The following is a 57,671-nucleotide window of genomic DNA, read 5'->3' on the forward strand; positions in this document are numbered from 1 at the left end:
GTAGAGAAGCCACAAGTAGAAGGTGTAGGGGAAGAAAAAGAAACAGAAGATCCATGGGAAACAACAGATGAATTAAAAGAAGAACGCCCAGAGCCGGAAACAGCGAAAGAAAGTGAAGAAGAGAAACTACACGATGCAAAAGTAGAGAAGCCACAAGTAGAAGGTGTAGGGGAAGAAAAAGAAACAGAAGAGCCATGGGAAACAACAGATGAATTAAAAGAAGAACGCCCAGAGCCAGAAACAGTGAAAGAAGTGGAAGAAGAAAAGCTACATGATGCAAAAGTAGAGAAGCCACAAGTGTTAGGCGTGGGTGAAGAGAAAGAAACAGAAGAGCCATGGGAAACAACAGATGAATTAAAAGAAGAACGCCCAGAGCCGGAAACAGCGAAAGAAGTGGAAGAAGAAAAGCTACATGATGCAAAAGTAGAGAAGCCACAAGTGGAAGGTATTGGGAAAGAGGAAGAAACAGAAGAGCCATGGGAAACAACAGATGAATTAAAAGAAGAGCGCCCAGAGCCGGAAACAGCGAAAGAAGTGGAAGAAGAGAAACTACACGATGCAAAAGTAGAAAAGCAGAAAATAGAAGAGACTTGGGAAATAACAGGTGAGTTAAAAGAAGAGCGCCCAGAGCTGGAAACAGAGAAAGAAGCAGGAGAAGAGAAATTACAGGATTCAAAAGCAGAAAAACCGCAAGTAGAAGGTGTGGGGGAAGAAATCTGGGGAATAACAGATGAATTAGAAGGCCAACCACAGCCAGAAGGAACAAAATTGACAGAAGAAACAAGACAGTTTGGAAAACATCAAGTACAAGAGAAATCCAAAGTACATGGATCATCAAAAGGTGGCGGAAAACAATTACCACAGACGGGTGGCAATATGTCATATGGAGGACATGTAGGTGGAGTGCTGTTTGTGCTGGGACTACTAATGTTAGTAGTGAATAAAAGAAAATATAACCAGAATGATTGAATGATTTAAACGGACTATTATAGGCATATAATAGTCCGTTTTTAGTTAGGTTACGTATTTGTAAGTTACACAAAATGGCGATTGAATGAGGAGAGAAAAAGAGGGAAGGCAATACATGATTCACATAGAAAAGTAGTAAAATCTTCTATATTGACCTAAAAACGCCCTTCAAGTAAACTAAAGAGAGTTTACAAATGAAAAGGTGATAAGGGTTGTTAATTTCAATTAAAACGTTACAAGATGATCGTTTTTTACGTCCGCTACAACATATTAGCGGCTTGTTTTTTGAGGAGAGTACGATAGGGTTTGAGAAAGAAGAGGCCAATCTTATTGTTGATATACAAATTGAAGGAAATGTAACGGCTTCTGCTCGTTTAACAGACGTTGTGACAGGAAATGTATATGAGCAAACATTTTCTAAAGATTTATCTTCTTATGAAGTAGAAAAAGAACGTATGAAACAAGTGAAGCATGTTGTTTCCTATGTGTATCTTTCTGTTTTACAGCAGCTAACTGGAATAAAACAAAGCTGGGGAATTTTAACAGGGGTACGTCCAACAAAACTTCTTCATAAAATGCTGCAAAGTGGTATGTCAAAAGAAGAGGCACATAAGGAACTTCGTGATAGTTATTTAATTGATGAAGAAAAGATTAAATTATTGCAGCGCATCGTCGATTGTCAATTATCAGTTATTCCTGATTTATATCGCTTAAAAGAAGAAGTAAGTATTTATATCGGTATTCCGTTTTGTCCAACGAAATGTGCTTATTGTACGTTCCCAGCTTATGCGATTAACGGGCGCCAAGGATCTGTTGATTCATTCTTAGGTGGTTTGCATTATGAAATTCGTGAAATTGGTACGTTCTTAAAGGAAAAGGGAATTAAAGTTACGACGATTTATTACGGCGGAGGTACACCGACAAGTATTACAGCAGAAGAGATGGATATGCTGTATGAACAAATGTATGAATCCTTCCCAGATGTGGAAAAAGTGCGTGAAGTAACGGTTGAGGCAGGGCGTCCGGATACCATTACACCAGAAAAACTAGACGTATTAAATAAATGGAATATTGACCGCATTAGCATTAATCCGCAGTCATACCATCAAGAAACGTTAAAGGCGATTGGACGCCATCATACAGTAGAAGAGACAATTGAGAAGTATCATTTAGCACGTAAAATGGGAATGAACAATATTAACATGGACTTAATTATTGGTCTTCCAGGTGAAGGATTAGAAATCTTTCAGCATACGTTAGCTGAAACAGAAAAGTTAATGCCAGAATCATTAACTGTGCACACATTATCATTTAAACGTGCTTCTGAAATGACGCAAAATAAGCGGAAATATAAAGTAGCAGGTCGCGAAGAAATTACTGCGATGATGCATGAAGCAGAAGAGTGGACGAAGAAGCATAATTACGTACCATACTACTTATATCGTCAAAAAAATATTTTAGGCAATTTAGAGAATGTAGGGTATGCGATGCCAACGCAAGAGAGCATCTATAATATTGTAATTATGGAAGAAGTGCAATCTATTATTGGTCTTGGTTGCGGTGCGTCAAGTAAGTTTGTCCATCCGAAAACAGGAGCTATTACGCATTTTGCCAATCCGAAAGATCCAAAGTCATACAATGATGGCTATGTAAAATATACAGAAGATAAGCTAAAGATTTTAGAAGAACTATTTTGTTAAGAGAAAATGAGTCTGTCCTTTTGGATTGGCTCTTTTTTTAGTCACGATGAGGTGACGAATTTTGTCGACCGGTCGATATTTCGTGTCGAACCGCCGATATTTTTCATTTTGCGCCGATATATCGTGCTCAATCGCCGATAAAAGGGTTAGTTGCGCCGATATAATTTCATATACCGATACCTTTGCACCAATATAATTTCATATACCAAGACCTCTCCTACGATGATGTATTTTTTATCTCGCTATTTTAGGACAGTAACAGCGGGTTCATTTTCATGTCGAGAAATATCAGAAAAAGAAGGTAAAAATGTGGAGGAAATGTCTACTTATACACGAAATGATAAATTTATGAAAGTATAAAGGGGGCATATTTTGGCATGTATATGACGATTGGGAGAATTTTTGATTTAACAGTTGGCAAGTATCCAAATAAAGAAGCGTTAGTGGAACCGACAAGAAATATCCGCTGGACATATAAAGAGTGGGATGAACAAGTAAATAAAACGGCGCATGCTTTATTAGCTGAAGGGGTGAAAAAGGGGGATACTGTATCAGTTTATTTATATAATTGTCATGAGTTCGTAAACGTTTATCTAGCTTGTTCTAAAATCGGCGCAATCTTCAATCCAATTAATTTCCGCTTAAAAGCAAAAGAAGTCGCTTATATTCTTCAAGATGCATCCTCAAAAGTTGTTGTATTTGAAAAAACTGTTGAACAAACAGTTGCCGCTATTGAAAAACACTTTCCAAACAGTTCTTTTTGGTATATAGAAGATGACAAACCCAATTATGCTGAGTCGTATCATGAAAAAGTACAGGCTGCACGATCGACAGAAATTGATATAGTAGTAGAAGAAACAGATTTTTGTTCTATGCTATATACAAGTGGTACAACAGGTCATCCAAAAGGCGTGTTACACCGTCACCGTGAAATTGCAGAGCATAGTATGATTTGTACATATTTCTTAAAGTATAACAGAGACAGTATCGGGCTTGCGGTAGCGCCGCTTTATCACTGCGGAGAATTAAATGCTGGCATTTTGCCGCGTATTCAAGTCGGCGGAAAAAATGTTATTTTACACCACTTCGATACAAAGACAGTATTACATACAATAGAAACGGAAAAAATTACAACATTCTTTGCGGCGCCAACGATGTGGAATATGATGTTGCAAGAGGATTTGTCACAGTATGAATTACAATCGATGAAGATTGGGATATATGGCGGAGCGGCAATGGCACCGGCACTTGTGAAAGAATGCAAGGAGCGTCTTTTTATTGATCTTGTCCAAATTTATGGCATGACAGAAATGGGCCCAGTCGTTGCTTTTTTAGTAGAAGAAGATCAAATTACGAAAGCTGGTTCGGCGGGGACGCTTTGCTTTAGCCATGAAATTCGCATTGTGAAGCCAAATGAGGAGGGGCCATCTGAACCAGATGATGTACTATCTCCTTATGAAGTAGGGGAGATTATTTTGCGTGGGCCATGTATGATGGCGGGCTATCATAATCATGATGAGGCAACAGCAAAAGTGTTGTACAAGGGTTGGTACCATTCAGGTGATTTAGGATATTTAGATAGAGATGGTTATTTATATGTGGCTGATCGTGTAGATGATATGGTGATTAGCGGCGGAGTGAATATTTATCCGCGTGAAATTGAAGATTTCCTTCATAGTCATCCAGGTGTATTGGATGTTGCTGTTCTTGGTGAACCAGATGAATTGTGGGGGGAACGTGTTGTTGCAGTGATTGTGAAAAAAGATGAGTATGTAACAGCAGCTGACTTAGAGAGATTTTGTAAAGAAAGCGATCAATTGGCTGATTATAAGCGTCCACGTCATTATATATTTGTCGATGAACTTCCGCGAAATGCAAGCGGAAAGCTTCAAAAATTTATACTTCGCGAATCGTTAAAAGGTGCGAAGAAATAGAAGAAAAACAGGAGTCAAAGGGCTCCTGTTTCGTTCTTATTTACGTGAAAAGCCTTCTTCATCTAGATATTCCGCTGCTTCTGGATAGGAATTAAATGTACCATCTAAGTTTAAGCCGGCGTATACGTTCCACATATCGTCTTCATGAATAAGTGTAAGCGTATGACCGTCTTCATTCTGCCACTCCTCTTCTTTTACCGGTGCAGCTTGTACCACGATTTCTTCTGGATTATGTGACAGCCGCTCAATTGCTTTTTGAATGAGTGTTCGCAGTTCATCTGCTGAAAAATCGCGGATATTTACCATGCCTTTATCATCTGTTTTATAACCGCTAACTCCACTTGCATATACGAAACCATTTCCATTTGGGTGTAAATGATAGACAACGTTCTTTTTGTCTAAACGACTTTCTTCAAAGTGAAAGTTAACGCGCTTTAACGATACATTTTTTCTTTCTAGTTGCGGGAAGGACTCGATAATTGATAATTTCTCTTCAAAAGTTAGCATAAAGCCTCCAAAGTATATAGTATAAGATTTAATTTGTTCATTATAGCATAGTGCGTTCTTTTTCTAAAGATGAAAGAGATCATTATATGTAGTGGTAAAAGTTATTTTTTTATCTTTCTCCATACAGTGTTTAGGTGAATCTATGTTTGGAAGGTTTTAATATTGATATATTAGTATTTTATATTAAAGTTGACATTTATTTTTTTAGGCAGTATAGTAACATCTTGTATTAGCAATATGCTATCATTAATAATATACGAATTTAATCTTCCTTTTATTTGGAGGAGCTTTAAGCTGGAGGGAAAATTTGATGTACAAACAGTTACCACATGGTGTAAAAATTGGGATTACGCGCTCAATTGTTGCTTCTTTTGAACAGTATATGAAAGACATTGAGTGGAATGCAGAAAAATTTGATATGCAACAGTTTGTTGAGCAGTGGAAACAATACTTATACACAAGATCGACTTGGCTTCATAAAGTAGATCGTGAACTAAAAGAACATCCAGATTTCCATCAAGCATTAGCAATGAGAGTAAACGAGAAAATAAATGAGCTAATTAATGAAGAGCCGACGGAAGAACAGAAAGAACAATTAAAGAGACATAATGTAAAACATGTGGATGAAATGTGTAGATTAGAAGCACAATACCATATTGACCGTTTACTCGTAACAAAATAGATTTTACATAGAAAAAGAGCCTATCTGGAGATTGCTAGATAGGCTCTTTTCATAGATCCGTATTGTCTTACTCTTGTGGTACGATTACTTTCCAAGTAGATAGATCCACACTTTCTTTTGTTACAAGTGAAGCAGGGAAAGTGAATGACCATGGTTTAGTTGTATTCGCCTGTATTTTAAGATTAGGCAATGTAAAGGTACCAGTCGCAATAACTTCTTGTGAAGCATCAATAATATTGAGTGGAAGTTGTTCAAGTTGAATCGTTTGTTTCAGTCCATTCCGAATTAGAATCGTTGTATGAAGATCCCCAGTGTCCATTTGCTGTACCTGAATTCCTAAAAAGTTCAGTTCACCTTCGTTAGGTGGTGTTAAATCTGCTACTAAATTTTGAAGGGCCTCTTTGTTTTCTGCTGGTAATTGTGTTTCCCATGTTGGATCCAAATCTAAGCGATGCTCACCTTTTAATTCAAATGCCAATTCCCAATCTGTTTCGGATAGAGAGGCACTTGTTAGTGTTTCTTGCTCAAATGTAAATACCCACGGCATATTTACATTTGCAGGGATTTCGCCTAATGTTGAAAAATCAAATGTTTTGCGTGCGCATACCTCTCCTTCTTTGTTGGATAGAAGTAACGTGAATGTATCAAATTGAATAGGCTTTGATACATTGCTACGAATAAAGGCAATTACGTTGTACCCATTATCTTGTTTTTCAACCTCAATCCCTGATAGAGAAAGTTGATTTTCCTGTAACTGTGGCAACTCTTTATGTAAGAATCGATAAATATACTGTTGTTCTTGTGCAACTTCTCCCCACGCAGGATGAAAGTATAATGTAGGTTTTACATTTTTACTTGGGGAGCTTGCTTCTTCTTGTCCTAATAACTCATTACTAGAAACTGTTGTATCTTTTCCTTTTTTCTTTGCTCTTTTTAAGAATGATAACATGAAAATTCACCTCACTATGCGTTTTGAGAAACGGTTACATGTCGTGCGATATATAAACACATCTCTTTTTCGAAATTCCCATACGTGTATAAGAAAATATCAAGACCTTCTTTTTGATAGATTCGTGTCGGGTCTTCTTGTTGATATTGTCTTAGACCAATTCCTTCTTTTAAATGAGTCATTGCTTCTAAATGATTCATCCAGTTTTTATCAAGGAAGTGCAGTCCAACTTGACGTAGCGCTTGTTGCAGTTCGGAATGATCCTCTAATTCTTGCACTTTATGAAGATGCTTTGCTAACGGGTCAGCCAATAGGCGATGTAGCTCTTCGATGGAGTTCACTGTATTTGCTGATAAAATTGGCAACTCTATTGTAGGCATAATTAAATGTAATTCTTCTATTAAAGAATCAAAATCCCATTCTTCTGGAACCATACCTTCTAGAAGATATCTCTTTGCAACAGCATCGACCGTATGCTCAATCATCGGTTTTGCCATTTCAATCATATTTGTTTCTTCGTTTAAGAAGTGGTTGCGTAGTTTATAAATCACATTTCGTTGTTCATTGATTACATCGTCTAATTTTAAGTTGTATTCACGAATAGAGAAATGACTACCTTCACAAACGAGTTGTGTACGATTGATAAAATCATGAACTTTCGGTGAAAGAATAAGTCCTGTATCGTCAGTTTTTAATGATTTTTTTAGCTTTTCTGCGTCTTCTTGTGCGAAACGTTGGATTAAATCATCTTCTAATGAAAGGAAGAACTGAGAACTTCCAGGGTCACCTTGTCGACCAGCGCGCCCCTTTAATTGATTATCAACGCGGCGAGATTCATGACGCTCTGTACCGATTACATGTAATCCGCCAAGCTCATGAACACCTTCACCTAGCAAAATATCGGTCCCGCGTCCAGCCATATTTGTCGCAATTGTAATTTGTCCTTTTTGACCGGCTGTTGCAATTAAGTTCGCTTCTTGCTCAGCGCTTTTAGCATTTAATAACTGATATGGTAAATTAGCTTCATCTAAATAGCGCGCAACCGTTTCTGACTGCAAAATGGACATTGTCCCAATTAAAATAGGTTGTCCCGTTTGATGACGTTTGATGACTTCTTCACGTACAGCTTTATATTTAGCATCTGCAGTTATGTATACGACATCTTTTTTATCTTCACGAATGACAGGACGGTTCGTTGGAATCGGGATTACTTCCATATTATACACACGGTTGAATTCTTTTTCTTCTGTTTTCGCTGTACCAGTCATTCCAGATAATGTAGGATACATACGGAAGAAGTTTTGAATTGTAATCGATGCTTGGGTTTGATTTTCCTCCGTAATTTGTAAGCCTTCTTTTGCTTCAATCGCTTGATGTAATCCATCGCTTAAAGAGCGTCCATCCATCACGCGCCCAGTAAAAATATCAACGAGCATAATCTTATCATCATGGACAATGTAGTCAACATCTCGTTGGAAGGTTACATGCGCACGTAGTGCTTGAATCATATAGTGGTATAATGTTTGGTGTTCAAGATCATATAAGTTATCAATATCAAATAAATCTTCTATTTTCGAAATCCCTTCTTCTGTGAAACTAGAAGATTTTGTTTCTGCATCGTATGTATAATGTAAAGTGTCTTTAAATGATTGAATTACCTTCGCACATAAATAGTGTAATTCAGAACTGCTTGATTTTTTTCCAGCGATAATAAGTGGTGTTTTAGCTTCATCAATTAAGACGCTATCGATTTCATCAATAATTGCAAAATGGTACGGGCGTTGTACTTGATGCAATGCTGAAGTTTCCATATTATCACGAAGATAGTCAAATCCAAATTCCGTTCCGATTCCGTATGTAATATCTGCTTCATAGGCTTGCTTTTTCTCATCTGGTTGGATTTGGGGAATATTTAAGCCTACAGTTAAACCAAGAAATTCATGAACTTGCCCGATTAATTCTTTATCACGTTTTGCTAAATAATCGTTGACAGTAATAACATGAACGCCTTTCCCTTCTAAAGCACGAACGTATGTTGGTAAGGAGGATACTAATGTTTTTCCTTCACCTGTTGGCATTTCAGCAATATTTCCTTCTAATAGAACAAGTCCCGCCATTAATTGTACATCATAGTGACGTAGCCCTAGTACACGCTTTGCGGCTTCACGAACAACAGCAAATGCTTCAATTTTTAAATCATCAACTGTTTTTCCACTTTGTAGCATTTCTTTAAATAAAAACGTCTTATGGCGCAATTCTTCATCTGATAATGCTTCGATTTGTGGTTCTAATGTATTAATTTCATTCACAAATTGTTCATATTTTCTTATTTTCCGATGTTGTGAATCGCCCAATAACTTTTTTACTGACTTTAGCATCTTTTGTACACTCCTCTTACTAAACAATAGCTTCATTATAGCACATGTTGAATAAGGAAAAGTAGTAGTAGTAGGTGAGGGGAATATATATGACAATCGTTAATTATGTTAGGAATTATTTTCTTGTCGTTTCTATTTTTTAAATAGAAAAAAAGTATTCAACCTATAAGAAATTTGATATGATAACTTAATGAGATAAAGTGAACCTACTGTAAATAAAGGGGTTTTGGTTTCTCGTTAGAACAGAGTACAAAAATTTTTGCTTAGTAGTGCTCTTTATAAATAGGACACTGTTGTCTTCCTATTCTATAAGAAGAGCATGTGGTGATTTTGTATACTTTATGATGAAGCCATATAGATTTGGAATATATAGAAAGAAAAGAGACGGAAAATGAATAAAAAGTTTGTAAAGGGAGCAGCGATTTTAACCATCACAACCTTTTTATCGAAGATATTAGGAAGCTTCTTTCAAATACCGTTACAAAATATTGCGGGAGATGAGGTTTTAGGAATTTTCCGCCTTATTTTTCCAGTATATATGATTGCTTTAACATTATCGGTAGCGGGAGTTCCTTTAGCAATATCTAAATTGGTTGCAGAGCTGCATGAAAAGAATGATCAAGAAGGGATAGCAAAATTATTTACTTCCGCTTCGATCATAGGCATGATATGTGGAACATTGGGATTTAGTGTGATTATGATATGGTCTCGTGAGATTGCCGATATGCTTGGAGGACAAGAGACTAGACTTCCGTTAATGATTACATCATTTGCGCTTTTGATTGCACCATATATGGCGGTATATCGTGGTTACTTTCAAGGGTTTGGTGATATGGTACCAACGGGTTCATCGCAAGTAATTGAACAATTTGTTCGCGTCTTTTTTATGCTAATCATCGCCTATATATTGGTTATCTTAAACGAAAGTAGTAGTGTTGTAACTGGCGGAGCCATGATTGGGTCGTTTCTTGGTGTTCTTTGTTCACTGTTTTATTTGAGATGGATTTATATAAAAAGTCCATATCGCTATAAAAGTAAAATATACGCATTTCAAGATTTCAAGAGGGATGGAAAAAGGATATTACGTGTATCGATTCCAATTGCAGTCGGTGCATTATCTATGCCTCTTTTAAATTTGATTGATTCGGTAACCATTCCAAACATATTACACGAGTCGTCAGCAACCATTCAAGAACAGTTTGGTATATATAGTCGTGGGTTTGCATTTATGCAGTTAATTGCTGTTTTTTCCAGTGCAATTGTATTTCCACTCATTCCGTTATTAACATCAGCGTTAACAAAAAAGGATATACAGTTAGCAAAGATGACTGTGCAGCGCACCAATCAATTAGCACATATGATAACCATGCCACTTACAATATGGTTGATTGCCTTAACAGTTCCTTTGAATATTGGATTATTTACAGATGCGAAAGGAAGCAGCATGTTAGCTGTAATGATTGGAAGTTCGTATTTCTCATCATTTATGGTATTATCAATAGGGATTTTGCAAGGAATTAATCGATCGATGCAAGCTGCATGGATTGTGATTAGTGTAAGTTGTTTGAAAGTATTTTTTAACATGGTGCTTGTGAATAAATTTGGAATAGATGGAGCGGCATATAGTACGTTTATCACATATATGACAATCTGTGTTATAAATTATTTTTATATTCGAAAATACCTTGCATATTCTATTTCAATAATACGTTTTTTATCTGTTATAATGATATCTTGTATATTTGGAGCAGGGGTGTATGAGCTAACGAATATCGTTAATGTAACAAATTCACGATTCCTTGCATTACTATTTAGTTTTCTAGTACTTGGTATTGTTTCATTTTTATATATAATCTGTGCTTTGAAATTAGGATGGATGAAAAGAGAACAAATTTCATTTTTACGTAAGTGAATATAGTACGGGATTGTCTAATTTTTTGATATCTGATGTGAAATGCTAATAATTTGGAATTAGATGGTTTGTTTTGTTACAGAACATTCATGAGTGTTTAAGTATATAGTCTTACGTTATCAAACCTTTTTAGATGAGGAGTTGATGGCAATTTGTTCAAGTATAAAAAGAGTTGATTGCGGAATGTTGGAGGAGATTAAGAGTGCGGTTAGTTTTATCGGGATATTATGGTTTTTATAATGTGGGGGACGAAGCGATTTTGCAGTCAATTATTAAAGCGTTGTATGAAGAGGAGCCAACTCTTGAACTTGTTGTACTTTCAAATGACCCTGATTATACGAGAAAAATGTACGGTGTAGAAGCAGTAAATAGATGGGATATAAAAGCCATTTATCGAGAGATAAAAAAAAGTGATGGATTAATTAGTGGCGGAGGTAGCTTGCTACAAGATAAGACAAGCGTGAAAAGCATCTTATATTATACTGGCATTATGCGTTTAGCGTGCTTTTTGAAGAAACCGTATTATATTTACGCACAAGGAATTGGCCCAATTACAAAGAGACAGAATCGTTTGTTAGTCAAGTGGCATGTGTCGAAGGCAGAATATGTATCAGTTCGTGATGAAGATTCTTTTTTATATTTAAAAGAAATTGGTGTCAAAAAAGACATTGAGCTTGTCCCAGACCCAGTATTAGCATGTCAGCCTGAAGGGAAATCGAATTGGTTACAAAAACAGTCTGTACAAGGAAAAGTCGTGGCTGTTAGTGTACGATATTGGGATGCAAAAGAAGATTATATGAGAAAGTTAGCAGAAACATTAAAGAAGCTAAAGAGAGAAGGATATCATATTCTTTTTGTACCTATGCATGGCCCTTTTGATCAAAGCGCATCGAGAGATATTATTAATTTAATGGGGGAGGAAGCTCATATGCTTCCATATCAAATGGATATTTATGAGAAAATATCTATTTTATCAGAGTGTTCGCTTTTAATTGGGATGCGTCTTCATGCCCTGATCTTATCTGCTGTTGCAAATACGCCAATGATTGGCATTTCATACGATCCGAAAATCGATTCCTTTTTACAACAAGTAAATCAGCCTATTATTGGAAATGTAGATGGAGATTGGACTGCTGAAACACTATACAACATGGCAACAAAACAGCTACAGCAAAAAGAAAATGTACAGTATGGATTGGTACAGCGAGTAAGCGAATTACGTCTACAAATCTCAAAGGCATCAAAATACATTATTCAAGATTTAAAAAAAAGAGAGGGTCTTAAAAGCGAGAGACAATCGAGCTTTTAGAGGAGACCCTCTTTTTGCTATTTGTAGATAGGAAGAAAGGGCTACGGGATTGTTTATCCTGTTGTTTTAGAGGCGGAATACAAGGGTGTTAATCAGTAGAGATACAGAAAATAATCACTGATTAAAGGTTCATTTACGTGAAAGAATAATTGGAAATAAAAGTAAAAAACAAAAAGTTACCTGCTTTTTTTTTTTTTTTTTTTTTTTTTGAACAAAACACGAAATATGTCGAAAAATATCTGTAATTTTTGTCGAACAATGTCATAATATCTCTATAATTAAATGTTGCAATCCGTAACATATCTTTGTTATAATGCCATATAGATATATTTGGAATATTTGAATGGAATTTTAAATGCAGTTCTTGATATATCTTCTAAATAAGGAGATAAATAAATATGATTAACTAGTAACACCATTTTTTGTCGTATTTTAATGTTGAAAAATGTTTAAAAAAGTCCAGAAATGGTGTATTATGTATGTGGGTCATATTTTGGTAATTCAGTTCTTATTTTCCTTATTAAGATTTTTTTACCACAATGATTTCTACCAATTTCGTAAAATATGAAATTGGTATTATATTCCTAAAGGAGGAAATACATAAAAATGGCAAAGAATAACTCTTACAAAAAAATCGTTGCTGGAACAATGACAGCTGCAATGGTAGCAGGTGTAGTAACTCCAGCTGCAGCAGCAGGAAAAACATTCCCAGACGTACCGGCATGGGCTGCTGACTCTGTTAACTACTTAGTAGAAAAAGGTGCAATTAACGGTAAACCAGACGGAACTTTCGCTCCAACTGAAAATATTGACCGTGCTTCAGCTGCAAAAATCATGGCAATTACTTTAGGTTTAGAAATTGATAAAGAAGCAAAACCATCTTTCAAAGATGCACAAGACAACTGGGCAACTCCATACATCGCTGCAGTTGAAAAAGCAGGCGTAATCGTTGGTGACGGTAGCGGCTTATTCAATCCAAATGACCAAATCACGCGTGCTTCTATGGCATCTATGCTTGTAAAAGCTTACGAATTAGAAGCTCCTAACGCAGAAACAAAATTTGCTGACCTTAAAGATCATTGGGGTGCAAAATATGCTAACGTACTAGTAGCATTAGGAATTTCTAACGGAACTGACAATGGTTGGGCTCCTGATAAAGCTGTAACTCGTGCAGAAGCAGCTCAATTTATTGCTAAAACTGATGCAAAATATGCTCCAGCAAAAGAAGCAAAAATCGCATCTGTAACTGCAACTTCTACAACTACTTTAGAGCTTAAAGGTGAAGGCCTACAAACTTTAAAAGCTGAAGACCTTTCTGTAGAAGGTAACAAAGTAGCTTCAATCACTCCATCTATTAGTGGTAAAACTGTGAAAGTTACTTTAGAAGGTAAATTAGCTCCTAACAAAGAGTACACTTTAAAAGCAAACATTAAAGGTGAAACAAAAGAATTTAAATTCGCATATGCTTATAAAGTAGAAACTGTAGCTGTAAATAACACTACTGTTGATAATGACACAAAAGGTCAAAAAGTAACAATTAATGTGAATGGTGCAGCTGCTGATTTAGATGCTTTAAAAGCTGCTGGATACACAGTTGAGTTCTTAGCATTAGATGCTGATAACAACAAAGCTGACGTATTTGAAGATACAACAACTGGTGAATTAAAAGCTAATTTAGATGCATTTAATGACAAAAACCTTAAAGTACAAGTTACAGTAACAAAAGGTTCAACAGTTATTACTTCTGAACTTGGAACATTAAAAGTAAGAAACTTAGAAGCTGTTACAACAGCAATTAACTCTTACGAATTAACAAACTCAGCTATTGCTGGTAAACAAAACAGCACAACACTTGTAGTTGGAGAAACAGCTTTCTTCAATAAATTAGAAGTAACATCTGCTGGTGAAAAACTTACAATTGGGGATAAAGACGCAACTGCAACTCCTGATAAAGTAAAAGTTGAATCTTCAAACCCAGCTGTAATTTCTGTTAAAGAAGGTCAATTAACAGCTAATACTCCAGGTACAGCAACTGTTACACTTACTTACGGAGATGTTAAGAAAAACGTAACATTTACTGTAAAAAATGATGAGCGTAAAGTAGCAAAAGTAACAACAGCTAAAAACTCAGTAAAAGTAATTAAAGGTAATACAGAAACTGTAGAAGTAACTGCATATGACCAATATGGTGATTTAGCAAACGGCAAAACATTTAATGTAAATCTTCCAAAACAAGTAACTGGTGCTGCAACAGCAACTACAGATCAAGAAGGTAAGGCAACAGTTACTGTAACTGGCGCAGAAGTTGGTAATGGAACTGTTTACATTAAAGATAAGAAGAAAAATGTATTAGGCTCATTTAACGTAAACGTAACAGAAGTGAATAACGTTGGTTCTAAGAAATTAGAAATCGTTAAAGATGAAAATGATGATACACAATCAGCTGATGCAACATTAGATATTAACAACGATAACAAAGTAATTTATGAATTAAAGAAATATACAACTGAAAATGTATCTAATGGCACTGAATCTTTAAGCGGATACACAGTGAAGTATAATGCAGACATTGTAACAATTGGCGCTCGTGCAGAAGGTGAACAATCTCAAGAAATTACTGCAGACAAACTTGAAATTACTGCTAAAAAAGCTGGTTCTACAGATGTAGCAGTATACGATCAATCTGGTAAATTTGTAACAAAAGTAAAAATTACAGTTGTTAAAGAAGAAGTAAAAATTACGGATGTTAAATTTAAATCAGTTCCAACAATTAACTACATCGGTAAAACTATCTCAGCAACAGAAGTATTTGATATGACAGATGTAGCTGACGATAAAGACCGTATTGTAAAAGGTATTACACTTTCTAAGCCAAATGCACATCCAGTTCGTGTTGAAAATAGTGGTGTAGTATATATCGATAAAGATGGAAATGGTCATAAAGATGACAAAGAAGTTGTACTTGGTTCAATCCAAGGCGCTGTAACATCTGATTCAGAGAACCTAACATTTGGTGCTACAATCTTTGATGGTGCTACTACTGCTGAGGAATCAAAAGGAACAGTTATCTTCAAAGTATTAGATAACAATAACAAAATCATTAAGTCTACATCTGTAAAAGTTGATGTAAAGTAATTTTTTCATAACGGACCTGTGGAGCATAGCTTCACAGGTTTTTTTAATTCAGCTTTATATTTGTATATAAGGATATATTGAGGAGAAAGTAAAATGACAAAAAACAAATCATATAAGAAAGTAGTTGCCGGTACAATGGCAACTGCAATGGTAGCAGGTGTAGTAACTCCAGCTGCAGCAGCAGGAAAAACATTCCCAGACGTACCGGCATGGGCTGCTGACTCTGTTAACTACTTAGTAGAAAAAGGTGCAATTAACGGTAAACCAGACGGAACTTTCGCTCCAACTGAAAATATTGACCGTGCTTCAGCTGCAAAAATCATGGCAATTACTTTAGGTTTAGAAATTGATAAAGAAGCAAAACCATCTTTCAAAGATGCACAAGAAGGCTGGGCAACTCCATACATCGCTGCAGTTGAAAAAGCAGGCGTAATCGTTGGTGACGGTAGCGGCTTATTCAAACCAAATGACAAAATCACGCGTGCTGCTATGGCATCTATGCTTGTAAAAGCTTATAAGTTAGCGGGGAAAGTTGCAAATCCAGAAACGAAATTCCATGATTTAGAAGATCATTGGGGTGCACACTACGCTAACATTTTAGTAGCATTAGAAATTTCTAACGGAACTGATAATGGTTGGGCTCCTGATAAAGATGTGACGCGTGCAGAAGCTGCGAAATTTATTGCGGTAACAGATATGAAATATGGTAAAAAACAAGAAAAAGAAGCAAAAGTGGAAGCTGTAAATGTATTAAATGCGAAGCAAGTAGAAGTGAAATTTACACAGTCAGTTGATATTCAAACAGTGGCAAAAGAAAATGAAACATTAAAAGATACAGTTGTATTTAGTGCGGTTGGCGATGCAAAAGCAATTAATTTAGATAAGGCGAAAGCGCAATTAAGCGAAGATGGTAAAGTATTAACAGTTACTGCGGGAGAAAATGAAATTTTTGTTGGTAAATATGCGACAACAATTATCGGTGTGAAAACAATTGATGGAAAAGAAGTAACTTCACATGCTAGTTTCTTTACATCAAATGATACAACACGTCCAGTTGTATCAGGTGTAGACTATACAGATAACAATACAGCAAAAATTAAATTCTCTGAGCCCTTAAAAGAACTTGGAACAGTAACAACTGACAATCAAAATGTAACAAGTGAAGATGTAAAATTTAAAGCAGGTAACGATTTCGCTACAATAGACTTATCAAAAGTAACAGGTGAGGGCACAGTTCCTGTAAAAGTTACACTTGTTGGTACGAAAGATTTTACAGGCAACTTCATTACAACAAATCCAGCTCAAGTAACGGTAGAAAAGAAAGAAGATAAAGTTGCTCCTGAAGTAAAAGGAGTTCAAGTTATTTCAGATACGCAAATAAAAGTAACATACTCTGAAAAAATTAAAGCGGCTACTGTGAAAATTAATGGAAATACAGTAACGGGAACGCCAGATGCAGAAGGACTTGTGTATACATATACAGCAAACTTTAAAGATGGCGTGAACAAACTAGATGTTACTAGCGTAACTGATTTAGTTGGAAATACAGGGAAAAGCTACTCAAAACAATTTGTTGTATCAACGGATAAAGTAGCACCAACTGTAGTAAATAATAAAATTGTTACAGAACATGGAAAAGAAGTTCTAGTTGTAACATACTCTGAACCAGTAACAGTAAGTAATCGTGAGGCACAGCGTTTCCATGGAACTTTTATGAAAGATTACGTAACAGCTGATGGTTCTTTCATGGCGACACCAGTTGTTGATAGTAAAGATAATAAAGTTGTGAAGATTCCTGTAACAGGAGCATCAAAAGGCACTTGGACGATTACATTACCAAAAGGATTTGTAACGGATCAATCACAAGCGAAAAACCAAAGTCCAGCAAAAGAAATTGAATTTGTACGTAATGGTGATGAAGTAGCACCAACAAAACTTACAACAACTGTAAGCGAAAATAAAAACGTCATTACTGTAACATTTAATGGGAAAGTAGACGGGGCAACAGCAATCAAAGCTGAAAACTATAAGTTAGAAGGTGCTGCAGTTGAGAAAGCAGTATTAAAATCAAATGAAGAAAAAGCTGCAGCTGTTGAGTTAACACTAAAAGAAGGATCTGTAAAAGCGACAGGAGACTACCAATTAACGGTGTCAGGAATTAAATCAGCAGCAGGTGTTGATGTAGATAAAGTAACAAAATCTGTACAATTAGATGAAAATATTGCTCCAGTTATGCAAAAAGTAGAATTAGTGAACGGACAAGAAATTATATTAACGTTCAGTGAAAATTTACTTCCAGCATCTGTTGTAGAGAAAAGTCCAGTAGCTGATTATGCAGTATTCCTTGAAGGTGTGCAAATTGATGCGGCAAAAGTAACAGAAGCAATGGGAGAAAAGAATAATCAAATTAAGCTTACTTTAACAGATGAATTAAATAGTGGTCAATTAGCAAAAGCAATTACAATTAAACCAACGGATCACTATGAAGTATTAGATTTAGTTGGCAATAAAGCGGCTACATTTGAGAAATTTGATGTTGCAAAGGTAATTAAATAATAGAATTAGAATTTGAGTTTCTTTCTAGTAAATAGAAAAAAGAGTTTGTCGAGAAGACAAGCTCTTTTTTCTTTGCCAGTATACATTTATCCATGTATATTTTGGGGAAAATGAAGAAAATCTTCGTTCATCATATATGAGAATAACTGTTATTTTTTGTGTTAAGATTTTGTAAACTTTAAATCGATTTTTATCGAATAACGTTACAATAACATAGATAATGTCGATAAAAAGAGCGTTGTGTAATATAAAGTATGAATATCGATTTTTTTGAAATAACTTTCATGAAACAAATCGTTTTTTTTCTTTCTTGCAATTTCAAGAAAATATGCGATTAAAATGAGAATTCGATTTTTAAGCTATATATTAAAATGAAGAAAGGTAAAATTTATAATAAAATAATACCAAGAATTAACGAAATAATCAAAAAAGTGTCGAACTTTCTTTTGAGAAAAAACATTGAAAAAAAATATGTACGTGTAGTACTATAAACATGTTTCAACAAAATGGTAAAAAAAACTTAATTTCCCACTTTATTTCGTTTTAAAAGTTACTATAATGTATCTGGTTAATCATCTTACAAAAGAATACTTATCATTTTGCTTGGAATTTTATTATTTAATTGGCTGTAGATAACTAGTTTTCAAATTACATATGGTAAAACTAGTAAGATAATCTCAAAGGGGGAAATAAACGGGATGGAAAAGAATAATTCTTACAAAAAGTTAATCGCAGGTACAATGACAGCAGCAATGGTAGCTAGTGTTGTATCACCAGTTGCAGCTGCAGGGAAAACGTTCCCAGATGTTCCAGCAGATCATTGGGCTGCTGAATCTATCGAGTATTTAGTAGATAAAGGTGCAGTTAATGGATTACCAGATGGTACATTTGGCCTTACGCAAAATGTGGACCGTGCATCGGTAGCGAAAGTTTTTGCTTTACTATTAAATTTACCAATTGATGAAAATGCAAAACCATCCTTTAAAGATGCGAAAGATAGTTGGGCAGCAAAATATATTGCAGCTGCTGAAAAAGCTGGTGTGATTCAAGGGGATGGAAAGGAAAACTTCTATCCAAACAGTAAAATTGACCGCGCATCTATGGCATCTATGGTTGTAAAAGCTTACGGTTTAAAAGATAAAGTAAATGGACCATTAGTAACGAAGTTTGATGACTTAAGAAGTCATTGGGGTGAAGAATATGCAAATATTTTAATTCACTTAGGTTTGTCAAAAGGAACTGGTGATGGTTGGAAACCAGATAAATCGGTAACACGTGCAGAAGCTGTTCATTTTATTGCACAAGCAGATCAGAAATATGCAAAACTAGATAATAGTGTTGCAAGCGTAACAGAGGTTAAAGTTTCTGAACCTACAAAATTAACATTAACAGGTACAGGCTTAAATAACCTTTCAGCTGATGATGTGACTCTTGAAGGTGACAAAGCGACTGGAATTCAGACAAATGGAACTGGCACATCAGCAACAGTAACACTTGGCGGAAAAGTAGCGCCAAATAAAGAACTTACTGTGAAAGTAAAAGATCAAACATTCAAAGTGAAATTTGTATATGAGGTTACGAAATTATCTGTAGAAGAGCTGACATTTGATGATGATCGTGCCGGTCAATCAATCGCGTTCAAGTTAAATGATGAAAAAGGTAACGCAGATGTTGAGTATTTAAATTTAGCTGGTCATGAAGTGAAATTTGTGGCAAATAAAACAGATGGCACGCCAGCAAACATTTTTGAAGGTGGCTCTGCTACGTCAACTACAGGTAAACTTGGCGTTGGTATTCCAAAAGGCGAGTATAAGGTAGAAGTACAAGTTACGAAAAAAGGTGGCTTAACAGTATCTAATACTGGAAAAATCAAAGTGAAAAACCTTGATGCACAAGCTTCAGCGATTAAAAATGTTGTATTTGCAGTAGATAAAGACCAAAATGGTGTTGTTTACGGTGGTACACTTACAGGGGACGACTTTGCATTAAATAGCAAAACGTTAGTCGTTGGTGAAGAAGCTGGCCTTCACAATGTTGTTGCTACAATTGCTGGTGAAGATAAAGTAGCAGATCCACTTTCTGTTAGTGTAACATCTTCCAACCCTGGTGTTTTATCTGTTGTAAACAACCATATTACAGCAGAGGCAAGTGGCAAGGCAACACTTACTGTTAAAGTAGGCGATATAACAAAAACAATTGATTTTACAGTATCTACTGATTCACGTAAGCTTAAGACTGTAAAAGCAAACCCAGATCAATTACAAGTTGTTCAAGGTAAAACATTACCTGTAACTGTTGTAACAACTGACCAATACGGAGATCCATATGGTGCAAAAGAAGGTGAAGTTAAACCATTTATTCCGCAAACTGGTATTGTAGCAGCAAAAGATTTAGAATTTGCAACAACTGATTCTGGATCAATTGGTAAAAAAGTTCTAGAAATTACAGGGAAAAATGTTGGGAAAGGAACAATTCACTTCCAAAACGGTAACCGTGATACATTAGGTTCATTATTTGTAAATGTAACAGAAGGTAACTTTGCTTTCAGAAACTTAGAACTTGTTTCAAAAATTGGTCAATATGGAGAATCACCAAATACAACGCTTGATTTAAATGTTTCAAATACAGTAGAATATCAATTATCTAGATACACTTCAGAACATGTGTATTCTGATGCAGAAAATTTAGATGGATATGAAGTAGAATCTAAAAATACGAATGTACTTGATGCTAAGATTGTTGGTAATAAAATTGTTGTAACAGGTAAAGCACCTGGTAAAGCTGATATTTTATTGACGAAAAATGGTGCAACTGCTGGTAAAGCAACAATTGAAGTAGTTCAAGAAGTAATTAGTATTGATTCTGTTAACTTCAAACCTGTACAAACAGAAAACTTTGTGAATAAGAAAATTAATATTGGTACTGTATTAGATGTTGTTCCAAGTAATTCTGATGATATTTTATCAGGTATTAATTTAACAAAAGCAACACAACATAAAGTACGCGTTGTCAAATCTGGAGACAATCAAGGTAAAGTGTATCTTGATAGAAATGGAAATTCTCGTTTTGACGGCTTTGATGTACCACTTGGTTATGTAACTGTTTCAGCAACAAGTGATTCTCAATTTGCTAACTTTAGTACAGATATTTATAATACTTTAACAACAACAGCTACAGATAAAGGTACACTTGTATTCAAAGTATTAAAAGATAAAAATAACCCAACAACTGAGTATGGTTCTAAAGCTGTAACAGTAAATGTTCTAAACAATCCAAATTTATAATTGAAAAATAAATGGAGCAGCCCATTCTTAAAATAGAAGGGGCTGCTCCATTTTTTACGATTTAAACTTAAACATTTCACCACTTAAATTGGAGTCGCTATATACGAATAAGACCATGTTGATGTTGCTATCTTTTATATATTGGTAGACATCTTTTTCGTGATAGTGACGTAAATCTAGTATCGATGTATGTTTAAAGTTTTGAGCGAGGTGCGGTATGATCGCATTTGCAAATGAGTCTTTTAAAATTAAAATGCGGGTATTGTTTGGTGCATCATGATTTTCAAAGATAATTTCCGGATAATCGTTTGTGTAATACCCTGCATATGATGTTGTGTCCTTCTGTTTTTCTGTGCCATATAGTTCATCTAGTGAATGATAGATTGTGCCATTTGCATCTTTTATCGTAACATTTGTGAAGTGGAAGCCATCTTTTGGTGTGTAATAGCATAGTTTTTCTCCTGTTGCATCGATAAGCTGATACAATTGGTTATTAAAACTACCAACGAGACGTTTGTTGTTTGCACATACTCGCGTGTAATCTTCTCGTTTCACTTCTTTCCCTATATATATAGAAGATTCTTGCTTTATCGTATTCATAATATATTGGTAGCCTAGAAATGCACCATCCATATTCCAGTGATGATCTGTTTTAAAATACATATCTTGTATTTCTTTTTGTGTATACTGCTTCTGGAAATGTTCCATTATTTTAATTGGTTTTACATCCGCTGGAAGGTGATTCAAAAAGTATTGTAAATTTTCCTTCGCATATGTTTGAATGTGAGAAGGTAATTTAAATGATAATGCGTTCGTTTTAGACGGCGGCAGTGCAAAGTAAAACTCAATGTTTTGTTCTTTTAGAAACTGAGACAATTCTTGAATCCTTGGCATTGACTCGTCAATTTCTTTATATTTTGTTGTCCATGCCGGATTTTTTAAGAGCCATTTATCATCGGTAAGAATGATATCGTTAATGAGAGACTTGTCCATTTTGATTTGGGCAAGTGTATAGGTTTTTATGAGATCATCTCGGCCAACTAATTGATCGTTTGTATATGCTTCGAAATCTTTAAAGAAATTGCCCGACACAATCGATTCTTTTGTCAGAGCAGGTTTTTGAGCAAGTTGGCGATTTTCAACAGGTGAAATCGCACGATCTGTTTTCAGAAACGATATAATTCCAAATGAAAGGATAATGGTGAGAAAACCGATGCAAAGAACAAAGTTCCCCAATTTTTTCATAATGACTTTTCCTTCCTTTATAAGTTAGAACCTAAAATAAATAAATGGATTATATGTCGAATTAACGAGATACATAATCGAAATCATAAATAATGTGAGTAATACAATGGGACGTGCAATTTGCATAGAAAATGCATACGTCTTTGGCGCAAGTTCGAGTACATTTTGAATGCGTGTTAAAATTGGTGTTGCTGCAATGAAGGCAATGAGAAAGACAAGGCCATATTCATGTAAGTACAGCATCGTATTATCATCTGTTAGCGGATGATGAAGACCGAGCATCGATTGTAAGTATTGGAATGAGTACGAAAAATTGTCAGCACGGAAAAAGACCCATCCGATCATAACAAGTAATAATACATACATATGTTGCAGCGGTTTCCATAGTTTTTGTAACAGTTTTTCAAGGCCTGCTTTTTCAATCGAAATGATCAATCCGTAATATAATCCCCAAGCAAGGAACGTCCAACTCGCGCCATGCCATAAACCAGTGAGTCCCCAAACGATACATACATTTCGATAGTTGGCTAGTTTAGAGACGCGATTTCCTCCGAGCGGGATATATACATAATCGCGAAACCAAGAACCGAGTGTAATATGCCATCTTCTCCAAAATTCCGAAATGGATTTTGAAATGTATGGATACTGGAAGTTGCGAGGGAAATCAAATCCGAACATTTTCCCAAGTCCAATTGCCATATCAGAGTATCCACTAAAATCGAAATAAATTTGCAGTGTATAGGCAATAATGCCAATCCATGCTGTGCCGACACTTATTTCTGAAGGAGGAAGGGCAAAAATTTTATCAGCAACAAATCCAACTTGATTGGCGATTAAAATTTTCTTTGCCAGTCCAAGGATGAAGATTTGAATGCCTTCTGTAAATTTTTCAAAAGAATGAATGCGCGTTTTAATTTGTTCCGCAACGATATTGTACCGAACGATTGGCCCAGCAATGAGCTGCGGGAAAATCGAGATATACAATGCTAAATCGAACGGATTTTTTTGAACCTTTCCATCTTTACGGTATATATCAATGACATAAGACATTGCTTGGAACGTATAGAATGAGATTCCAATTGGTAATGGAACAGGGTCGATATGAATTGATAGGTTCAATGCTTGATTAAAAATGTCAGTAAAGAAGGAAATATACTTAAAATAAGCAAGAAGTAAAATATTTCCGATGATCGCCATAATTAAAAAGGTGATTTTCATATTTTTATGCTGTTCATAGCGATGTACGAGTAAACCGAAGCAGTAGTTTAATAGAATGGAGAAGAGCATTAAGAAAACAAAGCGCGGTTCTCCCCATGCATAAAAGATTAAACTAAATGCTAGTAATACGAAGTTCCGTAATTCAGCCCGTACAATAAAATAGAAAAATAATACTAAGGGTAAAAAGATAAATAAGAAAACAGTACTACTAAATACCAAGCTATTCTCCTCACTTTTTATGTAATACATTTATAGATGAAACCGTATTGTTTTTTATATGGATTCTTATTTGAAAGAGTATGTACCTTATTATATCGCTTTTTGCATCCGTTAGATAAAGGGAAATTTTCAATCAGTAGCTACTGATTATGAACTTTCATCAATTGGGCAGGGATTGTATCATGAATAAAGGGAATGGACATCAAGTATAGAAACAGATGTTCATTCCCTTTATATGTTATTCCGCTCGTAAATCAACAATTAAGTATGCAAGAATGACTACAAAGAAAATGCTAACAGATGGTGCAGTTAATACGTGACCGGACATAAAGCCGATGCCAAGCGATAAGAGAATGGTGCTAGCAAGCAGCATATATTTTACAGTCAGCATTTGTTTGAAGTTTGCAAGGAAACGGATTAGTAATCGGATTCCAAAGTATAGAAGCGGTATGAAGTAAATGAGAAAGCCAACGATTCCGAAAGCAAAGAATATATCGTGGAAATCCATCTCGATTAACTTGATTTTTTTTGTATAATTTCCAGCGTACCCCATACCAAATAGTTTCTGTGACAAGGGTGCCTCTTTATAATATCCTTGGTATACCTTTAAGAATTTATCTCGGTCGCTATAGATTAAGCTCTTTACTTCAGAATCTGTCAGTTCACCTTGCGCATGTTTTTTCGCTTCGGCCGGGTCTTCTTTTACTACTTTTCCTTCTTTTCTTTCCTGCTCTTCTCGTACTGCTTTTTTGTATTCATATATTTGCAAATGTATGCCCATATTTTTGGCGATTGGAGTTAGCGGCGTAAGCACACCTAATCCCGCTAGTACAACGAGCGCAACAATTGTATTTACGAGCTGAGGGAATCCTTTCCCTTCTTTTTTCCGATTCATCATATATTCAATGAATGAAAAGAAAAGGGCTACGCCTAATGTAACAACAATTGCGCCATAACCAACTTTTGTTCCAACCATAATGCTTGCATACATGGCTAACAGTGTTGGAATCCAGTAGTATATTTTTGAGAATGAAGTCGTTTTATGTATCGAGTAAAGAACAACGATTGGGAACATAATTGCGAAAATAGCACTTAAGTCATTTCCGGCAAAGAACCATCCTCTTGAGCCAATCTTTGAATGCGGATAGCTCGGGAAATCCGTTCCCGTTGCCATCGATACAATCATGACAACACTTAAAATAATTGTTGTATATAAGAAATAGGTAATCAGTTTGTTGTATGTATCTGCTCGATCCTTTAATTCTTTAAAGACGATAATATATCCAAACAATAATACAAATGGATATACACTCTTTAAAATGAACTTCACTTCTTCGCTAAATGAAACAGGTGATTTTACGATCATATTGTTGATTAGGCTAATTGCCAAAACAATTCCAAGTAAGATCAAATAAACAATATACTTTATATTGCCAGGCTTCTTTATGTGGAAAAGAAGATACCCTAGTGCAAGAAGCATAAAGGCAAAACGGACTACAACTCCGACTGTCGCACTCATGTGTAATATGTAGATTGAAAAAGATGTTAGTAAATCTAAAATGGGTTGAAACACAATGAATAGTAACAGGAAATGTGGGAAGTAGTTATCCGTTTGTTTCAACTTGTTAACCATGTTTTCCTCCATTTCTTCATTCCTTTATTGCAGCGTGATTTTCCGCTGCTCATAAAAGCCTTTCATCTCTTGTAAGGCGAATGAATTTCGATATGATTTTGGTACATCAAACTTAAGAATACACTATTTCATTCTAATGGTAAATAGAAGAGAAGAGGTGAGGAATCTCTTTGAACTCCATTATTTTTCTTCGCGATCATTCGTTTTATACAAGAAAATATACAAAATTTGTCTATATTAGACAGAAAATTAGGAAAAAAGAAGGGTTTTGTAGCTCTTTTCTATAAGTATAGAAGTATAATCATTGGACAAGAGAGAGGGATATATAATGGGAGTAAAAAGCAAAGCAGAGTCTGTTGTTGTGAAATATGAAGGACGTGTTGCAACAGTGATGGTCAATCGTCCGGAAGTATTAAATGCGTTAGATGAGCCTACCTTAAGAGAATTACGAAAAAAACTGAAAGAAGTGGCAGAAAGTTCCGCTCACATTGTCGTATTATGCGGAAATGGCCGCGGTTTTTCCGCAGGTGGGGATATTAAATCCATGCTTTCTAGTAACGATGAAAGTAAATTTGATGACGTTATGAATACGATTTCGGAAATTGTTGTTACGTTATATACAATGCCAAAGCTTGTGATTAGCGCAATTCATGGTCCAACGGCAGGCCTTGGACTAAGCATTGCGTTAACAGCGGATTATGTGCTAGCAGATATTTCATCTATTATTGCGATGAATTTCATTGGAATTGCGCTGATTCCAGATGGCGGAGGGCATTTCTTCTTACAAAAACGACTTGGTGAAAATGTGGCCAAGCAAATCATTTGGGAAGGGAAAAAACTATCGGCAACGGAAGCGTTAGATCTCGGTTTAATTGATGAAGTAATCGGGGAAAACTTCCAAGGAGCTGTAAAACAAAAAATTAATGAGTGGTTGCAAAAACCAATTCAAGCAATGATTCAAACGAAACAAATTTTATGTGAATTCAATCGCTCAAGTCTGGAACAAACGCTAGCGCTTGAAAAGCGTGGACAATATGCAATGAGAAAAACAGCCGATCATAAAGAGGGAATTGCTGCGTTTTTAGAAAAGCGTTCCCCAATCTTTAAAGGAGAATAAAAAGGAAGAAAGTGCTAGCACATTTTAGTATAATTGTGTTAGCACTTTTTTTAGGAGAAATAGATGAAAAACAAAAGAAAAAGTATGATGGTGATTACACTTTTCATCATTATATATGTTATATTGCATAGCACACCAAACGTAACAATCCGAACGACAATGTTCTTATCTGGACATCCAAAGATTGCTGTGCAAGGAGACGTTCAAAAGAGAGCGAATCTTTATGAAGAGGCGATTCCTAAGTCATTGCGTGTTCTATACGGGGAAGAGAAAGATGAATATGATTCTTATCATGTATTTCCTTCAAAGAAAAAGGAAGAAGAGGAAGCTTTCGGATGCGTTTATGTAAAGAAAGTTTGGATGTTGTATAGTGCAGAGTTCAAAAGATTGTAAGGAATGAGAGGAAGGCAAAGAGACGATGGCAACATATAATAAGTTAGTAAGAGACCGTGTTCCAGAAAGGATTTTAATGTCTGGAAAAACGTATACAGCACAAACATTAACAGGGCAAGCCTACATACAAGCATTAGCGAAAATCGGAACGGAAGAACTTCGTGAATTTGCTTCGATGAAAGAGCGGGAACATGCGCTTGATTCACTTGCTGATGCATTAGAAGTTATCATTGCATTAGCGCGTGCAGAAGGGGCAACGTTCCAAGACATCGAACGTATTCGGAAACAAAAAGAAACAGAGCGCGGAGGATTCGAAAAAGGAATCTATCTTCTTGATGTTTCTGAGGAATAGTGTAATAGAAAAAGCACAGCTTTTAGAAATGGCTGTGCTTTTTTTTCGATATGTTTGTTTCCTATGTAGAGACTCATCATGAAAAGGATTATAGTGAATATCCACCCTATAGAAATGGCGATAGAAGTACCGGTAGCGTAAGAGACTTGTAGGCAGAATAAAGATGATAATAACCAAATTAAAAGAATTTCTCCATGTTTTTTGTGAATTTCATACAGTTTCCTCCCTTCTGTTATACTTTACAATAATTATAAAAATTGAAAAGATATGTATAGAAGATAAGTAGAGGTTTTATCAATATTTATGTATACTGAATATTAGGAAAAAAGAGGAGGAATGACAGTGGCATATCAAACAAAAGAAACGATGGAGCTGATCAAGCAGCTCGTTTCAATTCCAAGTCCATCTGGAAATACAGGGAAAATTATAAGCTTTATTGAAAACTATGTGAAGGAATGGAATGTAGAGACGAAACGAAATCATAAGGGAGCTCTTATTCTGACGCTAAAAGGAAAAAATGAGGCGCAGCACCGTTTAGTAACAGCACATGTCGACACGTTAGGGGCGATGGTAAAAGAAATTAAATCGGATGGTCGCCTTCGTTTATCGATGATTGGTGGATTTCGCTGGAATTCCGTGGAAGGAGAATATTGTGAGATTGAAACATCGAGCGGAAAAACGTATACCGGGACAATTTTAATGCATCAAACATCGGTTCATGTATATAAGGATGCAGGAGAAGCGAAACGTGATGAGAAAAATATTGAAGTCCGCATTGATGAGCGAGTATCTTCAGCTGATGAGGTGCGTGCATTAGGCATTGAAGTAGGAGATTTTGTTTCATTTGATCCGCGCGTGCAAATTACAGAAAGCGGATACATAAAGTCACGTCATTTAGATGATAAAGTAAGTGTCGGTATTCTATTACAACTTATAAAACGATTACAAGATGAAAAGATGATATTACCATATACAACGCATTTCTTAATTTCTAATAACGAAGAAATTGGTTATGGGGGAAATTCCAACATTCCAGAAGAAACGGTAGAATATGTAGCAGTCGATATGGGAGCGTTAGGAGATGGACAAGCTTCAGATGAATATACGGTATCCATTTGTGCAAAAGATTCTAGCGGTCCGTATCATTATGGCTTACGCAAGCACCTAGTAGAACTTGCGAAAGAAAACAAGATTGCATATAAAGTAGACATTTATCCATATTACGGATCAGATGCTTCAGCAGCGATTCGAGCTGGATTCGATATAAAACATGCATTAATTGGAGCAGGGATTGATTCATCCCATGCGTTTGAACGTACACATGAAAGTTCAATTGCACATACAGAAGCACTTGTTTATGCATATGTGTTATCACCGATGATAGAAGAGTAATTAATCGTTGAAAAAGGTGAGTGGTGTTTCGGTACTACTCACTTTTTTTATGCTTCAAAGGAGTATATTTTAAAAATATGTTTACTATAATATTTTAATAATGTAAACTATTATAGTTGACATATTTTAGGTGATTAGTAGAATGAATATTTTACGATGAAAATGAGAGATTTTGAGAGGAGAAGGATTGATTTATGAATTACAGAAAAGTTGTTGCGGGCATTTTGACAGCTGTGGTATTATCTTGTCCAACGAGCAGTTTGGCCGCGGGAAAAAGCTTCCCAGACGTGCCAAATTGGGCACAAGATTCAGTGAACTATTTAGTTGAAAAGAATGTACTGGATGGAAAGCCAGATGGGACATTTGCACCGATTGAAGAGATTGACCGTGGATCGGCAGCTAAATTATTAGCAAGTGTTCTTGGATTAGATGTGAACAAAGAGGCAAAACCATCGTTTACAGATGCGCAAAATCATTGGGCAGCTCCCTATATTGCAGCAGTAGAAAAAGCTGGAGTTATTGTTGGGGACGGGAATGGGAAATTCAATCCAACAGGTAAAATCAATCGGGCTTCTATGGCGACGATGCTTGTTAAAGCTTATGCTTTAGAAGGGAGAATTATTGGGGAAATCCCAAATCAATTTGATGATATAAAAGATCACTGGGGCAGAAAAAATGTGAACATTCTAGCGGCTTTAGAGATGTCTAAAGGAAAAGGAAATGTTTGGGACCCAGAAGGTCAAGTAACACGAGCGGAAGCAGTTCAATTGATTGCACAAACAGATATGAGAAAAGAAAATACATCTAAGAGAATGTATATGGATAGACCATTCATCACATATCATCAGCCATCCCTTTCATCTGGTATTACGTCTAATCAGCATAAACCACAAATTATTGAAGTAAAAGAACAGCGAAAAGACGGCTGGATGAAGATTGCAACAAGTACAGGTGATAAATGGACTCCATTGCATGAGAAAACAGAGTATATCGGTGAGTCATTTACTACATATCAAGAAGCATCTCACAACTCTAAAGTATTAGGGAAATATGAACCGCAAACTGTAACGATTATGGAGGAAAATGGAAATTGGATTCGTATTCGTACTTATGCTGGTTTCCAATGGGTGGATAAAAATCAATTAAACCCACCAAAACAAGCGAACTTCCTAGAAGGAAAAGCAATTATCATTGACCCAGGTCACGGTGATCCGGACCCAGGGAAAGATAGTTTATATATGGAAGAAAGTAAAATTGTATTGGATACATCGAAACGAGTAAAGGCACTGTTTGAGAAGAAAACACCACTTACTGTTTTGTTAACACGTGAAGGAGATGCAAGACCAGGAAGCAGTGCAGCGGACTCCCTAAAAAAACGAGTAGAATTTGCACAAAGAAATAAAGGGGATATCTTTGTAAGTATTCATGGTAATGCATATAACGGACAAGCTCATGGAACAGAGACATTTTATTATAACTCTAAAACAAAAAGAACAAACCCACATGTAGATGAAAGCTACATGTTAGCTCAAAAAATTCAAAAACGCCTTGTTGCGGCACTTGGAACACGCGATCGAGGTGTACAACATAAAGACTTATACGTGACTCGTGAAAATACAATGCCGGCTGTACTAACAGAACTAGCATTTGTTGATAACAAGATCGAGGGTGAAAAACTAGCTCAGCCAGAGTGGAGACAACGTGCTGCTGAAGCAATTTATGCTGGTATTTTAGATTATTATGAGTGGAAAGGCAACGATGTGTCAGCGTATCGCTAATATATAAGTTTGATAAAATAAGAGAGATTGTCTATGAATAATAGGCAGTCTCTCTTTTTTATAGTGAAAAGGTAATATTATATTTGAATTTTTATACCCTAATATCAAAATGATACGTTTCTGTAATCAATATTTAAATATTAATTAATGTTATTCATATTTACTCAAATTAATAAATGGAATACACTAATTTAGGTACTATTTTAAGTAAATGAGATTTTGAGAATGAGAAGATTTGAGAGGAGAAACTAGCGAATGAAATACGGAGTAATCGCAGCTGGAATTTTGGCAGCTAATTTATTCACTTATCCATTAAGCACTTCAGCAGCAGGGAAAACATTTCCAGATGTACCAAGCTGGGCACAACAATCGGTTAACTATTTAGTGGAGAAACATGCACTTGATGGAAAACCAGATGGAACTTTTTCACCATCAGAAGAAATTGACCGTGGTTCAGCTGCAAAGTTAATAGCTATGGTACTAGGCTTACAGATTAATAAAGAAGCAAAGCCGTCATTCCAGGACGCTAAACATCATTGGGCAGCCCCATATATTGCAGCGGTTGAAAAAGCTGGTGTCATTAAAGGAGATGGGAGCGGTCACTTTAACCCATCAAAAAACATTGATCGTGCTTCCATGGCATCTATGCTTGTTGAAGCTTATAAGCTAAATAATAGAATTATTGGTAATTTACCAACGCAATTTGCTGATTTAAAAGGGCATTGGGGCGAAAAACAAGCAAATACACTGGTTGCATTAGGGATTTCAAAGGGTACTGGTGACGGCTGGAAACCAAATGGTATTGTGACACGCGCAGAAGCAGCGCAATTTATCGCACAAACGGATATGCAAAAAGCAGACACATCAAAAAGAATGTATATGAACAGATATTTCATTACATATCATCAGCCATCCTTATCCTCAGGGATTACATCAAATCAACATGCACCGCAAATGGTTGTGGTAAAAGAAGAGCGAGAAGATGGTTGGCTGAAAATTGTAACAGATAAAGGCGATAAATGGACGCCGTTACAGGAAAAGAAAGAAGCAATTCATAGCGCGTTTACTACATATCAAGAAGCGTCACACTCATCGGAAATACTAGGTACATATGCACCGCAAACAGTAACAGTTATAGAAGAAAGCGGTAGCTGGATTCGCATTCGGACAAGCTCTGGTTTTCAATGGGTCGATAAAAATCAATTAAATCCACCAAAACAAGATAACTTCTTGGAAGGAAAGGCAATTATTATTGATCCAGGTCATGGTGGAATCGATCCAGGTCATACAGGCGTAAATATGGACGAGAGTAAAATTGTACTAGATACAGCGCTGCGTGTACAAAAATTATTTGAACAAAAAACGCCGTTTACTGTATTGTTAACACATGATACAGATGTACGACCAGGAACAGATGCAAAAGATTCTCTGAGAGAGCGAGTGGAATTTGCACAACAAAATAACGGGGATATCTTTGTAAGTATTCATGGTAACGGTTTTGACGGAACGGCTCACGGTACAGAAACTTATTACTACAGATCAGCAACACGTGCAACAAATCCATATGTAGACGATAGTCGTTTACTAGCCGAAAAAATCCAAAGTCGTCTTGTAGATGCACTTGGAACACGCGACAGAGGCGTTAAAGAAGGGGATCTATACGTAGTTCGTGAAAATACAATGCCAGCTGTATTAACAGAACTAGGATTTGTAGACAATCAAATAGAAGGTGAAAAACTATCTTCACCAGAATGGAGACAGCGTGCTGCTGAAGCAATCTACGCTGGTATTCTAGACTATTACCAAGCAAAAGGACATAACGTTTCTGCTTATCGTTAAAAAAGTGGTGCCCCCGGAGGGAGGGCACCACTTTTTTATATGCTTGTTTTTTCGTTCTTAGTTTCGGCGAATTTTGTCGACTGGTCGATATTCCGTGTCGAATCGCCGATATTTTTCATTTTGCGCCGATATATGGTGAAGATGCGCCGATATTTTGGAAAGAATGAACGATATCGTTTTATCGGTTTATTTTAACGGCTCACTTTTCTTTTGTTTTTCCGCCAGTAAATTGCGCAGTACATGTCCTCGGTAGCTTTCTAATTTCCGTCCCTCATGATAACGAATGCCTAATTTTTTCAGCTCCGCTACGTACCATCCTTTTGTGCCGTAGTACATGAAGGTCACTTCCTTTTTAGCTTTTAGATAGTATATGCCCCAAAAGAGTAGGAGTTGATGTATTTAAAAATAAAAAATCCCTCTTAAGAGGGATTTCAAAAGTTTACGATACCGCTTGGTTTTCTTTCTCTACATGATTGTCTTCCCAGCACTCTGTATTTTTTAAGTTGGGGATAGAACTTGCACGGAAAATGGGATCTTTTCCAGCTTTTCTTTGTTTTATATAGTCTGCTAAAGTCGCATATACAAACTTGCTAAGAAGTGTAATCGCAATTAAATTTGTAAATACCATTAGTCCCATAAATAAATCAGCCATATTCCAAACTGTTTGAAGTGTCGCGATGGATCCGAATAGTATCATTCCAACAACTGCAATACGATAAATCAGTAACCATAGTTTACTTTCTTTAATGAACGCAATATTTGTTTCCCCATAATAGTAGTTGCCTAGTAATGAACTAAAAGCAAATAAGAAAATAATAATGGCTAAGAAACTGCTTGCCCATGGACCAATTTGTGAACTTAATGCGTTTTGAGTTAATTCAATACCTTCTAAGTTTGTTGCTTTATATGCTCCAGAGCACAATACGATAAACGCCGTTGAAGTACATACTAAGAATGTATCTACAAAAACACCGAGTGCTTGAATAAATCCTTGTTTTGCAGGGTGCGATACATCTGATGTCGCGGCAGCGTTTGGAGAACTCCCCATACCAGCTTCCGTTGCGAATAAACCGCGCTGAATCCCATACTTCATTGCAGCTCCAATCCCGCCGCCGATCGCTTGCTCTAAACCAAAAGCACCTTTAAATATTTCTAGAAAAACATCTGGCAATATATAGTAATTTTTAATAACAACAAAAACGGCAACACCGATATAAACGATTGCCATTGGAGGTACAATTGTTTCGGAAATACGTGCAATACTTTTAATACCACCAAAAATAATAATCGCCACTAATACAGCTAATACGATCCCTATTACATAACGTTCCACACCGAACGCATTTTTAAATGCTAATGTGACTGTATTAGCTTGTACAGAGTTGAAAATTAATCCGTAAGTAACGGTAATGAGGAGTGAGAACCAAACGCCCATCCAGCGCTTCTTTAAACCTCTCTCCATGTAATAAGCAGGACCACCGCGAAACCTGCTTCCGTCTTTTACTTTATAAATTTGTGCAAGCGTACATTCTACAAAGCTTGTAGCTGCGCCAATAATTGCGATGAACCACATCCAAAATACGGCCCCAGGTCCTCCCATTGAAATCGCGAGTGCCACACCAGCTAAGTTTCCGATTCCGATACGAGCTGCTGCACTTAAACAAAATGCTTGGAATGCAGATATACTACCTTTTTTCTTTGTTTTTCCACTAAATCCATCACTTATTAATCGTATCATTTCGCCAAAATGGCTAATTTGTACAAATTTCAATTTAAAGGAAAAATAAAGCCCAAGGCCGATTAACATTGCAAGAAGAATATATGTCCATAAAATGTTATTCGTCATCCCAAGAAATCTACTAAAGGTTTCTATCATATAATGCACTTCCTTTTCTAGTTATAAGAAAAGTATATTCAAAAAATATAAGAGAATCAAATTCTGAATAAAATTAACTAAAAAAGCGATAATATATTAATTTTTAAAATTACTTTGTTTTTAACAAATAATTTTAACATTCGATTGAATGAAAATTATCTCTCGATTGATATCTTTGAAAAAGTGCGAATCTGTTATATACCACACTAAAAGAAGTATGTGTATAAGAATGTAGAAGTATACAAACTTGAAGCGATTGGATGAAGAAGGTAAAAAAATAAACGAGGAATGAGATAAAGAGTCAAACGAATGGTTTTTGCCTTTTTGGAGATACTCCTTATGAAATGGATTTAGGGAAGAGTATTTTGCACCATTGAATTGAGAATGTTTCGGAGACTCGGCTCAAATACTTACGTTTTAGAGATCCGTTGAAAGTAGGTTATATTGTGAGTTTGCGCGTATGCTACAATAAAAGAAGTATGTGGCATAAGGAAGTGGAAGCATGGATGGATTACAATTTGTTCAATCTTATATTGTGAAAAGTGCAGAAAAGATAGATCATTTATATATACGTAAAGAACATAATATCGCTATTGTCCCCATTATAAAACAGACTGCGCGTAAAGTTGTCAAAACGGCTGAAATTTTTCTCGGTGAAGGGGAGCTAGAAGAAGGAATGACTAGGAGAATTTGACTGGGGATTTTAGAAAGATATGCTGTTCGGAAGTAAGATAAGATGAACAGGCTTGAGAGGGTGAAGTTATGGCACAAGATTTATGTATGGAATTAGAGAAAGAAGAATTGATCGCATTAGTGAAGCATTTGGCAGATCAATATGTGGATATAGACATAGCTGTTATGGAATAGTATGCACAGAAAAAGGGGCCCAAAAAGAACGATTCTTTATCCAATAACTTGCTTATAGAATATTGGGAAAGAGCAGAAGAGATTATTAGTGAATTTAACGATTATGGCGGTGGACCGGAACACCTTGAATATGAGGCTTATGAATATTTGGAGAAAATGAGAGAAGTATGGTCTGAGTGTTCCGTATCTACTGAAGAGAAACATTTACTAATCAAAGAAATATTTGCACAATATGCAATCGGTAATTCTGGATTTGATGATGTACTATGTGAATCGGAATCGGATTGGAGACATGTGATTACATTACTTCAAAAACAACCGAGTGCTTGGAATCAAACTTTGATGATGCGTATTTATAAAAATCAATTACAAGATGGGGAAGCGTACTTAGCGCTGCGACTACAATCTTTAAAATTTGGGATGGACTATTGGGATTTAGCAACATATTACCTGTCACAAAGTCAAATCAATCAAGCTGTTGAGATAGCAGAAGCAGGAATAGAGAACGGAAAAGGTAGACAAACAGAATTATTTGCATTTCTATTTGATTACTATGCAGAACAAGAGAAACTGAACCAATTGCAAGCTTTAATAGAGCGGGCTTTCCTGAAGCAATCAGATATTGAACTAATACGTGATCGCGCATTTATATATTTTAAACAGAAGAATAATTATGAGGAAGGAAAGAATGTTTTAATACGAGCATTTCGCACAGACTATCACGGCAAGAACCATGCTGAAGATTTCTATTTTATGAAAGAATAGCTCTTAGCTAAAGATTGGGAAGAAATACAAGCAGAGATGATCGAAATTGTTCAAAAAGAAAGTAAAAAAGATTACTTGGAAATTTGTTATGACAGTGAAATGTATGAGGAGATATTAGAAGTCATTTTAGCCCCTAGAAACATAGCGCGTGAATCTCCCTATGCAAACTTTGAGAGCTTGGCAGAGCAGCTCATAGATAAGTATCCAAGATATTGGATCAAAGGCTGTCTCCCTATCGAAAACGGCAATCGCAAGCGCTACAAACAAGCTGTAAAATACTTAAAAAAGTAAGAAACATTTACGAAAAGAAATTACAAGAACAAGACACATGGGAAAAACGTCTCATGGCATTGAAAATGCAACATAAAAGTAAGCGAGCATTGTTAGATGAGCTACGAGTAATTGAATAAGTGAAGGGCTATTTCGGTTTGAAATAGCTTTTTTGTTTTGGGATTGCGAACTTTGTCGACTGGTCGATATGTTGTGTCGAATCGCCGATATATTCGGAGTTGTGTTCGATATAATTGGGAAATCGCCGATATATTCGAAGTTGTGTTCGATATAATGGGAGAATCGCTGATATATTTGGAGGAACGGTTAATATCGTTTTATTGATGAATTGCGATAATTTATATATTTTGCTAGAAGTATTAGTTGACTTTATTTACCTATGGTGATACTTTAAAACCTATAAGAAAACTCGGTTTTAATTCCGAGTTTTCTTATGTGTATAAAAAGTCTAGGGGGCCGAAAGATGAAACAGAAGTTGTTTGCATTACCATTTGTCCTAATATTTGTTATTGCATTAGCGGCTTGCTCCGGTGGAAAAGATTCTTCTAAACAAGAGGGAACAAGTACATCAGGAACTCCGAAAGATGGAGGGGCATTAACAGTTGGTGTTAGCGATAATCCAGAGACGATGAATCCGCTTTATGCAAATGATCGTGTATCGTTAACGATTCAGCAAGCTTTATATGCACCGCTGTATCGTATGGAAGACGGTAAGAAAAAGTTTGTTCTTGCTGAGAGCTTCACACCTTCAGAAGATCAATTAACATGGACATTGAAATTAAAAGATAATTTAAAATGGCATGATGGCAAGAAAATTACATCTGATGATATTGTTTTCACAATTCAATCTATATTAGATGAAAAGCAAAACAGTTCAAGTCGTGAAAACTTTATTTTTAAAGGAAAGCCGCTTGAAGTGAAAAAGGTGGATGAACTTACGACACAATTAATACTACCGCAAGTAAGTGCATCTTTTGAAGGAGTTATGAATAACTTCTTCCCAATTCCAAAGCATGTATTTGAAAATGAAGCAGACTTAATGAAGAGTAAGAAAAATCTACAACCTGTTGGATCAGGTCCATTTAAATTAAAAGAGTATAAAACCGATGAATACGTTGCGTTGGAGCGATTTGATGATTATTTTGCTGGTAAAGCAAAACTAGAGTCTGTCGTGTACCGAGTTGTAAAAGATCGTAATACAGCAAATGTTTCCTTGCAAAATGGTCAAATCAACATGAAAATGATTGAACCGCAAGATTATAAAAAATTAAACAGTACCGGTAATTTCTCTATGGTGACATTCCCAGAGGGCCGATTATTCTACTTATCATACAACTTTAATACAGATCTTATGAAGAAGAAAGAAGTGCGCCAAGCAATTGCTCATGCATTGGACAAGAAAGAAATGATTAATTCAGCATTTGTTTCGAATCAATTTGCAGAGCCGGCAAATTCAATCTTAACACCAGATGCTCTTTACTATGCAAAAGATGTGAAAGATTATAAATATGATAAGAAACAAGCGAAAGAGTTATTAACAAAAGCTGGTGTGAAAGAGAAAGAAAAAGTTCGTGTTATGTATGAAAATAACAATAAAATCATGGAAAGTTTAGCTCTATATACGCAGCAGAAGTTACAAGAAGTCGGCTTAGAAGTTGAACTGAACGCATTAGATGCGAGTGCGGCAAGTGAAAAAAGCTTAGATAAAGAGAATAAAGACTACGATATTACATTTGGTGGATATATTATGGGTTCTGAACCAGATTCATATAAGAGCTTATTCTTAAGTAACGCTGAATACAATTATGCGCGTTATAAAAATGCTGATTTCGATAAGTTATGGGAAGAAGCAGCGGTAGAAACTGATAAAACAAAACGTGCAGAGCTATACCACAAAATCCAGGAAACGGCTGCTGAAGATTTACCGTATCTGCCAATTGCCTATCCAAAAGCAATTATTGCAGTAGATAAAAAGTTTGATGGATTAAAAGAAGCAAAGGCAATTCCTGTCACAATGTTTGAAGATCTATCAAAAATCTATGAAGTAAAATAAGAGACTTTAAAGAAGCTGGTGTAAATCAGCTTCTTTATCTTGGATTGTTCAAAGTAGGGGGGAAAGGTGTGTCTAAAGTAATTGCGAAAAGGCTTGTGAATGCAATTCCACTTTTATTCGTTATTTCTATCATTTCTTTTTTATTAATTAAGCTAGCACCGGGAGATCCAGTTCGAAATTTTGTAACGCCGAATATGAGTCCAATTGATGTAGAACGTATTCGAAAAAGCTTAGGACTCGATCAACCAATTTATGTTCAATATTTTTTATGGTTTAAAAATATTTTAACCGGAAATTTTGGGTACTCGATTCAAAGTCATAGACCGGTTTTAGACCTTATTGTAGAAAGAATCCCGGCTACAGTCGGTTTAATGGGGGCATCTTTACTCGTTTCATTCATCATCGCCATACCATTAGGTTTATTCACTGGCATAAGAAAGAATTCTGTATTTGATCGTATTGCGAACTTTATTTCATATGTCGGCATTTCTATGCCTGTCTTTTGGTTTGCATTACTATTGATTTATTTATTCTCTTTAAAATGGAGTATTCTTCCGAGTATGGGGATGCGTACAGTTGGCCAAGATTCCCTTTTAGATATTGTAAAACATGGGATTTTACCTTGTACTGTACTTGCTTTTCAAAATGTTTCTGTTTATATGAGATATATTCGCTCAAACACGATTCAACAATTAGAAGAAGATTATGTACAAATTCAATATGCATACGGGGCTTCAAAGAAAAGTGTGTTATTCAATCATGTATTGCGAAATGTCTTAATACCGATTATTACAATTTTGGGATTATCTATTCCAAGTTTAATAGGAGGAGCTTTTATCACCGAAACAGTATTCTCTTGGCCAGGTCTTGGCTCTCTAGGGGTTAATGCTATTTTTAGATTTGATTATCCGATTATAATGGCAACTACGTTATTATCATCATTTATGTTAATTCTCGGGAATTTAATTGCTGATATTTTATATAGCGTTGTTGATCCACGGATTCGAATGAGGGGGTGATTTGGAATGAATAACCGGAGATTTCAAACGATAAAACAGAGTTTCACAAAAAATAAGTTTGTTGCAATGGGTGTTATTATACTCGGAATTTTAACAGTAGTTTCTCTTTTTGCATTTTTATCACCATATGATCCTAGTAAAATGTCGATTCCAGATCGCTTAAAAGAACCGAGTATAGAACATCTTTTCGGAACGGATGACTACGGAAGAGATTACTTAACGAGAGCGCTGTATGGTGGGCGTATTTCTCTTGCAGTTGGTTTTCTAGCAATGATCGTTTCAGTTACGATTGGTACAGCAGTAGGAACGGTTAGCGGATATTTTGGCGGAAAGCTAGATAATTTCTTAATGAGAATTGTCGAAGTTCTTATGTCCATTCCTTCCTTCTTTTTAATGCTTTTATTAAATGCGTATTTAAAGCCAGGGATTACAACGTTAGTTCTTATTATTGGATTGCTAACATGGATGGACACGGCGCGTATCGTAAGGGCAGAGACTTTATCTGTAAAAGAGCGTGAGTATGTTTTATATGCGAAAGTGTCGGGACAAAAATCATTGATGATTATTGTTAGACATATCATTCCGAACATTTTATCAACGATTATTATTTCAGCGACTTTAACAATCGCATCGTCGATTTTAATGGAATCATCTTTAAGTTTCTTAGGTTTAGGTATTAGAGAACCTGATTCTTCTTGGGGCAGCATGTTAAATAACGCGCAAGGGTATATTGGAGAAGCTTGGTATTTAACGCTATTCCCAGGGTTTCTTATCCTTTTAACGGTATTAAGTTTTAACGTAATTGGTGAAGCATTAAAGAAAGCTTTGGCGCCAAAAGGAGCTCATCATGAAAACTAGGCAAGCTTTGAATGAGGGGGAGTGAAGAGCGTGTCAGAAAAATTGTTGGAAGTAAAAGGTTTGAAAACTTCTTTTTTCATAGAAAGCGGCGAAGTGCAAGCTGTTCGAGGAGTGACATTTCGTTTAAATAAAGGTGAAGTTGTTGGGATTGTTGGCGAATCGGGAAGTGGAAAGAGCGTAATGGCAAAATCGATTATGTCTCTTGTTACGTCACCAGGAAAAGTAAAAGAAGGAGAAATTTTTTTTCAAAATGAAAACATGCTCTTAAAGTCTGAAAAAGAGCTGCGTTCCATCCGAGGAAATCAAATTTCGCTCATTTCTCAAGATCCGATGTCTGCTTTAAATCCAGTTGTAAAAATTGGAAAACAGATGACCGAAGTGATTATGCGGCATCGAAACGTAAAAAAGAAAGAAGCGCAACATATCGCCATCAATCTATTAAAACAAGTAGGCATTTCTTCACCAGAAGAAAGAATGAAGCAATATCCGCATGAACTAAGCGGTGGAATGAAGCAGCGAGTTATGATCGCAATGGCGATGTCCTGCAATCCAGAGCTGCTGATCGCAGATGAACCAACTACAGCACTTGATGTAACGATACAAGCACAAATTTTAGATTTAATGAAAAAGCTAAAAGATGAAACAAATATGTCATTATTACTCATTACACATGATTTAGGGATTGTCGCACAAAACTGCACACGTGTTATTGTCATGTACGGCGGTCTAATTATGGAAGAAGGGTCTGTACTTGATATTTTTCAGCGGCCCAATCATCCGTATACGAAAGGGCTCTTAAATTCTCTGCCAAAAATATCGAATGGAGTGAAAGAGAGATTAGCGCCTATTCAAGGTATCACACCAAACTTACTACATCCGCCGAAAGGGTGTCCTTTTGCAGAACGCTGCCCGCACGCAATGGACATTTGTGAAACAGAGCGTCCGCTATACTTTGAACTTGGAGCAGGGAGACGCTCTATGTGCTGGTTAAACGATGAAACAGTAGGTGATTCCCATGAATGAAGAAAATTTAATTGAAGTTCGGAATTTAAAAAAGTATTTTCCTATTAAAAAAGGACTTTTTGGTAGAAAAACGGAGCACTTAAAAGCTGTCGATGATCTTAGCTTTACAATAAAAAAGGGAGAAACATTTGGATTAGTAGGAGAATCTGGATGCGGGAAATCAACGACAGGAAGAAGCATCATCCGTTTACACGATGTAACTTCAGGTAATATTTTATTCGATGGAAAAGATATTGCGGAGTTAAAAGAAAGTGAACTCAAGGAATATCGAAAGAGAATGCAAATCATCTTTCAAGATCCATACGCTTCCTTAAATCCGACAATGAATGTGTTCCAAATTATTAGCGAACCGATGAATATTCATGGCTCCTACACAGCTGAAGAAAGAAAAACAATCATTTTAGACCTTCTCAAAAAAGTTGGCTTAAAAGAAGAACATTTATATCGTTACCCACATGAATTTAGTGGTGGACAAAGACAGCGCATTAGCATCGCGCGAGCATTATCGGTAAAACCGGACTTCATCCTATGCGATGAACCAATCTCAGCACTTGATGTCTCTGTCCAAGCGCAAGTTGTAAATATGCTACAAGATATTCAGCAAGAAACAGGAGTCACATACCTATTCATTGCGCACGACCTATCCATGGTCAGACACATTTCAGACCGCATCGGTGTCATGTACTTAGGAAACATCGTAGAAATCGCCGATAGCGAAGACTTATACACAAAACCAGCTCATCCATACACACAAGCACTACTCTCATCCATGCCAGAACCAGATCCAACAAAAGTAGACAAAGAACGGATCATCTTGCAAGGTGAAGTCCCAAGCCCACTCCAATCACCATCTGGCTGCAAATTTAGAACGAGATGTAAATTTGCGACAGAAAAATGTGCACAAGAAGTACCGAAAATGGTAGAGATAGAAAAAGGACATCAGGTGGCATGTCATTTATTTTAGCAAGAAAAGCACTGGGGGAACCTAGTGCTTTTTTTTTTGCTTGGAGTGCGGTGCGGTGGCGAACTTTGTCGATTGGTCGATATGTTGTGTCGAATCGCCGATATATTCGGAGTTGTGTTCGATATAATTGGGGAATCGCTGATATATTCGGAGGAACGGTTGATATCGTTTTATAGGAGTATACGAACTTTGAGTTATATGATGAAGAAGGCAATGAAATAAACGAAAAGTTAGAAGAAGAGCTGGACGACTTGCTTTTATCCTTTTGGCGGAATACTTCGCATGAAGTTTATGTAAGGAAGCTTTTGCAGAGGATGGAGTGATTAGTTTTAACAATTTTGATTGAATATCAGTTTGAAGGAAGCTATCAATGTTGTGTTTCACAAATGAGTGAGCACTGGAGTATGCAGAAAGATATACACACTTGAATTGTATTTGTATACAATGGGATTCTTAATAAGAAAGGATTTAAAAGATAGTTTCGGTATTGTAAATGAAACTATCTTTTTTATTATCTATTAGTGATGATAATTTTGAATGGTATCGTTTCGTATCACTTGAAGAGATTGAATTCTAAAGCCCTGGTGATGCTTATAGAAATAAAAATATTCTCTATTATAGAAGGGGGATATCTATATGTTATAGCAAGAAGAAAGGTTACTAATGGTTGCTTGGAAGACAGAATGAATTAGTCAGCTTACTTTCATTACACATTCTTTAATGAAAGATGAGTTATACACTAAAGAGGATGCTGTAGAAGAGTTGATTAAGATTATAAATAGAGAAATATCAGATACTCCGAAAATTTATTGAACGATATTTTGCTGGAAATAAGTGATGGTTTAGAAATGTATTAGGTTAAATGTACTTAAATTTTCGATAATGAATTGTAAGAGAACCTATTATTTTTTCAAAATAGGTTCTCTTATCTTTTATGGAATATAGAGAACAGTATTAACTTTCCATTTTAAAATTGTATAATATAGTTCTGATAATGTATTAATTTTAGGTTTCGGAGGGAATTATGAGTGAATATTAATGAGTTGCAAAAAGTAGACAAACGTACTATAAAGATTTGGAATATAGGAGATACCATTAAGTTTCTTATATTTACCGCATTTATTGTAGTGGTACAGTACATTTTAAAGGATTATAAATTTGTACAAAAGCTTTGTTTAGTAGGATATTTCGCAAATGTGGGGCTTTATATTCAAAATATCTTTTTTAATTATCTTCTATTTAAAAATAAGTCATATAAAATAACAGAAGAAAATATTTGCATCTATAAAAAAGGAATAATCAATGAAGAGATCCGGATTCCTATCTTCCGCGTTCAGCATATGAACATTTCTCAAACATACATATCAAGATGGTTTGAATTATATGAATTAACAGTGTATACCGCAGGTGATTGCAACACTATTGGATTTATTTCCAAAGAAGCAGCCGATGATATTATGCAACAGGTTCAGCAGTTTCTTCGCGGAAAGGAGGATATGAATGCACCAAAAATTGAGAATGCGTAATCATCCGATCGAATTATTGTATATTAACTTTACTAAAATTAAGGATCATCTATATCCACTACTTACAACACTTATTGCTACATTAGGGATTAATGGGAAATGGGAGAGGTTCGCTTATTATGGTTTTACAATTTTTGTAAGTTATATCCTATTGAAATCATTTTTAATTTGGAAAAATAATGTATTTATCTTTTATGAAGATATACTTTCTGTGAGAGAAGGGGTATGGTGTAAAGAATATAGCGATATACATTATTCTAAGGTTAAATCAATCAGTATAGATCGTACGTTTGTGAAAAGAATACTAAACGTATCCAATGTTAATATAGAAACAGTTGGTGGCGACACAATTCAAATAGTTGTTTCCAATAAAAAGTTATCTTACATAAAAAGTATATTAAACCAGCGTATTAACGAAGTTGCAAAAGAAACGCAAAATACAAATTTCTTTAAGCTAAAAGATTATATATTAATAGCGACAACAAATCTTAAACTCTTCTGGGGTTCTATTCTGCTAACCTTAACTACATCCCAACAAGTAATTAAGTATTTAGGACTTGGAGAAAATACGGAAAAAAATAAGAGACAAGAAAACTTGTTTTCCTTTGATTTTACAGAAGATAGTATACATATAAATTTAAGTCAAGACTTTAAGAATGATATTCAAGGACTCTTGCTTTCAAGCGGAACTGTTAAAACAGTACTATCTTTTATTTGTGTTATTTTTATCATCACTACGATAGCTTGGTGTATATCGATAATTATTACGTTCTTTACGTATAAAAATTTCAAGGTTCAAAGAAGTACATTTGGTATTGATATCTCATATGGGTTAATTAATAAAAAAGAGGTATCTATTGCAAAACACGATATTAGAGCAGTTGAAATTGCTCAACCATGGATTTATCGTTTGTTTGGATATAGTAAAATACATTTACAACTTATTGGAAATAGCTCTAGAAAATCGAAAATTGTTCTTATCCCGTCAATTCAAAGTAGTGAAGTATCATCATTATTCACAAAATATTTGCCTGATTTTTCAATACCTAAATGTATAGAGAAAGTACATACTATTGCATTTTTAAAACCAGCAGCAGTTAAAATCATAAAGATCGGATTACTTATGCTTGTATTATGGTTATTCACAAACCTTCAAGTGAAATATGGGATATTACTTTGCCTATACATCTTTGGAATGGAATTTCTAAAAAATAAACAGAAAGGTTTTTCTTTTGAGGAAAAACAAATTACTATTCAAACTACTAGACGTGGTACTGTTCGTAAGGTTATTTATTTGAAAAAATTTATAGAAACTACAGGTGTATCAGAAAATACTTTAGAAAGAAAATTAAGCCTGGCTACGTATGAAATGGCTGTCTTTTCGGAAAGAGTAAATGATGTTAGAAAAATCCGTTGCGCTACAAATATTTATAAGAAGGAATTTTTAGAATACCTTGAACAACATAAAGAGGGATATTTAGCGAAAGATATTTGAGTATAGGGTATACTCAATTAAAAGAAAAAACATCACAGGAGGAAATCAACAAACGAAGTATTTTTTGTTCATATATGAGTAAAAAGGAAGAAGCTGTCTCCAAAAAATCGTGAAAAACGATCTTTTGGAGGCAGCTTCTTTTATATTATCAACTTTAGTCAGTTGCTGAGGAAGGCGAAACATAAAACCCCTCGCTATACAGGTGGGAAATAGAAGTTATAAAAAAACTCACTTTCAGTTTTATAATAGAGAGTGTTCAAGTCTCTGTAATAAGGAAGGAAAGTGAGAATCTTTGGCTAATAAAGCGAATAGTTTGGCATACACAAAATGAGTGTGTAAGTACCATGTAGTCTTCACTCCAAAGTGTAGATGGGAATAAAAATTCCTTATATAGAACATTCAACTGTTGGCGAAATAGCGGAAAACTTTGCAAGAGTGCGAGCAGCCGCAAAAGATGATGCTTATCAACTTGCGAAGGGGAATGGTGGTTCGGGAGTTAAGGGTACGGGTAATAGAGAGGCTGAAGTTCCACCTGCTTTTAGACAAACTGATTTTGCTAGTTCTTATGAGGCAAGGCTTAATCAGACACCTGCATTAGAGAATCCAAAGGTTGAATTTGAGGGAATACGGGGTGAATCTAAGTGCATACTTAAGCCACCACCAGACCGTCAATTAAAACAAATTTTAGATGAAGTTGGGATTGAGGGTATTCAATATAAAAATGCAGTTCCTGACTTTTCACCAACAGCAAAGGCACAAGTTGAAATCAACTATATGCTTGGAGGAAAAGGAACTTATGGAGGGAAAGCCAGACGAGCTAATTTTGTTCAATCAGACCAAAAATTAGCTGACCAGATTAATGGTTCACCTGAATTAGCAAGTCAATTTGGGATGGAATCTGGTAAAATCAGTGCAAGAGATATAAAAAAATATCGAGAAAAAATAAATTAACATGGCATGAATTAAATGATGTTAAAATAATGCAACTCGTGCCAACAAAAATAAATAGTGAATTCGGACACCTTGGTGGTGTAGGGGAAATAAACGCAGGAGCTTTTAAACCTGGAGGGTTTGCTAATAAATAAAAAGAGGAGATTTTAAAATGACTATAAACGATCCAATTTTTGGTGAACTTGAGTATGAGTATGGTTGGACTAAGGATACCATTATTCGTTTTTTTGGAAAAGAATCTGAGATATCTTTGATGATAGATGGTGAAGAAGATGGAGAGTTTGATGAAGAGCAGTATATGGCATATCAAGCATTAATGCAGAATTGGGAGGAATTACAGCCAAGTTTATTGCAATCAATATTAGACTATTACAAACAAGAGCGTCAGGAACTAGGTTATGATATTGAAGTAAATGAAAGCTATCCATTAGTTGAAACAGCTAATGAAATATTAGAAATGATAAGTTTAGATGGGATTGTTGTTCCCTATGCAGGTATTTTTGACGGTCGGGATATTGGAATTACATTTAATTGTACATGGGATATAGAAAATGGACTAGGGATTCGTTTGTTAAATGAAAAAGTAACTGAAGTAGGTTATCAAGACGTTGCAATTTAAAATAGGTTGTTAAAAAGTTAAGACTCATGATGGTTGTACCATCATGGAGTACTGTGTGCAATGATAGAATAGAAAACGAAGTACGAGCTTAGGTGAGATGACATTTTACTGGATGATGAATATAAACACATGGAATAGACAAAAAACTAGCGAACTCGTACAAACTCGTAAGTTTTAATATAGTATTTGTCATGATATACAAAAGGTGTCATACTGTTACTACAAAACTTACAAATTTATGCTACTTAAAAACATATGAACTTAAAGCACTTGATTGTCAATTAAAGGCAACAAGTGCTTTTTGTTTTGAGATTGCGAACTTTGTCGACTGGTCGATATGTTGTGTCGAATCGCCGATATATTCGGAGTTGTGTTCGATATAATGGGGGAATCGCTGATATATTTGGAGGAACGGTTGATATCGTTTTATGGAAGTATGCGAACTTTGAGTTATATGATGAAGAAGGCAATGAAATAAACGAAGAATTAGAAGAAGAGCTGGACGACTTGTTTGTTTCCTTTTTGCGGAATACTTTGCATGAATTTTATTTAGGGAAGCTTTTGTAGAGGATGGAGTGATTAGTTCTAACAATTTTGGATGATAGGTTGCTATGTCATCTCTAGGATGACTAAGAACTAATTGTTTTGCATTATCTATGACAATTTGTTTAAGTACTCCTCTAAAACTTCGAATTCCTTCTTCAAGCGATTCTAATACAGATTCTATAGATTGCGATAAACTGAACGTCATATATTTTTATGACTATGGCCCAGTATAAGTAAGAAACAATACAGCTTTATCATTTTAATCTAGAAGATTCCCCTTTCTAAAAGAAGTAAAGGAAGGGATGGAATAGTTTCGTTTGAGCATCGATAACTATAAGAACTGAATCATGTGTTATATTAAAATTAGCGATAAAAATGTTACTTTCATTTTAAAATAACGGAATATTCAATCTGTTATTTATCAATTTACAACAAAGGTATTCTTCCTATGAAAAATGTATAATTGTGGTAATGTTTAGATGAATGAAGAATGTTGAGGTTGAGGAGGACGTAGTGTATGAGCACGGGTGTTTTCGCGCATGAAGTAATTATGGAACAACTTCATGATTTGTATCAATTGATGTTATCGCAGCAATTAATAAAAGCAACACAATTAAAAAAAGAAATAGATGAGAAAATAGAACATATTAAGCATGCAGAAGAAGAAAAACAAAATCAGAATGTATTATTATACCATTCTTTACTAGATTTTAAATACAAACTACTGACTGACAGATTAAGTATTAGGAAAGATAGTTTCGATGTCATTGGTTCTATTGATGAAACAACCGATAAACTTACAGCTTATTACTATCACTCTTTCAAAGCTGAGCATGCTTTAATGTTTAGTGATTATAATGAAGCTAGCAGACAATATGAAGAAGCTGAAAGTTTATTAGAATATATTTCTGATGAGTTAGAACATGCTGAATTCAACCAAAAACTCGCTGTATTACATCATACTTCTAAAATGTTAACATCGATTGAATATGCGAATAAAGCAAAAGAAATTTTTGCAAAACATGCTGGATATGAAGTGAAAGTGGCATCTTGTGAAAATACATTAGGAACTGCTTGTATATTTTTAAAACAATTCGAACAAGCTGAAGAACATTTGAATCGATCCATTGACATTTTACAAAAACAGAATGAAGAAAAACTAATTTTAGTAGTTAGACATAATTTAGGATTATTATATGCAATGCAAAACTTATCTCTATTAGCGATTCGTCATTTATCTGAAGTTACAGAAAAAAATCCAAATCATTTTAAAGCATTGTTCTTACAAGCGCGTGAACATTATAAGCTACAAGAAATAAATATTGCACAAGAACTGATTGAAAAAGGTTTGAAAGTTTGTGATGAAATAGGAAATGAAGAGTATGTATATCATTTCAATATTTTACGTTTATTAAATGAAAACAAACCTATTGAACTAGTTGAAGAAGAAGTGAAAAAAAGCATTTCTTATTTCAAAAAACAAGGGTTATGGGAGTTTGTTGAAGAATATGGAGAGTTGTTAGCTGTTGCGTTTCGTAAATTACATAATCATGAAAAAGTTAGTGATTACTTCAATGTATGTTACGAAGCGAAACAACAAATATTTAGTAAAGGAGCATTAAAATGATGAAAAAATTTGTATTCGCAACGTTAGGATTGGTAATGGCTTTAGCGATTGGGTGGAATAACGAAGGTGATACACAACATGCTCTGCAAAAAGAAGAAATCATACAGTACTCGCATGCTGATCATTTTTAATTGATATAACAAAAGAGTGATTATTTGAACTGCACTTCAATTGTTAGATATAGCTAATAATTGGGGTGCAGTTTATTTATTAAGGGGATTTTTAGGATGAATCTTTATTTTAAAATAGATATTATAATCGTTAAGATTGCTTTAAACGAGATGGACGGATATTTTGTATATTTGCTACCTCAGTCTCGATATGAAAGACTTTCGAAGGCCAATACGTGATGAAGCTGATAGCGATACAACCAGCTACATAGAAGTAGAAGAGTGACGATAGAGTATGTTGTTTGCTTCATAATTAAGAACCGTGATACCGTCAACAAAACCCCATCAATAGCAGGCGTCGTCCAATTCGGTCGGATAACATACTAGCGAGCAGTTGAAGTACGACGGAAACCAATCAGGCGATAAAGTTAATCCAGCTAACAACTTCCTTAGGAAAATCGACAATGTTCACCATGAACTTCTGCAAATAACATCGTGTAAGTATAGAAAGTAACAGTTCCACCGAGCGTTAGCCCGACTTTAGGATGTTTCAGTAAAGTTCGAATCGTTCCAGCGCTTTCACAGCGTTTAGAATCCGTTTTTGAAAACTGGGTCGATGAAAAAAGGAATACACCAGTCCCAAGAGTTCATATCTGGTTCGCTGAGTATTTGTTGGAGGATGCTTTGAACATCTAGTGCAATCAACTGTCCAGCAACAAGTGTTACATACTGAAAGCTTGAATAGAAATCAATGCTGGCCAATCGTAATAGAAAGCGTTAGCTGCTCATGACGATTTGTGTAATGCCCCATCAGCAAGCTCCCAAGTGATCGCATCAAAAAATAGCGGTTATATGAAATGATAAAAATTGTCGTTTATGGACTGTTGCAAAAGCGTTTACATATGTTTCTGTTTTCTTGGTACCCAATCTCATTCTAAAAAACAAAGTTTCATTTTTAACAACAGGAACCGTTTTTGGTGCTAGAATTAAGGTGCAATCAGCCTAAAGAAGATGGAAATATTGATTTTTGATTATGCTCGTGTTAATACAGAAGAGTAAAATTTAGATATGCGATTAGATGTCTTACAAAAATGTATAAAGGGAAATTGACAGGAGCAAGAGAGCACCGTCCGCAGCTTGACGAGTGCTTGAAGGTATTGCAAAGTGGAGATAGTAATCAAAATGTATTAAAGACTATTCTAATGCAAGAAATTACTGAAATAACAGATTCAACAAAACAACATTGTATTGATACTTAGAGAAGGCTTGAATATGAAATGGATTACAGTCGTAGTTTACTATTTTGCGATTTATGACCGAGCATATATTGAGTGATGTGGAAGCGATGTATATGATGAAAAAGGGACAAAATTAGAAAGAGTACATCTACTGAGTGTTTGAGCTTGTAGCATAAAATAAGAGTCTGTTAGGAATCTATTATTCTCTACGTTATACTTCATATATTTGCACCAGAACCAATAGAGAGAAGAGATGAGATGAAGATAGAAATCATTAAGAAGAAAGTTTTATTTGCTGAATTAGAAACACTGGGGAAAATTATTTTAGGCAATATTTTTCTAGGGCTAGCTTACGCGAAATGGATGAAGCCAAATGGGATTATTAATGGTGGTGTTACTAGTATTTCGATGATATTAGAAAAGGTAACAAGTATTCGAATTTTCTATTTGACGATAGGAGTCACCGTACTACTTTTAGTTTTTTGTTGGATATTTTTAGGGAGAGAAAATTTTTTGAAATCCATTATTAGCAGTATTTGTTTCAATATATTTTTTACACTTTTTTATTTGTTACAGTGGGATATTCAATTTAATCTAGTGGTCGATTTTTTACTAGCAAGTTTGTTTATTGCATTTGGTTACTACTATTGTATTTCATCAAATGCTTCTACTGTTGGAATGGATGTTATTGCATTGGCTATAAACAAAAAATATCCTGAATTTAGTATTGCTCGAGGCATTCGCTACATAAATTTTATCGTGTTAGCTTTAGGGTTAGTAATTTATGGGATAAAATCAGTAGTAGTGGGTATATGTTTCAGCCTAGTGAATTCTTATATACTAGACCTTTTTTTAAGGAAGAATATCAAACAGAAAATATGAATAGCACAAGATTAGGAATGCAGGGAAAAAGATTTTAGATGAAGGATATGAGAGTTTACATTTTTTTAATGATGAAGGAGTGTTTTATAAGGACATTATTGGAGTGATTTCTAATAGGAAAGTGTACATATCGTTATCAAGCTAAGAAAACAAATTCCCCATTAAAGTGAAAAAACGCTATTCTTTCTATACAATTACAAGGAAGGATGGTGCTTTTTGGTTTTGATACAAAAACTTCAAGATACACGCAAGTAACTCCTAGGCTTTGGATATACTATTGCTCTAAAAAGATGTGTGATCAGTATGAAAGCTATGAAGAAAAGCTTCAACAGAATATCTAGCATACATTCTAGCAAATAAAAGAAGCAATTGAGGGGATGAGTAGATACTAGCGGGAATATAAATGGAACAAGATAAGGAAACAAAAAAAGAAAATGCATCAAGAGAAACGAAATATCCATACAAAATTGAAAGAAGACTATTTCCTTTGCCTCAAAAATATGAATCTCATCAAGCAACGTTTGTACTCTACACGCAAGTAACTAGGACTATAAGGAACACGATGACTATTATATGTGGTCAAATAACCAAAAAGTGACATTTAAATAATATTCACAACGTACCGATTCCTACGGTTATACAAGAGACTTTAAAATATATGAATGTGAAGATTGTTCAGGTGTCCATTCAAAGAGAAATGTACAAAAGCGAAGGAAAATCGTCAAGTACACTACAACCTAGTGTATGAGGAATGAAAAGTAAAACGAAATCTTTGATTTAAGAGATTCTCCAATAAATGATATATTAAAAACAGAAGCAATGAAAGCTTAGAGAAAGAAATTAAAAGTATAACGGATCAAAAAAGGTGTATATTATTAGTTTATTTTTATATGTTAGCAGGGGATGACAAGTGGATCAAACCTGACAGAATAATAGTGCGTTTTTTAGAAAAAGCACGTCAAAGAAGAGTTAAGATTGAAGAAGCTCAAAGTATCTTAGAAAAGGTTACTCACATACTTATGAAAAAATATCCAAATATCACCTATATATTTATGGATTATTATATACGGAATTAAAAAATGATAATGATCATTAAACAAACATGAGGATTTATGGATATATTTCGTATCTCTTAGAGAGTTTTGTATAAATACTCAAAAGTAAAATCTCATGTTCCCATAGTCAAACCTTCTGTTGAATAGTAGTTCCGTTCATCGTATATACCGTTTTATATAATGTGAATGAAAGCGAAAGAAAAAGAGTACAGTTAAATGGAAATACCCTATATGTTATGAAAAATCTTTTATAACAACAGTTTCAAATTCCCCTAGCCTAACATAGCTTTCAAAAAACAATGATGGAGTGGAGAAACAATTGTTAAGGTAGGGGGATTTTTATGATTAGAGAATTATAGTAAACAAGATGAATTATTGTCGAAATGGTCGATTATTTTTCGATTCCTGATTATATACAAAACAGGAGTGTGAAAATGATGACTGATGATGAGTTAGCTACGATTGAAAAAGAAGTGAATGAAATTTTAGAACGAAATAAAAAGCGTCGACAAGAAAAAAGAAACAAGCTGAATTTGAATCACAAATAACTAAAATACAACGATATAGGTACAATTGCAAAAAGAACTTGAAGAAAAACGTGAGAAACGAAAATGAGGTGTTTATTCGCTTTTTTATGCTAAGTTTTTGTTTTAGGCGCAAAAATCCCGCATTATGGTACTTTTTAGTGTCTATGATTTTGGGGGCAGTTCACACATACATTATGTATGACTATATAAATCATGCTTCAAAAGGTAAAAAGAGGAATACAAAAACCTTAAAAAAAGGAGATATAAAAGAATTTAATGAAGAATACAAATAAAAAATATGAAATTGTGTGTACGAATATTTCTTCTTATTATCAAAAAATAGTTGCAACTCATTAAGAAACTTTAAACAACATGGATTAGGTCATACTGTTGAGGGAATGAAAGTGCAAAAAGCGGCATTAACAAGAATGAACACGATTTAGAAAAATCAAAAAGGTATAAAACTAAATGAAGAACTGCTACAATGTCGAATTCTAAAGCAAAAAATAGTTCTGGAAACGAAGTCTTTACTTGATTTTAAGGACATATTTCTTAAATCTGATGAGAAATGAAAAAGATATCATGAGTCTATGAAGCAAGTGGAAATCGAACGCAAATATGAGGCTATTTTTATGAGAGTGGAGCAAGTAGAGAAAATATATTCTTGCGGCGTTATGTAACAATATATAAATATAAATATATATGTTACTATAATTGAGAATAAAAGTATATGAAACTTAATTGTGTATGAAAAAATATATAATATGGGAAAGTGGGGATTGCTGTGGGGGTATATGTCATACCGAATGATCAACCTAGTTTAACTACGGGTGAAAGAAGGGTGCTTGAAAAAATTCGATCTTTATATAAAAGTGTTGAGAGAGAAGCATATCTATATATTCAACCCAGAATTAGGCACTTAGAGCCAGATTTTATTTTAATCGATTCACAAAAAGGAGTAATGATATTAGAAGTAAAGGATTGGGATATTTCGTATATTCAGAGAGCGAATCGAAGAAAAATAGATTTAGCAGATGGGAAAAAAGTAGATAATCCACTTTGTAAAACAAATGGTTATTATAATGCTGCACAAAGATTATTTAGATTGGATGAGACTTTAAAAAATGAGCAGTCAGAATTAAAATTTAAAATGTATGCTAATGTTATATTTCCCAATCTACATTCTAATGATATTGAAGAGTATCGATTAGATCAAATATTCAATCAGCCACCATCGAACTACATTTCATCAGATGTGTTGAGCAGGCTAAGTATAGATCATCTTTTTGGGAATGAATTATGTTTATTAGAGGAAGAGGAAATGATTGCAATACGAACGTTATTATTTCCAGAAATTAAAGTTAATAGCACAAAAATTACAAGTCAAGCAAGTACAAAAGATTTAATTACAGCACTAGATGTTGAGCAGGAGCGTTTTGCAAAGCGCGTACCATATGGACACTACATGGTAACTGGAGTCCCAGGAAGTGGGAAAACAGTTTTACTACTTGCACGCGCTATCCATTTGGTACGTGAACATCCAGAGTGGAAAGTGAAAATTTTAACATATAATAAATCATTAAAGGCGAAGATTGAAAATAAGTTAGATTTATTAGCTGAAGAACTTTCTTCTGATATTCACTTAGAGAATATTGAGGTTAGTACATTCCATAAATTTGCATTAGATATAGCAAGTATAAGTGTGCCTAAAAATGTGAAGCAAGAGTGGTGGAATGATGAATTGCCTAAAATTGCAATCCAACGAGCATACTCAACATATGATGCCATTTTAGTCGATGAGTATCAGGATTTTCTAGACGATTGGATCCGATTATGTGTCAAATCATGTAAAGAATACACTTATATTAATAATAAAAAAGAAACGGTGACCGGAATAAACCTTTTCCTAGCAGGAGATAGGCTACAAAGTATCTATAATAGTACAGATCATAGTTGGAGAAGTTTGGGGATTGATATGCGAGGAAGAAGTACATTGTTAAAAAAATCATACCGCTCTGGTAGTCAGCATATTCATTTAGCCCTTAATTTTTTAAAGCAAGAAAAGAAATTAGAGGAAGAAGTAAACAAATTTTATTGCCCTATGAATGAATTATCATTTGAGAATGAAATAAAAGATGGGGTTAACTTTATTGAGGGTTCATATCAAGAAGTTAATGATAAAATTTATACACTTATTTATAAAGATAAATATAAACCAGAGGATATTCTAATTTTGTGCCGCGGACGAAAAGAATGTAACAAATTAAAAGAGCAATTAGATCATAAAATACGCCAGCAAGCAGAGGTTACAAAAGATATTAAAGAAGGTCGTCTCATCATCACTACATATCATTCTTCAAAAGGTCTTGAAGCACCAATTGTATTTTTGGTTGATGTTGATAAATTTGAAACTAAAGAAACAGAGAAAACTGATATGCAATTACGAAAATTATTGTATGTAGGCATGACAAGAGCGTCTGAACGGCTATATATTCATGCACGTAGTTATAGTGGGTCCTCTTTTGGAAAGGCACTTCGAGAGGGGACGGCTTAATTCAATTTGAATTATAAAGAGTTTGTTCTAAAAGTTTCTTTAAATGCCTAAAAAACATGGAGAAAGTTGATTTTCTTTGTAGTTTTGTTGAAAAATGAAAACATACGAATTTTGGTATGCTTATTCTTGAAAAAAGCGGTGTTTTAATCATCTTGTGAAAAAGTGATACTTTACTAGCCTAGTTTTCCAATCCTTGGCAATATTTTGCGGAAGTAATGAAGAAGCTATTGATGATAAGGTACCCATAATGAATGGATAAAGATGCCTCTGTAAGTTGTAAGAGTATAGATTAATTATATTTTATCTCTTTTCATTTTGCTCTTTAAGAGACATTTTTTTGTCTTCTAGAATAGCCAGACGATTATATTTTAAAATTTGAGGACTTTCTGTAATTGTTAGATCTTCGTTTTCCTTTAGATGTTTGATATAATTAATTTCTGGTATTATTAATATAGTGATTTGCTCGATATAGCAGAGTACGATTTAATAAGGATGACGAGTTTTTGGTGTGATTATTTTTGCATATTTTTTTATGTGCTTTCATTTTATAGTTATTGTTAATTATTACTCTTAATAAGAGGTATGAAAATCTCACTTGCTATATAGGGAGACAATACTATCTTCATAGATTTGATTTAATAGATTAAAAATACATTAATTGTAAAAAATATGGAAGAAATCTTTTGTATTTTATTGAATCAGAAAAATATGTATGACAGAATTACTGTTAAGTTAGGGAGGACGAAATGAAAAAGAATATTTATGTTGTTGGAGCCGTAATTGTTGAAAATGGAAAAATCTTATGTGCGCAACGCGGTCCAGCTAAATCTCTACCTTTAAAGTGGGAGTTTCCTGGTGGGAAAATAGAAGAAGGAGAGTCGCCTCAAGAAGCATTACAACGCGAAATTAGTGAAGAAATGCATTGTAAAGTACAGATTGGTGAACAAATCGATTATACGGCGTATGAATATGATTTTGGTATTGTTCATTTAAAGACTTTTTATTGTGAGCTTATTGAAGGAAGTCCTGTTTTAACTGAGCATGTAGAGATAAAATGGTTACCTCCAAATGAACTTGCATCTTTGGATTGGGCGCCTGCCGATATTCCAACTATTGAAAAATTATCAAATGTATCTTTACTGAATTAATTTTGTTAATAAGTATAAAGGGGGCAAAAAGTCAATGGAATTTAACTTTTTGGACCCCTTTTTATTTTTTATAATCAGTATATGAGAAGAGTTTTTTAATTCCATACCATATTATATTTTAAAATAGAGAGTAATATAATTAGTGTAAAAAATTGTCATAAGTGGTGAAAATATGGAAAATTTCATTGAAAATTTAGAGGGTTCTTTATATAAAGGGTTTATTGATCAAAAATATAACCGATCTGGTAAATATAAACCACTATTGCTGATAAATGACATGAAAAATAATGTAAACGTTTTAAATTCATTGTTAGAGGAACTTGAAAATTGTAGTTCTTTTATTTTTTCAGTTGCTTTTATTACCGAAAGTGGCCTGGCTACCTTGAAATCTCATCTTCTGGATCTTAAGAAAAAAGGGATTAAAGGATGTATATTAACATCAACATTTTTAAATTTTAATCAACCAAAAATATTTAGAGAACTAATGAAAATAAAAAATGTAGAAGTAAGATTAACAAATTTAGAAGGTTTTCATTCAAAGGGGTATATATTTAATCATAATAATTATTACTCATTGATTGTCGGAAGTTCTAACTTAACGGCACATGCGTTAAAAATGAATTATGAGTGGAATGTAAAGCTAACATCGTATGAGAATGGAGAAATTGTTCATCATTTTAAAAATCAATTTGAAGAAGTGTGGAAAGATGCTCAAGTATTGACTGAAGAGTGGATTAATCATTATGAAAAGAATTATAAAAAAGTTGATAATCAAGTAGCGAATCAAGTTATAGAATTACGGAGTGATTATAAAAATTCGATTGAAGATGCTTTAAAAATTGTTCCAAACAAAATGCAGCAGGCAGCACTACAAGAAATACAAGCTGTTAGAGAGGCAGGAAAAGAAAAAGGTTTAATTATTTCTGCAACAGGAACGGGAAAAACATATCTTTCAGCGTTTGATGTAAGGCGTTTTGCGCCTAAACGAATGCTATTTATTGTGCATCGGGAACAAATATTACATAAAGCAAAATTAGACTTTCAAAAAGTTCTTGGTGGGATTGAAGAAGATTTTGGTATTTTATCAGGTTCAACTAAACAAATTGATGCAAAGTATTTATTCGCTACTATTCAGACCATTTCAAAAAAGGAGAATTTATCTCAATTTACTCCAGA

46 protein-coding genes and 3 pseudogenes (1 of these 49 running past the window's edge) are annotated in these 57,671 nt (G+C 34.8%); 40 read left to right on the forward strand and 9 right to left on the reverse strand.

Going from position 1 to position 57,671, the window contains the following annotated elements; all coding sequences use genetic code 11:
- The 3 genes from MR063_RS17890 to MR063_RS17900 form a co-directional block, all read left to right on the forward strand.
- On the forward strand, positions 1 to 969 hold a 969-nt coding region (locus MR063_RS17890), incomplete at its 5' end, for an LPXTG cell wall anchor domain-containing protein (protein ID WP_242200490.1).
- A 212-nt stretch (positions 970 to 1,181) separates the two neighbouring features.
- Complete coding sequence (locus MR063_RS17895; RefSeq protein WP_242200492.1) at positions 1,182 to 2,669, forward strand: coproporphyrinogen III oxidase; 1,488 nt, start codon at positions 1,182 to 1,184, stop codon at positions 2,667 to 2,669.
- Between the two features lie 377 nt (positions 2,670 to 3,046).
- The gene (locus MR063_RS17900) at positions 3,047 to 4,603 is read left to right on the forward strand and encodes a fatty acid--CoA ligase (RefSeq protein ID WP_242200495.1); all 1,557 of its coding nucleotides are present in this window, start codon (positions 3,047 to 3,049) and stop codon (positions 4,601 to 4,603) included.
- Between the two features lie 36 nt (positions 4,604 to 4,639).
- Here MR063_RS17900 and MR063_RS17905 read toward each other — a convergent pair whose 3' ends face one another.
- Positions 4,640 to 5,110 (reverse strand): hypothetical protein, encoded by a 471-nt coding sequence (locus tag MR063_RS17905; protein ID WP_242200496.1) that lies wholly within the window; start codon positions 5,108 to 5,110, stop codon positions 4,640 to 4,642.
- 310 nt (positions 5,111 to 5,420) lie between these two features.
- Between MR063_RS17905 and MR063_RS17910 the strand changes: the two genes are divergently transcribed.
- Positions 5,421 to 5,792, forward strand: coding sequence for a hypothetical protein (locus tag MR063_RS17910; RefSeq protein ID WP_242141921.1), 372 nt, complete (start codon positions 5,421 to 5,423; stop codon positions 5,790 to 5,792).
- Positions 5,793 to 5,859: 67 nt separating this feature from the next.
- On the opposite strand, the gene MR063_RS17915 is transcribed toward MR063_RS17910, so the two are convergent.
- Positions 5,860 to 6,741 (reverse strand): accessory Sec system S-layer assembly protein, encoded by an 882-nt coding sequence (locus tag MR063_RS17915; RefSeq protein WP_242200498.1) that lies wholly within the window; start codon positions 6,739 to 6,741, stop codon positions 5,860 to 5,862.
- Between the two features lie 14 nt (positions 6,742 to 6,755).
- Positions 6,756 to 9,119: an accessory Sec system translocase SecA2 gene (secA2, locus tag MR063_RS17920; RefSeq protein WP_242200500.1), complete on the reverse strand. Its 2,364-nt coding sequence runs from the start codon at positions 9,117 to 9,119 to the stop codon at positions 6,756 to 6,758.
- Between the two features lie 391 nt (positions 9,120 to 9,510).
- Here secA2 and MR063_RS17925 point away from each other — a divergent pair, with 391 nt between their 5' ends.
- From MR063_RS17925 to MR063_RS17945, 5 genes are all read left to right on the forward strand, one after another.
- Complete coding sequence (locus tag MR063_RS17925; RefSeq protein WP_242200503.1) at positions 9,511 to 11,031, forward strand: putative polysaccharide biosynthesis protein; 1,521 nt, start codon at positions 9,511 to 9,513, stop codon at positions 11,029 to 11,031.
- Between the two features lie 202 nt (positions 11,032 to 11,233).
- Positions 11,234 to 12,340 (forward strand): polysaccharide pyruvyl transferase CsaB, encoded by a 1,107-nt coding sequence (gene csaB / locus MR063_RS17930; protein WP_242200505.1) that lies wholly within the window; start codon positions 11,234 to 11,236, stop codon positions 12,338 to 12,340.
- A gap of 606 nt (positions 12,341 to 12,946) precedes the next feature.
- Positions 12,947 to 15,475 carry an S-layer homology domain-containing protein gene (locus tag MR063_RS17935; protein ID WP_242200507.1) on the forward strand — a complete coding sequence of 843 codons (2,529 nt, stop codon included), beginning with the start codon at positions 12,947 to 12,949 and terminating at the stop codon, positions 15,473 to 15,475.
- A 93-nt stretch (positions 15,476 to 15,568) separates the two neighbouring features.
- Positions 15,569 to 18,031 carry an S-layer homology domain-containing protein gene (locus tag MR063_RS21865; RefSeq protein ID WP_277927929.1) on the forward strand — a complete coding sequence of 821 codons (2,463 nt, stop codon included), beginning with the start codon at positions 15,569 to 15,571 and terminating at the stop codon, positions 18,029 to 18,031.
- A gap of 698 nt (positions 18,032 to 18,729) precedes the next feature.
- Entirely contained in the window at positions 18,730 to 21,315 is a 2,586-nt protein-coding gene (locus MR063_RS17945) for an S-layer homology domain-containing protein (RefSeq protein ID WP_242200509.1), read from the forward strand.
- 54 nt (positions 21,316 to 21,369) lie between these two features.
- On the opposite strand, the gene patB1 is transcribed toward MR063_RS17945, so the two are convergent.
- From patB1 to MR063_RS17960, 3 genes are all read right to left on the reverse strand, one after another.
- The gene (patB1, locus tag MR063_RS17950; protein WP_242200511.1) at positions 21,370 to 22,560 is read right to left on the reverse strand and encodes a secondary cell wall polysaccharide O-acetyltransferase PatB1; all 1,191 of its coding nucleotides are present in this window, start codon (positions 22,558 to 22,560) and stop codon (positions 21,370 to 21,372) included.
- A gap of 24 nt (positions 22,561 to 22,584) precedes the next feature.
- Positions 22,585 to 23,997: an MBOAT family O-acyltransferase gene (locus tag MR063_RS17955; RefSeq protein ID WP_242200512.1), complete on the reverse strand. Its 1,413-nt coding sequence runs from the start codon at positions 23,995 to 23,997 to the stop codon at positions 22,585 to 22,587.
- Between the two features lie 238 nt (positions 23,998 to 24,235).
- Positions 24,236 to 25,630 carry an O-antigen ligase family protein gene (locus MR063_RS17960; protein ID WP_242200514.1) on the reverse strand — a complete coding sequence of 465 codons (1,395 nt, stop codon included), beginning with the start codon at positions 25,628 to 25,630 and terminating at the stop codon, positions 24,236 to 24,238.
- Positions 25,631 to 25,958: 328 nt separating this feature from the next.
- Between MR063_RS17960 and MR063_RS17965 the strand changes: the two genes are divergently transcribed.
- The 6 genes from MR063_RS17965 to MR063_RS17990 all read left to right on the forward strand — a co-directional run bounded on the left by MR063_RS17965 (position 25,959) and on the right by MR063_RS17990 (position 32,501).
- Positions 25,959 to 26,747: an enoyl-CoA hydratase gene (locus MR063_RS17965; protein WP_242200516.1), complete on the forward strand. Its 789-nt coding sequence runs from the start codon at positions 25,959 to 25,961 to the stop codon at positions 26,745 to 26,747.
- A gap of 63 nt (positions 26,748 to 26,810) precedes the next feature.
- On the forward strand, positions 26,811 to 27,140 hold the full coding sequence (locus MR063_RS17970) for a hypothetical protein (RefSeq protein ID WP_242200518.1): 330 nt from the start codon (positions 26,811 to 26,813) through the stop codon (positions 27,138 to 27,140).
- Between the two features lie 25 nt (positions 27,141 to 27,165).
- Positions 27,166 to 27,492 carry a nucleoside triphosphate pyrophosphohydrolase gene (locus tag MR063_RS17975; protein WP_242200521.1) on the forward strand — a complete coding sequence of 109 codons (327 nt, stop codon included), beginning with the start codon at positions 27,166 to 27,168 and terminating at the stop codon, positions 27,490 to 27,492.
- 342 nt (positions 27,493 to 27,834) lie between these two features.
- Complete coding sequence (locus MR063_RS17980; protein WP_242200523.1) at positions 27,835 to 28,884, forward strand: M42 family metallopeptidase; 1,050 nt, start codon at positions 27,835 to 27,837, stop codon at positions 28,882 to 28,884.
- A gap of 194 nt (positions 28,885 to 29,078) precedes the next feature.
- The gene (locus tag MR063_RS17985) at positions 29,079 to 30,662 is read left to right on the forward strand and encodes an N-acetylmuramoyl-L-alanine amidase (protein ID WP_242200525.1); all 1,584 of its coding nucleotides are present in this window, start codon (positions 29,079 to 29,081) and stop codon (positions 30,660 to 30,662) included.
- A gap of 255 nt (positions 30,663 to 30,917) precedes the next feature.
- On the forward strand, positions 30,918 to 32,501 hold the full coding sequence (locus tag MR063_RS17990; protein WP_242200527.1) for an N-acetylmuramoyl-L-alanine amidase: 1,584 nt from the start codon (positions 30,918 to 30,920) through the stop codon (positions 32,499 to 32,501).
- A gap of 186 nt (positions 32,502 to 32,687) precedes the next feature.
- Here the strand turns inward: MR063_RS17990 and MR063_RS17995 are convergent, their stop codons facing one another.
- Positions 32,688 to 32,837 carry a YflJ family protein gene (locus MR063_RS17995; protein ID WP_242200529.1) on the reverse strand — a complete coding sequence of 50 codons (150 nt, stop codon included), beginning with the start codon at positions 32,835 to 32,837 and terminating at the stop codon, positions 32,688 to 32,690.
- 103 nt (positions 32,838 to 32,940) lie between these two features.
- Positions 32,941 to 34,377 carry an alanine/glycine:cation symporter family protein gene (locus tag MR063_RS18000; protein ID WP_242200531.1) on the reverse strand — a complete coding sequence of 479 codons (1,437 nt, stop codon included), beginning with the start codon at positions 34,375 to 34,377 and terminating at the stop codon, positions 32,941 to 32,943.
- 502 nt (positions 34,378 to 34,879) lie between these two features.
- Between MR063_RS18000 and MR063_RS18005 the strand changes: the two genes are divergently transcribed.
- The 17 genes and pseudogenes from MR063_RS18005 to MR063_RS21870 all read left to right on the forward strand — a co-directional run bounded on the left by MR063_RS18005 (position 34,880) and on the right by MR063_RS21870 (position 49,112).
- Positions 34,880 to 35,071 (forward strand): hypothetical protein, encoded by a 192-nt coding sequence (locus MR063_RS18005; protein ID WP_242200533.1) that lies wholly within the window; start codon positions 34,880 to 34,882, stop codon positions 35,069 to 35,071.
- Between the two features lie 221 nt (positions 35,072 to 35,292).
- Positions 35,293 to 36,009: a hypothetical protein gene (locus MR063_RS18010; protein WP_242200536.1), complete on the forward strand. Its 717-nt coding sequence runs from the start codon at positions 35,293 to 35,295 to the stop codon at positions 36,007 to 36,009.
- 36 nt (positions 36,010 to 36,045) lie between these two features.
- Entirely contained in the window at positions 36,046 to 36,300 is a 255-nt protein-coding gene (locus MR063_RS18015; protein ID WP_242200538.1) for a hypothetical protein, read from the forward strand.
- Positions 36,301 to 36,763: 463 nt separating this feature from the next.
- Entirely contained in the window at positions 36,764 to 38,353 is a 1,590-nt protein-coding gene (locus MR063_RS18020; RefSeq protein WP_242200540.1) for an ABC transporter substrate-binding protein, read from the forward strand.
- 68 nt (positions 38,354 to 38,421) lie between these two features.
- Entirely contained in the window at positions 38,422 to 39,372 is a 951-nt protein-coding gene (locus MR063_RS18025; RefSeq protein ID WP_242200541.1) for an ABC transporter permease, read from the forward strand.
- A gap of 6 nt (positions 39,373 to 39,378) precedes the next feature.
- On the forward strand, positions 39,379 to 40,230 hold the full coding sequence (locus tag MR063_RS18030; protein ID WP_242200542.1) for an ABC transporter permease: 852 nt from the start codon (positions 39,379 to 39,381) through the stop codon (positions 40,228 to 40,230).
- Positions 40,231 to 40,260: 30 nt separating this feature from the next.
- The gene (locus MR063_RS18035) at positions 40,261 to 41,253 is read left to right on the forward strand and encodes an ABC transporter ATP-binding protein (protein ID WP_242200543.1); all 993 of its coding nucleotides are present in this window, start codon (positions 40,261 to 40,263) and stop codon (positions 41,251 to 41,253) included.
- Positions 41,246 to 42,217 carry an ABC transporter ATP-binding protein gene (locus MR063_RS18040; RefSeq protein WP_242200544.1) on the forward strand — a complete coding sequence of 324 codons (972 nt, stop codon included), beginning with the start codon at positions 41,246 to 41,248 and terminating at the stop codon, positions 42,215 to 42,217. The genes MR063_RS18035 and MR063_RS18040 overlap by 8 nt, the downstream gene beginning before the upstream one ends.
- A 1,028-nt stretch (positions 42,218 to 43,245) precedes the next feature.
- A complete protein-coding gene (locus MR063_RS18045; protein WP_242200545.1) occupies positions 43,246 to 43,743 on the forward strand; it encodes a PH domain-containing protein in 498 nt (165 codons plus the stop codon).
- Positions 43,718 to 45,238, forward strand: a complete 1,521-nt coding sequence (locus tag MR063_RS18050) for a PH domain-containing protein (protein WP_242200546.1) — start codon at positions 43,718 to 43,720, stop codon at positions 45,236 to 45,238. Before MR063_RS18045 ends, MR063_RS18050 begins: the two co-directional genes overlap by 26 nt.
- Before the next feature lie 369 nt (positions 45,239 to 45,607).
- Positions 45,608 to 46,206, forward strand: a pseudogene (locus tag MR063_RS18055) (HNH endonuclease); the annotation flags it as partial.
- A gap of 12 nt (positions 46,207 to 46,218) precedes the next feature.
- Entirely contained in the window at positions 46,219 to 46,323 is a 105-nt protein-coding gene (locus MR063_RS22325) for a hypothetical protein (protein ID WP_472927041.1), read from the forward strand.
- Positions 46,324 to 46,340: 17 nt separating this feature from the next.
- The gene (locus MR063_RS18060) at positions 46,341 to 46,808 is read left to right on the forward strand and encodes a DUF2004 domain-containing protein (RefSeq protein WP_242200548.1); all 468 of its coding nucleotides are present in this window, start codon (positions 46,341 to 46,343) and stop codon (positions 46,806 to 46,808) included.
- A gap of 191 nt (positions 46,809 to 46,999) precedes the next feature.
- Positions 47,000 to 47,191: a hypothetical protein gene (locus MR063_RS18065; RefSeq protein WP_242200551.1), complete on the forward strand. Its 192-nt coding sequence runs from the start codon at positions 47,000 to 47,002 to the stop codon at positions 47,189 to 47,191.
- Entirely contained in the window at positions 47,130 to 47,375 is a 246-nt protein-coding gene (locus MR063_RS18070) for a hypothetical protein (protein ID WP_242200579.1), read from the forward strand. Before MR063_RS18065 ends, MR063_RS18070 begins: the two co-directional genes overlap by 62 nt.
- A gap of 496 nt (positions 47,376 to 47,871) precedes the next feature.
- Positions 47,872 to 48,981 carry a tetratricopeptide repeat protein gene (locus tag MR063_RS18075; RefSeq protein ID WP_242200552.1) on the forward strand — a complete coding sequence of 370 codons (1,110 nt, stop codon included), beginning with the start codon at positions 47,872 to 47,874 and terminating at the stop codon, positions 48,979 to 48,981.
- Positions 48,981 to 49,112 carry a hypothetical protein gene (locus tag MR063_RS21870; protein WP_269147651.1) on the forward strand — a complete coding sequence of 44 codons (132 nt, stop codon included), beginning with the start codon at positions 48,981 to 48,983 and terminating at the stop codon, positions 49,110 to 49,112. The genes MR063_RS18075 and MR063_RS21870 overlap by 1 nt, the downstream gene beginning before the upstream one ends.
- A gap of 130 nt (positions 49,113 to 49,242) precedes the next feature.
- Here the strand turns inward: MR063_RS21870 and MR063_RS18080 are convergent.
- Positions 49,243 to 49,932: pseudogene (locus MR063_RS18080) on the reverse strand (MFS transporter); the annotation flags it as partial.
- A gap of 265 nt (positions 49,933 to 50,197) precedes the next feature.
- On the opposite strand from MR063_RS18080, the gene MR063_RS18085 reads away from it, so the two are divergent.
- The 8 genes and pseudogenes from MR063_RS18085 to MR063_RS18120 form a co-directional block, all read left to right on the forward strand.
- Entirely contained in the window at positions 50,198 to 50,350 is a 153-nt protein-coding gene (locus MR063_RS18085; protein WP_242200554.1) for a hypothetical protein, read from the forward strand.
- Positions 50,351 to 50,587: 237 nt separating this feature from the next.
- Positions 50,588 to 51,211 carry a YitT family protein gene (locus tag MR063_RS18090; protein WP_242200556.1) on the forward strand — a complete coding sequence of 208 codons (624 nt, stop codon included), beginning with the start codon at positions 50,588 to 50,590 and terminating at the stop codon, positions 51,209 to 51,211.
- Between the two features lie 555 nt (positions 51,212 to 51,766).
- Positions 51,767 to 51,963 (forward strand): annotated as a pseudogene (locus MR063_RS18095) (transposase); the annotation flags it as partial.
- 138 nt (positions 51,964 to 52,101) lie between these two features.
- Positions 52,102 to 52,287 carry a hypothetical protein gene (locus MR063_RS18100; RefSeq protein ID WP_242200557.1) on the forward strand — a complete coding sequence of 62 codons (186 nt, stop codon included), beginning with the start codon at positions 52,102 to 52,104 and terminating at the stop codon, positions 52,285 to 52,287.
- Between the two features lie 565 nt (positions 52,288 to 52,852).
- Positions 52,853 to 53,086: a hypothetical protein gene (locus MR063_RS18105; RefSeq protein ID WP_242200560.1), complete on the forward strand. Its 234-nt coding sequence runs from the start codon at positions 52,853 to 52,855 to the stop codon at positions 53,084 to 53,086.
- Between the two features lie 479 nt (positions 53,087 to 53,565).
- Complete coding sequence (locus MR063_RS21990; protein ID WP_242200562.1) at positions 53,566 to 55,347, forward strand: UvrD-helicase domain-containing protein; 1,782 nt, start codon at positions 53,566 to 53,568, stop codon at positions 55,345 to 55,347.
- Positions 55,348 to 56,093: 746 nt separating this feature from the next.
- Positions 56,094 to 56,495 (forward strand): (deoxy)nucleoside triphosphate pyrophosphohydrolase, encoded by a 402-nt coding sequence (locus tag MR063_RS18115; RefSeq protein ID WP_087094574.1) that lies wholly within the window; start codon positions 56,094 to 56,096, stop codon positions 56,493 to 56,495.
- 172 nt (positions 56,496 to 56,667) lie between these two features.
- A protein-coding gene (locus tag MR063_RS18120; RefSeq protein ID WP_242200564.1) for a DEAD/DEAH box helicase crosses the window boundary here: on the forward strand, positions 56,668 to 57,671 show its 5' portion. 1,885 nt of this gene lie beyond the right edge of the window; 1,004 of the gene's 2,889 nt are visible here — the first part of the coding sequence; it begins with the start codon at positions 56,668 to 56,670; its stop codon lies off the right edge, out of view.

The sequence above is a fragment of the Bacillus cereus group sp. BfR-BA-01492 genome (assembly GCF_022662815.1).
Taxonomy (GTDB): Bacteria; Bacillota; Bacilli; order Bacillales; family Bacillaceae_G; genus Bacillus_A; species Bacillus_A cereus_BD.

Coding starts and splice junctions, on each gene's coding strand:
- MR063_RS17900 (WP_242200495.1), top strand. CDS start 3,047: ATGTATATGACGATTGGGAGAATTTTTGATTTAACAGTTGGCAAGTAT.
- MR063_RS17905 (WP_242200496.1), bottom strand. CDS start 5,110: ATGCTAACTTTTGAAGAGAAATTATCAATTATCGAGTCCTTCCCGCAA.
- MR063_RS17910 (WP_242141921.1), top strand. CDS start 5,421: ATGTACAAACAGTTACCACATGGTGTAAAAATTGGGATTACGCGCTCA.
- MR063_RS17915 (WP_242200498.1), bottom strand. CDS start 6,741: ATGTTATCATTCTTAAAAAGAGCAAAGAAAAAAGGAAAAGATACAACA.
- secA2 (WP_242200500.1), bottom strand. CDS start 9,119: ATGCTAAAGTCAGTAAAAAAGTTATTGGGCGATTCACAACATCGGAAA.
- MR063_RS17925 (WP_242200503.1), top strand. CDS start 9,511: ATGAATAAAAAGTTTGTAAAGGGAGCAGCGATTTTAACCATCACAACC.
- MR063_RS17935 (WP_242200507.1), top strand. CDS start 12,947: ATGGCAAAGAATAACTCTTACAAAAAAATCGTTGCTGGAACAATGACA.
- MR063_RS21865 (WP_277927929.1), top strand. CDS start 15,569: ATGACAAAAAACAAATCATATAAGAAAGTAGTTGCCGGTACAATGGCA.
- MR063_RS17945 (WP_242200509.1), top strand. CDS start 18,730: ATGGAAAAGAATAATTCTTACAAAAAGTTAATCGCAGGTACAATGACA.
- patB1 (WP_242200511.1), bottom strand. CDS start 22,560: ATGAAAAAATTGGGGAACTTTGTTCTTTGCATCGGTTTTCTCACCATT.
- MR063_RS17960 (WP_242200514.1), bottom strand. CDS start 25,630: ATGGTTAACAAGTTGAAACAAACGGATAACTACTTCCCACATTTCCTG.
- MR063_RS17965 (WP_242200516.1), top strand. CDS start 25,959: ATGGGAGTAAAAAGCAAAGCAGAGTCTGTTGTTGTGAAATATGAAGGA.
- MR063_RS17970 (WP_242200518.1), top strand. CDS start 26,811: ATGAAAAACAAAAGAAAAAGTATGATGGTGATTACACTTTTCATCATT.
- MR063_RS17975 (WP_242200521.1), top strand. CDS start 27,166: ATGGCAACATATAATAAGTTAGTAAGAGACCGTGTTCCAGAAAGGATT.
- MR063_RS17985 (WP_242200525.1), top strand. CDS start 29,079: ATGAATTACAGAAAAGTTGTTGCGGGCATTTTGACAGCTGTGGTATTA.
- MR063_RS17990 (WP_242200527.1), top strand. CDS start 30,918: ATGAAATACGGAGTAATCGCAGCTGGAATTTTGGCAGCTAATTTATTC.
- MR063_RS17995 (WP_242200529.1), bottom strand. CDS start 32,837: ATGTACTACGGCACAAAAGGATGGTACGTAGCGGAGCTGAAAAAATTA.
- MR063_RS18000 (WP_242200531.1), bottom strand. CDS start 34,377: ATGATAGAAACCTTTAGTAGATTTCTTGGGATGACGAATAACATTTTA.
- MR063_RS18005 (WP_242200533.1), top strand. CDS start 34,880: ATGGATGGATTACAATTTGTTCAATCTTATATTGTGAAAAGTGCAGAA.
- MR063_RS18015 (WP_242200538.1), top strand. CDS start 36,046: ATGATCGAAATTGTTCAAAAAGAAAGTAAAAAAGATTACTTGGAAATT.
- MR063_RS18020 (WP_242200540.1), top strand. CDS start 36,764: ATGAAACAGAAGTTGTTTGCATTACCATTTGTCCTAATATTTGTTATT.
- MR063_RS18030 (WP_242200542.1), top strand. CDS start 39,379: ATGAATAACCGGAGATTTCAAACGATAAAACAGAGTTTCACAAAAAAT.
- MR063_RS18040 (WP_242200544.1), top strand. CDS start 41,246: ATGAATGAAGAAAATTTAATTGAAGTTCGGAATTTAAAAAAGTATTTT.
- MR063_RS18050 (WP_242200546.1), top strand. CDS start 43,718: ATGCACCAAAAATTGAGAATGCGTAATCATCCGATCGAATTATTGTAT.
- MR063_RS22325 (WP_472927041.1), top strand. CDS start 46,219: ATGCAACTCGTGCCAACAAAAATAAATAGTGAATTCGGACACCTTGGT.
- MR063_RS18060 (WP_242200548.1), top strand. CDS start 46,341: ATGACTATAAACGATCCAATTTTTGGTGAACTTGAGTATGAGTATGGT.
- MR063_RS18065 (WP_242200551.1), top strand. CDS start 47,000: ATGATATACAAAAGGTGTCATACTGTTACTACAAAACTTACAAATTTA.
- MR063_RS18075 (WP_242200552.1), top strand. CDS start 47,872: ATGAGCACGGGTGTTTTCGCGCATGAAGTAATTATGGAACAACTTCAT.
- MR063_RS21870 (WP_269147651.1), top strand. CDS start 48,981: ATGAAAAAATTTGTATTCGCAACGTTAGGATTGGTAATGGCTTTAGCG.
- MR063_RS18090 (WP_242200556.1), top strand. CDS start 50,588: ATGAAGATAGAAATCATTAAGAAGAAAGTTTTATTTGCTGAATTAGAA.
- MR063_RS18100 (WP_242200557.1), top strand. CDS start 52,102: ATGTTAGCAGGGGATGACAAGTGGATCAAACCTGACAGAATAATAGTG.
- MR063_RS18115 (WP_087094574.1), top strand. CDS start 56,094: ATGAAAAAGAATATTTATGTTGTTGGAGCCGTAATTGTTGAAAATGGA.